This is a genomic window from Sciscionella sediminilitoris, from assembly GCF_000737195.2.
GTDB lineage: Bacteria > Actinomycetota > Actinomycetes > Mycobacteriales > Pseudonocardiaceae > Sciscionella > Sciscionella sediminilitoris.
The window spans coordinates 1-55,676 of the sequence record NZ_JALM01000074.1 but is presented as its reverse complement, the minus strand read 5'-3'; the positions used below and the strand labels follow the sequence as shown (position 1 = coordinate 55,676).

At 69.1% G+C, this 55,676-nt stretch carries 57 protein-coding genes and 1 pseudogene (1 of these 58 running past the window's edge); 25 read left to right on the top strand and 33 right to left on the bottom strand.

Annotation, left to right across the window (positions count from 1 at the left end; genetic code table 11):
- On the top strand, positions 1-482 hold the 3' end of the coding sequence (locus AD72_RS25795; protein ID WP_031469176.1) for an alcohol dehydrogenase catalytic domain-containing protein. It extends 613 nt beyond the left edge of the window; only the last 482 of its 1,095 coding nucleotides appear in the window; its start codon lies beyond the left edge, outside the window; its stop codon occupies positions 480-482.
- On the opposite strand, the gene AD72_RS25790 is transcribed toward AD72_RS25795, so the two are convergent.
- From AD72_RS25790 to AD72_RS25775, 4 genes and pseudogenes are all read right to left on the bottom strand, one after another.
- Positions 457-1,041, bottom strand: coding sequence for a helix-turn-helix domain-containing protein (locus tag AD72_RS25790; protein WP_031469175.1), 585 nt, complete (start codon positions 1,039-1,041; stop codon positions 457-459). The two genes, AD72_RS25795 and AD72_RS25790, sit on opposite strands and share 26 nt — an antisense overlap.
- An 81-nt stretch (positions 1,042-1,122) precedes the next feature.
- A pseudogene (lexA, locus tag AD72_RS25785) lies at positions 1,123-1,785 on the bottom strand (transcriptional repressor LexA).
- Positions 1,786-1,840: 55 nt separating this feature from the next.
- Entirely contained in the window at positions 1,841-2,734 is an 894-nt protein-coding gene (locus AD72_RS25780; protein WP_031469174.1) for an SMP-30/gluconolactonase/LRE family protein, read from the bottom strand.
- Positions 2,735-2,792: 58 nt separating this feature from the next.
- Complete coding sequence (locus AD72_RS25775; protein WP_031469173.1) at positions 2,793-3,152, bottom strand: VOC family protein; 360 nt, start codon at positions 3,150-3,152, stop codon at positions 2,793-2,795.
- 133 nt (positions 3,153-3,285) lie between these two features.
- Between AD72_RS25775 and AD72_RS25770 the strand changes: the two genes are divergently transcribed.
- The gene (locus tag AD72_RS25770; RefSeq protein WP_031469172.1) at positions 3,286-3,882 is read left to right on the top strand and encodes a class I SAM-dependent methyltransferase; all 597 of its coding nucleotides are present in this window, start codon (positions 3,286-3,288) and stop codon (positions 3,880-3,882) included.
- 2 nt (positions 3,883-3,884) lie between these two features.
- Here AD72_RS25770 and AD72_RS25765 read toward each other — a convergent pair whose 3' ends face one another.
- The 3 genes from AD72_RS25765 to AD72_RS25755 are packed head-to-tail and all read right to left on the bottom strand — an operon-like array spanning position 3,885 to position 7,554.
- On the bottom strand, positions 3,885-5,204 hold the full coding sequence (locus AD72_RS25765) for an MFS transporter (protein WP_031469171.1): 1,320 nt from the start codon (positions 5,202-5,204) through the stop codon (positions 3,885-3,887).
- Between the two features lie 21 nt (positions 5,205-5,225).
- Entirely contained in the window at positions 5,226-6,770 is a 1,545-nt protein-coding gene (locus AD72_RS25760; RefSeq protein WP_051899023.1) for an acetate--CoA ligase, read from the bottom strand.
- Positions 6,771-6,780: 10 nt separating this feature from the next.
- Positions 6,781-7,554, bottom strand: coding sequence for an enoyl-CoA hydratase/isomerase family protein (locus AD72_RS25755; protein ID WP_031469169.1), 774 nt, complete (start codon positions 7,552-7,554; stop codon positions 6,781-6,783).
- Between the two features lie 140 nt (positions 7,555-7,694).
- Between AD72_RS25755 and AD72_RS25750 the strand changes: the two genes are divergently transcribed.
- The gene (locus AD72_RS25750; RefSeq protein WP_031469168.1) at positions 7,695-8,588 is read left to right on the top strand and encodes a LysR substrate-binding domain-containing protein; all 894 of its coding nucleotides are present in this window, start codon (positions 7,695-7,697) and stop codon (positions 8,586-8,588) included.
- A gap of 17 nt (positions 8,589-8,605) precedes the next feature.
- Here the strand turns inward: AD72_RS25750 and AD72_RS25745 are convergent, their stop codons facing one another.
- Entirely contained in the window at positions 8,606-9,844 is a 1,239-nt protein-coding gene (locus AD72_RS25745) for an MFS transporter (protein ID WP_031469167.1), read from the bottom strand.
- Positions 9,845-9,956: 112 nt separating this feature from the next.
- Here AD72_RS25745 and AD72_RS25740 point away from each other — a divergent pair, with 112 nt between their 5' ends.
- Positions 9,957-10,898 (top strand): LysR family transcriptional regulator, encoded by a 942-nt coding sequence (locus AD72_RS25740; protein WP_031469166.1) that lies wholly within the window; start codon positions 9,957-9,959, stop codon positions 10,896-10,898.
- Here AD72_RS25740 and AD72_RS36810 read toward each other — a convergent pair.
- The 3 genes from AD72_RS36810 to AD72_RS25725 all read right to left on the bottom strand — a co-directional run bounded on the left by AD72_RS36810 (position 10,895) and on the right by AD72_RS25725 (position 13,003).
- A complete protein-coding gene (locus AD72_RS36810) occupies positions 10,895-11,443 on the bottom strand; it encodes a type VII secretion system-associated protein (protein WP_051899022.1) in 549 nt (182 codons plus the stop codon). The genes AD72_RS25740 and AD72_RS36810 overlap by 4 nt on opposite strands.
- Positions 11,443-12,519, bottom strand: a complete 1,077-nt coding sequence (locus AD72_RS36805; RefSeq protein ID WP_156365378.1) for a hypothetical protein — start codon at positions 12,517-12,519, stop codon at positions 11,443-11,445. Before AD72_RS36805 ends, AD72_RS36810 begins: the two co-directional genes overlap by 1 nt.
- Positions 12,520-12,583: 64 nt before the next feature.
- Positions 12,584-13,003, bottom strand: coding sequence for a winged helix-turn-helix transcriptional regulator (locus tag AD72_RS25725; RefSeq protein ID WP_051899021.1), 420 nt, complete (start codon positions 13,001-13,003; stop codon positions 12,584-12,586).
- A 66-nt stretch (positions 13,004-13,069) separates the two neighbouring features.
- Between AD72_RS25725 and AD72_RS25720 the strand changes: the two genes are divergently transcribed.
- Positions 13,070-14,062, top strand: a complete 993-nt coding sequence (locus AD72_RS25720; RefSeq protein ID WP_037347356.1) for a cyclase family protein — start codon at positions 13,070-13,072, stop codon at positions 14,060-14,062.
- A gap of 11 nt (positions 14,063-14,073) precedes the next feature.
- Here AD72_RS25720 and AD72_RS25715 read toward each other — a convergent pair whose 3' ends face one another.
- Genes AD72_RS25715 through AD72_RS25705 form a run of 3 tightly spaced genes read right to left on the bottom strand, consistent with a single transcriptional unit; the run spans position 14,074 to position 17,632 of the window.
- The gene (locus AD72_RS25715; protein ID WP_031469161.1) at positions 14,074-15,360 is read right to left on the bottom strand and encodes a M20/M25/M40 family metallo-hydrolase; all 1,287 of its coding nucleotides are present in this window, start codon (positions 15,358-15,360) and stop codon (positions 14,074-14,076) included.
- The gene (locus AD72_RS25710; protein ID WP_031469160.1) at positions 15,353-16,672 is read right to left on the bottom strand and encodes a purine-cytosine permease family protein; all 1,320 of its coding nucleotides are present in this window, start codon (positions 16,670-16,672) and stop codon (positions 15,353-15,355) included. Before AD72_RS25710 ends, AD72_RS25715 begins: the two co-directional genes overlap by 8 nt.
- Positions 16,673-17,632 carry a DUF1177 domain-containing protein gene (locus AD72_RS25705; protein ID WP_031469159.1) on the bottom strand — a complete coding sequence of 320 codons (960 nt, stop codon included), beginning with the start codon at positions 17,630-17,632 and terminating at the stop codon, positions 16,673-16,675.
- Positions 17,633-17,767: 135 nt separating this feature from the next.
- On the opposite strand from AD72_RS25705, the gene AD72_RS25700 reads away from it, so the two are divergent.
- Complete coding sequence (locus tag AD72_RS25700) at positions 17,768-18,559, top strand: IclR family transcriptional regulator (RefSeq protein WP_031469158.1); 792 nt, start codon at positions 17,768-17,770, stop codon at positions 18,557-18,559.
- Here AD72_RS25700 and pepE read toward each other — a convergent pair.
- Entirely contained in the window at positions 18,528-19,283 is a 756-nt protein-coding gene (gene pepE / locus AD72_RS25695; RefSeq protein WP_051899020.1) for a dipeptidase PepE, read from the bottom strand. The genes AD72_RS25700 and pepE overlap by 32 nt on opposite strands.
- Before the next feature lie 74 nt (positions 19,284-19,357).
- Here pepE and AD72_RS25690 point away from each other — a divergent pair, with 74 nt between their 5' ends.
- Entirely contained in the window at positions 19,358-19,957 is a 600-nt protein-coding gene (locus AD72_RS25690; protein ID WP_031469156.1) for an O-methyltransferase, read from the top strand.
- A gap of 13 nt (positions 19,958-19,970) precedes the next feature.
- Here AD72_RS25690 and AD72_RS25685 read toward each other — a convergent pair whose 3' ends face one another.
- Positions 19,971-20,576 carry a TetR/AcrR family transcriptional regulator gene (locus tag AD72_RS25685; RefSeq protein ID WP_031469155.1) on the bottom strand — a complete coding sequence of 202 codons (606 nt, stop codon included), beginning with the start codon at positions 20,574-20,576 and terminating at the stop codon, positions 19,971-19,973.
- Positions 20,577-20,684: 108 nt separating this feature from the next.
- Here AD72_RS25685 and AD72_RS25680 point away from each other — a divergent pair, with 108 nt between their 5' ends.
- The 3 genes from AD72_RS25680 to AD72_RS25670 are packed head-to-tail and all read left to right on the top strand — an operon-like array spanning position 20,685 to position 24,071.
- On the top strand, positions 20,685-21,695 hold the full coding sequence (locus AD72_RS25680; protein WP_031469154.1) for a fumarylacetoacetate hydrolase family protein: 1,011 nt from the start codon (positions 20,685-20,687) through the stop codon (positions 21,693-21,695).
- The gene (locus tag AD72_RS25675; RefSeq protein ID WP_051899019.1) at positions 21,685-23,133 is read left to right on the top strand and encodes a class I adenylate-forming enzyme family protein; all 1,449 of its coding nucleotides are present in this window, start codon (positions 21,685-21,687) and stop codon (positions 23,131-23,133) included. Before AD72_RS25680 ends, AD72_RS25675 begins: the two co-directional genes overlap by 11 nt.
- A complete protein-coding gene (locus AD72_RS25670; protein ID WP_031469152.1) occupies positions 23,130-24,071 on the top strand; it encodes an MBL fold metallo-hydrolase in 942 nt (313 codons plus the stop codon). Before AD72_RS25675 ends, AD72_RS25670 begins: the two co-directional genes overlap by 4 nt.
- A 16-nt stretch (positions 24,072-24,087) precedes the next feature.
- Here the strand turns inward: AD72_RS25670 and AD72_RS25665 are convergent, their stop codons facing one another.
- From AD72_RS25665 to AD72_RS25635, 7 genes are all read right to left on the bottom strand, one after another.
- A complete protein-coding gene (locus tag AD72_RS25665; protein ID WP_031469151.1) occupies positions 24,088-24,516 on the bottom strand; it encodes a nitroreductase family deazaflavin-dependent oxidoreductase in 429 nt (142 codons plus the stop codon).
- Positions 24,517-24,601: 85 nt separating this feature from the next.
- Positions 24,602-25,792, bottom strand: a complete 1,191-nt coding sequence (locus AD72_RS25660; RefSeq protein ID WP_031469150.1) for an NAD-dependent formate dehydrogenase — start codon at positions 25,790-25,792, stop codon at positions 24,602-24,604.
- A 140-nt stretch (positions 25,793-25,932) separates the two neighbouring features.
- Positions 25,933-26,847: a LysR family transcriptional regulator gene (locus AD72_RS25655; protein WP_031469149.1), complete on the bottom strand. Its 915-nt coding sequence runs from the start codon at positions 26,845-26,847 to the stop codon at positions 25,933-25,935.
- A 49-nt stretch (positions 26,848-26,896) separates the two neighbouring features.
- Positions 26,897-27,703 (bottom strand): type 1 glutamine amidotransferase, encoded by an 807-nt coding sequence (locus AD72_RS25650; RefSeq protein WP_051899018.1) that lies wholly within the window; start codon positions 27,701-27,703, stop codon positions 26,897-26,899.
- Positions 27,700-28,995, bottom strand: a complete 1,296-nt coding sequence (locus AD72_RS25645) for a DUF1727 domain-containing protein (protein ID WP_082469167.1) — start codon at positions 28,993-28,995, stop codon at positions 27,700-27,702. The genes AD72_RS25650 and AD72_RS25645 overlap by 4 nt, the downstream gene beginning before the upstream one ends.
- Before the next feature lie 24 nt (positions 28,996-29,019).
- Positions 29,020-30,333 carry a sensor histidine kinase gene (locus tag AD72_RS25640; RefSeq protein ID WP_031469146.1) on the bottom strand — a complete coding sequence of 438 codons (1,314 nt, stop codon included), beginning with the start codon at positions 30,331-30,333 and terminating at the stop codon, positions 29,020-29,022.
- Complete coding sequence (locus AD72_RS25635) at positions 30,326-31,036, bottom strand: response regulator transcription factor (protein ID WP_031469145.1); 711 nt, start codon at positions 31,034-31,036, stop codon at positions 30,326-30,328. The genes AD72_RS25640 and AD72_RS25635 overlap by 8 nt, the downstream gene beginning before the upstream one ends.
- 343 nt (positions 31,037-31,379) lie before the next feature.
- On the opposite strand from AD72_RS25635, the gene AD72_RS25630 reads away from it, so the two are divergent.
- Positions 31,380-31,877, top strand: a complete 498-nt coding sequence (locus tag AD72_RS25630; protein WP_031469144.1) for an OsmC family protein — start codon at positions 31,380-31,382, stop codon at positions 31,875-31,877.
- 4 nt (positions 31,878-31,881) lie between these two features.
- Here AD72_RS25630 and AD72_RS25625 read toward each other — a convergent pair whose 3' ends face one another.
- The gene (locus AD72_RS25625; RefSeq protein WP_031469143.1) at positions 31,882-33,291 is read right to left on the bottom strand and encodes an APC family permease; all 1,410 of its coding nucleotides are present in this window, start codon (positions 33,289-33,291) and stop codon (positions 31,882-31,884) included.
- 126 nt (positions 33,292-33,417) lie between these two features.
- Here AD72_RS25625 and AD72_RS25620 point away from each other — a divergent pair, with 126 nt between their 5' ends.
- Both AD72_RS25620 and AD72_RS25615 read left to right on the top strand, forming a co-directional pair.
- Positions 33,418-34,056, top strand: coding sequence for a TetR/AcrR family transcriptional regulator (locus AD72_RS25620; RefSeq protein ID WP_037347348.1), 639 nt, complete (start codon positions 33,418-33,420; stop codon positions 34,054-34,056).
- On the top strand, positions 34,056-35,189 hold the full coding sequence (locus AD72_RS25615) for a DmpA family aminopeptidase (RefSeq protein WP_031469141.1): 1,134 nt from the start codon (positions 34,056-34,058) through the stop codon (positions 35,187-35,189). The genes AD72_RS25620 and AD72_RS25615 overlap by 1 nt, the downstream gene beginning before the upstream one ends.
- Here the strand turns inward: AD72_RS25615 and AD72_RS25610 are convergent.
- The 3 genes from AD72_RS25610 to AD72_RS25600 all read right to left on the bottom strand — a co-directional run bounded on the left by AD72_RS25610 (position 35,182) and on the right by AD72_RS25600 (position 36,947).
- Complete coding sequence (locus AD72_RS25610; protein WP_051899016.1) at positions 35,182-36,021, bottom strand: formate/nitrite transporter family protein; 840 nt, start codon at positions 36,019-36,021, stop codon at positions 35,182-35,184. The genes AD72_RS25615 and AD72_RS25610 overlap by 8 nt on opposite strands.
- 87 nt (positions 36,022-36,108) lie before the next feature.
- On the bottom strand, positions 36,109-36,459 hold the full coding sequence (locus AD72_RS25605) for a winged helix-turn-helix domain-containing protein (RefSeq protein ID WP_031469139.1): 351 nt from the start codon (positions 36,457-36,459) through the stop codon (positions 36,109-36,111).
- Positions 36,456-36,947, bottom strand: coding sequence for a hypothetical protein (locus AD72_RS25600; protein ID WP_031469138.1), 492 nt, complete (start codon positions 36,945-36,947; stop codon positions 36,456-36,458). Before AD72_RS25600 ends, AD72_RS25605 begins: the two co-directional genes overlap by 4 nt.
- A gap of 120 nt (positions 36,948-37,067) precedes the next feature.
- Between AD72_RS25600 and AD72_RS25595 the strand changes: the two genes are divergently transcribed.
- Positions 37,068-37,481 (top strand): GNAT family N-acetyltransferase, encoded by a 414-nt coding sequence (locus tag AD72_RS25595; protein WP_082469172.1) that lies wholly within the window; start codon positions 37,068-37,070, stop codon positions 37,479-37,481.
- A 13-nt stretch (positions 37,482-37,494) separates the two neighbouring features.
- Here AD72_RS25595 and AD72_RS25590 read toward each other — a convergent pair whose 3' ends face one another.
- Positions 37,495-37,923, bottom strand: coding sequence for an HIT family protein (locus tag AD72_RS25590; RefSeq protein ID WP_031469136.1), 429 nt, complete (start codon positions 37,921-37,923; stop codon positions 37,495-37,497).
- A gap of 181 nt (positions 37,924-38,104) precedes the next feature.
- Between AD72_RS25590 and AD72_RS25585 the strand changes: the two genes are divergently transcribed.
- On the top strand, positions 38,105-38,815 hold the full coding sequence (locus AD72_RS25585; RefSeq protein ID WP_031469135.1) for a TetR/AcrR family transcriptional regulator: 711 nt from the start codon (positions 38,105-38,107) through the stop codon (positions 38,813-38,815).
- Here the strand turns inward: AD72_RS25585 and AD72_RS25580 are convergent.
- Complete coding sequence (locus AD72_RS25580; RefSeq protein ID WP_082469166.1) at positions 38,804-39,946, bottom strand: M20/M25/M40 family metallo-hydrolase; 1,143 nt, start codon at positions 39,944-39,946, stop codon at positions 38,804-38,806. The genes AD72_RS25585 and AD72_RS25580 overlap by 12 nt on opposite strands.
- A gap of 215 nt (positions 39,947-40,161) precedes the next feature.
- Here AD72_RS25580 and AD72_RS25575 point away from each other — a divergent pair, with 215 nt between their 5' ends.
- From AD72_RS25575 to AD72_RS25540, 8 genes are read left to right on the top strand one after another with little or no spacing between them, the layout of a single operon-like run.
- Positions 40,162-41,850, top strand: a complete 1,689-nt coding sequence (locus AD72_RS25575; RefSeq protein WP_231644961.1) for an ABC transporter substrate-binding protein — start codon at positions 40,162-40,164, stop codon at positions 41,848-41,850.
- A gap of 7 nt (positions 41,851-41,857) precedes the next feature.
- Positions 41,858-42,826: an ABC transporter permease gene (locus AD72_RS25570; protein WP_031469132.1), complete on the top strand. Its 969-nt coding sequence runs from the start codon at positions 41,858-41,860 to the stop codon at positions 42,824-42,826.
- Positions 42,823-43,704: an ABC transporter permease gene (locus tag AD72_RS25565; protein WP_031469131.1), complete on the top strand. Its 882-nt coding sequence runs from the start codon at positions 42,823-42,825 to the stop codon at positions 43,702-43,704. Before AD72_RS25570 ends, AD72_RS25565 begins: the two co-directional genes overlap by 4 nt.
- Positions 43,701-44,696, top strand: coding sequence for an ABC transporter ATP-binding protein (locus AD72_RS25560; RefSeq protein WP_031469130.1), 996 nt, complete (start codon positions 43,701-43,703; stop codon positions 44,694-44,696). Before AD72_RS25565 ends, AD72_RS25560 begins: the two co-directional genes overlap by 4 nt.
- Entirely contained in the window at positions 44,693-45,670 is a 978-nt protein-coding gene (locus tag AD72_RS25555; protein WP_031469129.1) for an ABC transporter ATP-binding protein, read from the top strand. Before AD72_RS25560 ends, AD72_RS25555 begins: the two co-directional genes overlap by 4 nt.
- A gap of 10 nt (positions 45,671-45,680) precedes the next feature.
- Positions 45,681-47,513, top strand: a complete 1,833-nt coding sequence (locus tag AD72_RS25550; protein WP_051899014.1) for a prolyl oligopeptidase family serine peptidase — start codon at positions 45,681-45,683, stop codon at positions 47,511-47,513.
- A 59-nt stretch (positions 47,514-47,572) separates the two neighbouring features.
- Positions 47,573-48,634 (top strand): tartrate dehydrogenase, encoded by a 1,062-nt coding sequence (locus tag AD72_RS25545; RefSeq protein WP_031469127.1) that lies wholly within the window; start codon positions 47,573-47,575, stop codon positions 48,632-48,634.
- The gene (locus tag AD72_RS25540; protein WP_031469126.1) at positions 48,631-49,551 is read left to right on the top strand and encodes an alpha/beta fold hydrolase; all 921 of its coding nucleotides are present in this window, start codon (positions 48,631-48,633) and stop codon (positions 49,549-49,551) included. The genes AD72_RS25545 and AD72_RS25540 overlap by 4 nt, the downstream gene beginning before the upstream one ends.
- Positions 49,552-49,566: 15 nt before the next feature.
- Here AD72_RS25540 and AD72_RS25535 read toward each other — a convergent pair whose 3' ends face one another.
- Entirely contained in the window at positions 49,567-50,529 is a 963-nt protein-coding gene (locus tag AD72_RS25535; RefSeq protein ID WP_031469125.1) for an alcohol dehydrogenase catalytic domain-containing protein, read from the bottom strand.
- Positions 50,530-50,683: 154 nt separating this feature from the next.
- On the opposite strand from AD72_RS25535, the gene AD72_RS25530 reads away from it, so the two are divergent.
- Both AD72_RS25530 and AD72_RS25525 read left to right on the top strand, forming a co-directional pair.
- Positions 50,684-51,529 carry a glycoside hydrolase family 16 protein gene (locus tag AD72_RS25530; RefSeq protein WP_031469124.1) on the top strand — a complete coding sequence of 282 codons (846 nt, stop codon included), beginning with the start codon at positions 50,684-50,686 and terminating at the stop codon, positions 51,527-51,529.
- A gap of 72 nt (positions 51,530-51,601) precedes the next feature.
- Complete coding sequence (locus AD72_RS25525; RefSeq protein WP_031469123.1) at positions 51,602-52,303, top strand: GNAT family N-acetyltransferase; 702 nt, start codon at positions 51,602-51,604, stop codon at positions 52,301-52,303.
- Here the strand turns inward: AD72_RS25525 and AD72_RS25520 are convergent.
- From AD72_RS25520 to AD72_RS25510, 3 genes are all read right to left on the bottom strand, one after another.
- On the bottom strand, positions 52,260-53,438 hold the full coding sequence (locus tag AD72_RS25520) for an exo-alpha-sialidase (protein ID WP_051899013.1): 1,179 nt from the start codon (positions 53,436-53,438) through the stop codon (positions 52,260-52,262). The genes AD72_RS25525 and AD72_RS25520 overlap by 44 nt on opposite strands.
- On the bottom strand, positions 53,438-54,931 hold the full coding sequence (locus AD72_RS25515; RefSeq protein WP_051899012.1) for a sulfatase family protein: 1,494 nt from the start codon (positions 54,929-54,931) through the stop codon (positions 53,438-53,440). Before AD72_RS25515 ends, AD72_RS25520 begins: the two co-directional genes overlap by 1 nt.
- On the bottom strand, positions 54,928-55,676 hold a 749-nt coding region (locus AD72_RS25510), incomplete at its 5' end, for an MFS transporter (protein ID WP_037347318.1). The genes AD72_RS25510 and AD72_RS25515, both read right to left, overlap by 4 nt.

Genomic DNA, 55,676 nt, shown 5'->3' with positions numbered 1-55,676 from the left:
GGGCGGCGCTGGACCTGCTGGCCGACCGCTTCGGCGCGCGGGTGCGGCCGGTCGAACTCGGTGGCGACGAGGAGGCCGACCGGGCCGCGATGTCCGCGGCCGCCGGGGGACCGATCGACATGGTGCTGGACCTGCTGCCACCGCGGGCACCGAGCGTGGCGACCCGCGCCGCGGTGATGACCGTGCGGGAGTACGGCCGGGTGGTGCTGATGGGCGGGGTCGGCATGCTCGGCGGCGCCGATCTCGCACTGCCGTACCCGTGGATCATGCGCAACTCGGTGACCGTACGGGGACAGTGGATGGGCCCGCGCACGGCCAATACCGGCCTGATCCGGCTGGTCCGGGCGGGCGCCCTCGACCTCGGTGCGGAGCGCGTCGAGCGGTTCGGCCTGGATCGGGTCAATGCGGCGATCGGGTACGCCGCCGAGCACGGCGGGCCGTTCGAGCGCACCGTACTCACTCCGGCCGATAGCTCGCCCTGACGTGGAAGCGCTCGCCCTGCGGTCCGAGAATGCTCAGGAACTCCACCGCGCGGGCGTCGGCATTCCCGAACCAGTGCGGAAGGTGGGTGTCGAACTCGGCGACCTCGCCGGCGGCGAGCACGAGATCCCGCTCGCCGAGCACCAGGCGCAGTCGTCCGTTGAGCACGTACAGCCAGTGGTATCCCTCGTGGCTGCGGGGATCGGGTTCACGATCCGCCGGTCCCGCGGGCAGGATCTGTTTGAACGCTTGTAGTCCACCGGGTTTGCGGGTCAGCGGGACGACGGTCATGCCGTTGTGCTCGATCGGGCGCGGATACACGCGCGGATCGCCGCTCGCCGGAGCGCCGACGAGTTCGTCGAGCGGCACCCGATGCGCGCGGGCCAGTGGCAGCAGCAGTTCCAGGCCCGGTTTCCGGTTCCCGGACTCCAGCCGGGACAGGGTGCTGACCGGGATGCCGGTGCTCGCCGAGAGCTCGGCCAGGGTCGACCCGCTACGGCGGCGCAACGCACGCAGCCGCGGGCCGACGGTGCTCAGCACGGCTTCGAACTCCTCGTCCATCTCCCCACTGTGCCAACCCTCTTGCGGTTCTCGCAAAGATTCTTGCCGCAATGGCGAACGCGGAGAGGGGGACGAGCCAGGTCAGACGCTGCGCAGCACGGAGACCACGATGCCGAGCACCACGGCCCGGTCACCGTCGATGACCTGGTAGTCCGGATTGCGCGGTTCGAGCAGTACGTGCCCGTTCCGGCGGCGGTACACCTTCACGGTCGCTTCCTCGTCGATCATCGCGGCCACGATCTGCCCGGAGTGGGCCTCCGATTGCCTGCGCACCACCACGATGTCGCCATCGCAGATCGCCGCGTCCACCATCGACTCGCCGCGCACCCGGAGCCCGAAGACGGTGCCCCGGCCGGTGAGGCCGCGGGGAAGGGAAAGCACCTCGTCCACGGATTCCTCCGCGGTGATGGGGGTGCCGGCGGCGATATCGCCCACCACGGGGACCGGGACGGCGTTCTCGGACTGCTCCCGTTCGGCGGGGTCACGCAGGAAATCACGCACATCGATCGGCCGGGCCAGTGATTCGCTGCGCCGCAGGAATCCCTTGTCCTCCAAAGCGTTCAGATGTTTGGAGACCGAGGAGGAGGACCGCAGCCCGACCGCATCGCCGATCTCGCGGGTGCTCGGCGGATAACCGTAGCGCTGCACCTAGTCCCGGATCGTCAGCAGGATCCGTTGCTGGCGCGGCGGCAGGGCGGCGGTGTCGAGGTGCGCGAACGGATCGCAGTCGTCGTAGGCGGTCACGCGCGCATAGTAGAGGCAGCCACCGACAACCGGTGCACCGGTCGAGTGCGCGGGCTCAGGGCCGGCCCGCGCGCGGCACCTCGACCCGTACGGACAGCAGCGCGGCCTCCCGGGCGGCGCGGCGGTTCGCCTCGGCGAAATCCGGTGCGGCGCAGAGGAAAAGCGTCTTTCCGTCGGCGCCGCCGAGCATGCAGGCGAACACCCCGGTCCCGGGATGGATCTCCTCGACGATCTCCCCGCCCTCGCACACCCGGATCACGCGGGCGTTCAGCGCGTCCGCGATCCACAGCGCGCCCTCGGCGTCCAGGCAGCAACCGTCCGCGGCCACCCGGCCCTGCGGCAGCACTTCCTCGAGTGCGGTGCCCGCCGGTGGTTCCCCGAACTTCGCCCACACGCGCCGGTTGCGCAGCGTGCCGTCCTCGGCGATGTCGAACGCGGTGACCCGGTTCCCGAACGTCTCGCCGACGAGCAGCCTGCCGTCCTCGGTGATCACGCTTCCGTTGGGGAACAACATGTCCTCGGCGACCACGGTCACCGAACCGTCCGGATCCATCCGCACGAGGCTGGTCGCCGCGATGGGTTCGCCGTTCATCAGGTCGAAGCCGAAGCTGCCCGCGAACAACCGCCCCTGCGCGTCGGCCACCATGTCGTTGAGGTATCCCTTGGCCGCGGCGCCCCGTGCGGCGTGCGGGACCAGTTCGCCGCCGGGTTCCCTGCGCAGTACCACCGCGTCGCGCATGGCGATGATCAGCAGCCTGCCGTCGGGCAGCCAGCCGAGCCCGGAGGGCTGATCCGCGAGCTCCGCCTCCACGCGCTGACCGGTGCCGTCCTCCTCGGCGGAGAGCACCCGGCCGGTGTAGAAGTCGGAGAACCAGATCCGGTCCTCGTGCCAGCGCGGACTCTCCAGAAACGAGAATCCCTGCGCGATCGTGCTGATCTCCCGGTCCATGCGGAACCTCCTCGGCGTCGCTGTCGAGCCCGCAGTATGGTCCGGATCCGGGGCGCTGTCAGCCGTTGTGCGCGAGAATGTTCACGATCGTGCCACCGGGGTCCTCGAGAAAGAAGCGGTGCACGCCCCAGGGTTCGTCGGTGAGCGGGTACTCGATGCGCAGCCCGCGGCGCAGGGCCTCGGCGTGCGCGGCGTCGACCGCGGCCGGGTCACCGAGGTCCACGCCGAAACCGGGCCGTGGCCGTTCGGCTCCGGGCGGCAGGAGAATGAGCTGGGCACCGGGATTGCCGGGGGAGTCGAGGCAGAGCACCGGATCCGTCATGGCGACGCGGAATCCGAGTGCTTCGGCGTAGAAATCCCTGGATGCGGCGATATCGCGGCCGCCAGGGTAGGGGATGACGCGTGCTGGTGTCGGCATGCTCCGATTCTGCGCGCCGGTTCGGCCCCGGGCTTGGAGAAATGGTACCGAACTTGCGGGAATCGCAAACTTTCTTGGGGTGCCCGCGGCGCCGCGCGCACAGTGGACGGAACGGACCGAGAGGAGCGGAAACATGGACCAGGCGTTCTGGGACGAGCAGTATCGGCAGCGTGAGCAGCGGTTCAGCGGGCGGGTGAACGGCACGCTGCGGGTCGAGGCCGAAGGAATGCGCCCGGGCAGGGCACTGGATCTGGGGTGCGGCGAGGGCGCGGACGCGATCTGGCTCGCCGAACGGGGATGGCAGGTCACCGCCGTGGACATCTCGGCGGTGGCAGTGGAACGCGCCGCCGCGGCCGCCGGTGCGGATTCCGGGATCGACTGGCAGCAGGGCGATCCGCGGGTCGCCGCGCCACCGAGGCGGAGCTTCGACCTGGTGTCCGCGCAGTACTTCCCGGTGCTGCGGGAAACCGGGCACCGGACACTGCGTGGGCTGCTCGATGCCGTGGCGCCCGGCGGAACGCTGCTGGTGGTCGGTCACCTGCTGGACGGTCCGCCGCCCGCGGAGTGGACCGGCCCCGATCCGAGCGAGTTCTACTCCCCGGAGGAGATCGCCGAACTGCTCGACGAGGACTGGTCCATCGAGTTCCACGGGCCGCGGGAACGGCCCGAGGTCCCCGAGGGGAACCCGCACCACAAGGATGTCGTACTGCGGGCCCGTCGGCTGCGCTGAACCTAGGTGACCGTGTCCCGGCGCAGCGGGAGGTTCTTGGTCTCGGTGAACGCGAACAGCACGACGATCAGCGAGATGAGCGCGACACCCATGACGTAGAACCCGGGGCTGAGCGAGGAACCGGTGGCCTGGGTGAGCCCGGTGGCCACGAACGGAGCGGTGCCGCCGAACAGCACGTAGGCCGCGGTGTAGCCGATCGCCGAGCCACTGGAACGCACCCCGGTGGGGAACAGCTCGACCAGCGCGGGCACATTGGAGGTGCCGATGGCCGCCACGAGCAGGGCGAGCACCGAGGTGCCGAGCATGGCCATGCCGATCCCGAACGGCATGATCAGGAACGCCGGATAGGTGAGCACGACGAAACCACCGCAGGCGACCAGCAGCATGGGTTTGCGGCCGAACCGGTCACTCGCCCTGGCCAGGAACGGGCAGGCGATGCTGTACACGAGCATCGCGACCACACTGGTCAGCATCGCGGACGCCTTGCTGTAGTGCAGGTTCTCCGACATGTAGGCGATCATGTAGCTGCTCATCAGGTAGTACGCGACGGCATTGGTGATGCTGTACCCGAACAGGGTGAGGATCTGCTTGCCGCACAACCGGACCGCGTTCCGCAACGGGGTGCGGGGCACCGCGTCGTGCTGTTCGAGTGCGCGGAACACCGGGGTGTCCTCGACCCGGGAACGCAGGTAGAGCCCGATCAGTCCGAGCGGAGCGGCGAGCAGGAACGGGATCCGCCAGCCCCAGCTGAGCAGCGCGGCCTCGGAAAGCCCGGATGTGAGCAGTACACCGACGAGTGAACCGGCCACGGCCGCGATGCCCACCGTCATCGGAATCGGGCTCGCGTACCGGGCCCGCTTGCCGTCCGGCGCGTACTCCATGATGAACGCGGAACCGCCGGTGTACTCGCCGCCGGTGGAGAACCCCTGGACCGCGCGCAGCAGGAAAAGCAGGATCGGAGCGGCGATGCCGAGCACCGAATACGGCGGCAGTACCCCGATGAGGAAGGTCGCCCCGCTCATGCACAGCACGCTGGCCGCGAGCATCTTGTTGCGCCCGATCCGGTCACCGAAATACCCGAAAACGATCGCGCCGATCGGGCGGGCGATGAAACCGCCCGCGAACACCGCCCAGGTGGCGAGCAGGGCGGCCGCGGGATCGTACTGCGGGAAGAACAGCCCGGCTATGGTCGCCGACATCACCGCATAGGCGCCGGAATCGAACCATTCGACGAAATTGCCGATCGCCGAGGCGAAGGCGACTTTCCTGCGCAGGGTCGCTGTGTCCACATCGGACTCCCGCGCCGTTGCGGTCGATGACATCGGTCCTCCTCGGATCGGGCTCTAGTCCTGCCGTGCGCGCAGTTCGGCGCGCCTGATCTTGCCGGTCGCCGAGCGGGGCAGCTCCTCGACGAACTCGATGTGCCGCGGATAGGCGAACCGGGAATAGCGCTGTTTCGCGAACTCCCGGATCCGCGCCGCCAGTTCCTCGCTCGGTGCCGCGGATCCGGCGAGCTCCACATAGGCCTTGACTGCCTGCCCGCGCACCGGATCCGGTACGCCGACCACACCGGCCTCGGCCACATCCGGATGCTCGCGCAGCGCCTGCTCGACCTCGTAGGGGCCGACGCGGTACCCGGATGTCTTGATCACGTCATCGGTGCGGCCGAGGAACCAGAAGTAGCCGTCCTCGTCCATGACGGCCTGATCCTTGGTGTGGAACCAGTCCCCGCCGAACACCTGTGCCGAATTTTCCGGCCGGTCCCAGTAGCCGAGCGGGAACTGCGGATTCGAGCGGGCACGAAGGCAGATCTCGCCCGCCTCGCCCTGGGGTACCGGACGCTCCGCCTCGTCGAGCAGGGCGACCTCCCAGCCGGGGACCGGCCTGCCCATGGAACCCTCCTTCACCGGAACCCCGGGGAAATTGCCGATCAGCGGATACGATTCGGTCGAACCGTAGTAGTCCAGCGGGGTGAGCCCGAACTGCTCGCGGAACCAGGTGATCAGGTCGGCGGTCAGTGGTTCGTTGGAACAGCACACCACCCGCAGCGACTGCGGATACCGCCGCCCCGCATCGGGTACCTCGGCCCGCATCTTGCGCAGGAAGGTGGGATTCACCAGCGCGGTGGTCACCTCGTTGCGCGCCATGCTCGCGAGCAGGCCCTCCGGATCGAATCCCGCGGCCGGGCGGTAGACCAGATGCACCGCGCCCGCGCGCAGCGGGCCCATCAGCTTGGCCATCGACCAGGCCCAGTCACCCGCGCCGTAGAACACATCGCCGGTCCGCAGTTGATGGCAGTGCTCGAACTCGTTGTGTCCCAACAGGGTGCGGTGCGCGTGCACGATTCCCTTCGCGGCGCCGGTGGTTCCCGAGGTGTAGAAGATCAGCGCGGGATCCTCGGCGAGGGTCTGCTCGGTCTCGAACTCCGGCTCCCGGTCCGCGATCCGCGGGTCGTCCACGTCGAGCACGGTACCGGCGAAGTCACCGGCGCGCCGGGCTTCCGCGGCCTCGGTGACCAGAACCTTGGCCCCGGAATCGGCGAGCCGGTAGCGGATCGGCTCATCGGCCCACAGCAACGACATGGTCACCAGCACCGCCCCGGTGCGCAGCACACCGAGGTACGTGGCCGGGGTGTCCACGCGCTGTGGCAGCAGCACGGCGACCCGGTCGCCCTTGCCGACCCCGGCCGCGCGCAGCGCCGCGGCGACCTGCTTGGAGCGGTCCTGGATCCGGCCCCAGCGGACCTCGGTGCGCGCACCGGTGTGGTCCTCGTGGATCAGGGCCAGCCGTTCGCGCGGATGCCGGTCGGCCACATCGGCGGCCATGTTGTAGGTCCGGGGCACCGTCCACTGCTGTTCGGCGCACATCCGTTCGTATTCGGTCGTCACGGTTTTCCTTTCAGCGCCGCTGTCCGCCGATGAAGGCGGCCATCTCCCGTTGTGGTTCCCCGCTGGCGTAAGCCTCGCCGTGCACCCGTTTCGCCGCGCGCACCGCATCGGCGAGGGAGTCCTCCTCGAGCTCGCGGATCCGGCCTTTGGTCAGGGAGACCGCCCCGGCGGGCAGCGCGGCGAGCTTGGCTGCCCGGTCCACCGCGGCCTCGAGAACCTGCTCCGGTTCCACGAGCGTGGTGAGCAGGCCGAGCCGGACCGCCTCCGTGGCCTCGACCAGTTCACCGGTCAGCGCGAACTCCGTGGTCTTGGCCCGGCCGAGCACGCTCCACATCGCCCAGATCCCGGTGATGCTCGGGATGCCGGACAGCACCTCGGGCTGGCCCATCCGCACCCCGGAGTGCCCGATGCGCAGATCGGCGAGCAGCGCGAACTGGAAACCGGAACCCGCGACCACGCCGTTGACCGCGGCGATGGTGGGTTTGCCGGTGTCCCGCACGGTGCGGAAGAGCCGGTCGAAGCTGTCGATCCACTCCTCGGCCGCCGCCTGATCGCTCGGGTCCACACTGGCGGTCTCGTTGAGGTCCTGACCGGCACAGAACGCGCGCCCGGTCCCGGTGAACACGATCGCGCCGACCTCCGGATCGGCGTCCGCCGCCCGAACCGCCTCGATCAGGCTCTCCCGCATCGGTGCGGTCCAGGCGTTGAGTTTCTCCGGGCGGTTGAGCGTGATCACCGCGACCGGGCCGCGACGTTCGCTGCGGATGAGGCTCTGTTCGGACATCGTCTGCCTTTCGACGCTGGTGTTTCGCCGATACAAGCACCGGGATGCGCGGACACTCCAACACCAATTCCGACCTCCGGTGATATCGAAGCGATATGACCGGCGCGCAAACGCTGATCCGCCGGTTAGAGTCACCGGTCATGGAACTCAGGCATCTGCGGTATTTCGTGGTGCTCTGCGAGGAACTGCATTTCGGGCGCGCCGCCGAACGCCTGCACATGGCCCAGCCACCGCTTTCCCAGCGAATCCGGGACCTGGAACGGGAATTCGGTATGCGACTGTTCGACCGCGGCAGGCACCGGGTGAGCCTGACCGAGGCCGGTGCGCTGTTGCTCGAACACGTACGGCCGGTGCTCGAACACGCCGAGCTGGCCAGGGAGGCGATGCGCCGGATCCGCCCGGGTTCCACCGGGACGCTGCGGGCCGGGATCCCGCCGGACACCATGCCGGTCACGCTGCGCACCCTGCTGGAGGGATTCGCCGCGCGCGAGCCGGAAGTGCTCGTCGACCTGCACGAGCTCACCACCGATGACCAGATCGCGCAGCTGCGGGACGGGAAGCTCGACGTCGGGGTGGTGCGGCATCCCTCGGACACGGTGGGATTCGAATCGAGCGAGACCGTGCAGCGCTCGCTCGGCGTGCTGCTTCCCGCGGGGCACCGGCTCGCCGAAACGGAGCGGGTTCGGCTGCGCGAACTGAACGGTTCGGGGCTGGTGATCTTCCCGCGGCAGATGGCGCCCCGGCTCTACGATCACATTCTGGCGATCTGCCGGGACAACGGCTTCCTGCCCGGCGCGATCAGGCACGCGCGCAATCCGCACTTCGTGCAGGGCCTGGTGCTCGCCGGGCGCGGGGTCAACCTCAACGAGCCGCCGACCGGGGAACTTCCCGAAGGGCTCGTCTGGCGCCCGATCGACGAGGCGCGCCTGGCCTGGGCCACCTCGGTGATCTGGCGCAAGGAAAGCGAGAGCGAGGTGGTCCGCGCGTTTTCCGCCGCCGCGCTGGACGGGCTGGCCCGGGCGGGACACGGCTGACCTGTTCCTGCCCCTGGTCAGACCGGGGCGGGTGCGGCGCGGTCTTGTTTTCCCGGCAGCAGCAGCGGTGTGGCGAGCAGCAGCACCCCGGAGGCGATGATCGCGGTGCGCGCGCTGGTGAGTGTCGCGAGCCCGCCCCAGACGGCCATGAGCCCCGCCTGGCTGAGCTTGCCGCTCACACTCCAGCAGGCGAGCACCCGCGCGGTGCGATCGGCGGGCGTGCGCCGTAGCCGTTCGGTCGCGTAGATGGGGGTGAAGATGCCCATGCAGGTGATCAGCAGGCCCTCCACGAGGATCACCGTGAGCAGTCCCGGGATGCCGGGCCCGGTGCACGCGAGACCGATCGGGAACAGTGAGCGTAGCCAGCCGGTCACCAGCAGGACCCGGCCGCTGCCGTAGCGGGCGACCAGGCGCGCCGACAACCGGGCGCCGAGGAAACCACCGGCCGCGGGCAGACCGAACGCGAGGCCGTACTGCCAGGCGAGGAAGTGGTACCGGCCGAGGAGCAGCACGGTCAGCACCGGCTGGGTGGCCATGATCAGGCCGCCGACCGTCACCGAGTTGAGGAACAGCCGCCGCAGGAACGGATCGCCGAGGATGAACCACCATCCGGCGAGCAGTTCGGCGATCCGGTGCGCGCTGTCCGGGTTCCGGCTGCCGTTCGGTTCCCGCGGCGCCGCGATGTCGGTGCCCCGGATCCGGAGCACACCGAGTGCGGACAACAGATAGCTGACCGCGTCCGCCGCGATGGTGACGACCGGGCCGAGCATCCCGATGAGCGCACCGCCCAGTGGCGGGCCCACCGCGGTGGCGCTCCACGTCGTGGCCTCGAACCGGCCGTTCGCGGCGAGCAGCTGCTCCGCGCGCACCAGGTGTTTCAGGTAGGCACCGGACGCGGCGGTGAACGCGATACCCGCGGTCCCGGAGACGACCGAGACCACCAGCAGCTGGCCATAACTCAGGAGACCGCACAGGTACGCGAGCGGAACACTGGCCATCGCGAGAAACCGGAGCAGATCCATCGCGATCATCACCGGTCGTTTGGCGCGGTGCTCGATCCACGGGCCGAGGCCGAGCGCGAGAACCGCCGCAACGGCCAGCCCGGCCGATTCGAGCAGCGATACCGCGAACGCCGGGGAGTGCAGCACCCGGACGGCGATGAGCGGGAACGCACCGAAGGCGATCCAGGTGCCGTAGGTGCTCACCGCATAGGCCGACCACAGCAGGCCGAATCCGGCCCTCGGTTCGATACGCACGGCTCTCCTTCTGGTCGGGGCTCTCGAAGCAAAGCAATGGAGTGCGGGCGTGTTCAAACAACCGGTTCCCGGCGAGCCACAACGATCGGTTGGGCCCGCCTATGCTGGTGCGGTGGATACCGAGGCGGTGCGGTCGTTCGTGCTCGCGGCCGAGCGCGGGCAGCTGCAACGGGCCGCCGATGAGCTGGGGATCACCCAGCAAGCGGTGTCGAAGCGGATCGCCGCCCTGGAACGGGAGCTCGGTGTGCGGCTGTTCGACCGCACCGCCCGCGAGGTCGAACCGACGCTCGACGGGCAGGCGTTTCTCGCACATGCGCGCGGCATCCTCGCCGGTGTGGATCGCGCCATCGCCGCGATCCGGCCGGAGTCCAGGGCCCTGCGCATCGACGTGCTCGGTTACCGGCCCGGCCAGGCGATCGTGCTGCACGAGTACTGGCGCGCGCATCCCGGAACCGAACTCGACGTGGTGGTGTTGAAGGTGGACGACCCGCAGCGGGCGGCCGCCGCGGTACGGGCGGGAGAGGTGGACGCTTCCTTGCGGACGGTCACCGACTCGCGAACGCTGCCCGATGGGGTGCGGATGCTGCACCTGCTCGATTTCCCGATGGAACTGCTCGTCGGGCCGCGCCATCCGCTCGCCACCGCGCGCACGGTGACCGCGGAGCAGCTGCGCGGGCACCGGATCTGGGTGCCGGGTATCGCGCCGCGCAGTGAATGGGGCGAGTTCTACGCCGAACTCGCCGGGGATCTGGAACTGCGCATCGACGGGGCCGGGCCGAATTTCGGCGTGGAGCCGCTACTCGACACGCTCGCGGATTCCGCGGAGGTGGCCACCCTCACCGGTGCCCGCGATCGGCTCATCTGGCCCGCGAACCACCGACTGCGCCAGATTCCGGTCACGAACCCGACGATCGCCTATCCGGTCTCGATCATCTTCCGGGAATCGGATCCACACCCCGGAATCCGGCCGGTGATCGACCATTTCCGAAGCCTGGCAACGCTTTCCGGGGATGTCTGGCGTCCGTCCTGGGCCCGGGCAGGCTCGGGATCCTAGTCTGGGAGCGCCAGCTTCTCGCCGGGCAGCCGCAGTCCGAACCGGCTGTGCGGGTTGACGACGAGGTAGCGCTCCCGGATCGCGGGGAGCAGGGCGCGGACCGGGAAGCTGAGCCAGGACAGTTCGCTGGACGGCAGCTGCCCGCGGGAACTGAACACGTGCAGCACCTCCCGGTCGGAGCCGTCCTCGAAGAGCGCGATCTCCGTGGTACCCGGCCGGACGGGCGCGATGACCGTGGCTTCGCGCAGCGCCTGGCGGACGCGCTCGTCGTCGGCGTTTCCGGTGACGGCGTCCTGGAGGACTGCTTCGAGTTCGTTGTCCGGCGGGGGCACGCCGAGACCGCGCAGTGTCGGGCGGTAGTGCTCATTGGCGAGGAATTCCTCGGTGAGCTCGCCGTCCTCGGCGACGCGGTAGGCCCCGATGACGGCCGAGCCGGGAATCTCCTCGGCGCCGGAGAACGCGGGATCGATGGCGTACACCCAGCCGCCCGGATGACGGCGGGCCTCCGCGCGCATGGCCGGGGTGACGGGGCCAGGGTTGCTCATCAGGACTCCCGGTAGTTCGGGTTGGGGTGCCAGGTCGGCTTGAATCCGGTACCGGGGGCCATATCGAGCTTGACGCCGCCTTGTCCGTCGGGAACCGGGTTGTAGTAGCCGGTGACGTGGTTCGCCCCGTGGATGCGATCCGGGGGAATGTGATCGAGGCCGGCCCACTCGTCCTGATAGCGGAACCGGTCGAGGTTGCTCGGCAGGGACTGGGAGGGGACGTGGATCATGTCGGGCGAGGGGCGCACCCAGTAGACGTAGCCTTCCCGCCCCATGTAGGTGGTGCCGTTGACGTTGACCGTCTGGCCGGTCGGCCGGATGAACTGGTGGGCGACGTGCGGGTTTCCCGTGGTGGACACGAATCCGCTGCCGTTCGCGTTGTGCACGTGGGCGGGGAGGTCGTAGTGCGGTTTCGTTCCGTTCAACCCCGCCGAGGAGGAAAGCCCGCTCTGGAAGATCGTTTCCGGTGGGGCACTCGATCCGTGCATCAGCAGGCCCGGTGGTTGCGGTTGTGGCGGCGCCGATTGTGGTTGTGCTGCCCCGGACGGCCCCGGGCGAGGCGGCCTGTCGTCCGGCCTGCCGTTCGGATTCGACGGTGAGCCGGTCGGGGAGTGCCCGCGGGAGCCGCCCCGGGAGCCGCCGCGGGTGTCGAGCGAGTCGAACAGTCCCTTGTTGGTGTGTTCGTTGTGCCGCATCGATTCGGCGGTCTTGCCCACCTTGCCGCCGGCACCGTGGGCACTGTTCGCGATGTTGCCGATGCCCTTCTCCACCGAGGAGAGGACCCCGCCGAGCTTGCCGGACAGCGCTTCGCCGACGACCCCGAAGGCCCCGCCTCCCGGATGCGCCGAACCGACCGAGGAAGCGTGCCCGCTCAGTTTGTCGCTCAGGCCGCTGAGCTTGCCCTTCATCGAGTCCAATGCGGACACATCGGCGCTGAACCCCTTGCCGGGCTTGCCGCTCGAACCGGAGCCACCTCCCGAGGATCCGTGCCCCGAATGCCCGGAATCGGTGGAGTGCCCCGAGGAAGGGGAACCGTGACCGGAGGAATGCCCGCCACCATGGCCGTGTTTCGCCACCACTGCCCCTCTTCACCACATCGACGTCGCGGACATCAGCCCGCATCTCGCCACCACGGACAGTCTACCGAACGGGGGCGGCGTGTCCCTGCCGAGTGAGCGAGGCGGTCGCGGCCTGCCGGTCGTCGTAGGCCGAGCGGGCCGCGAGTACCCGGGACACGTTGGCCTGGGACCAGTCGGCGATCGCAGCGGTGAGGATGCCCGCCTCGACACCGAGCTCGGTCAGCGCGTACTCCACGCGCGGCGGGATGGTGGCGTAGACGGTGCGGCTGACCAGGCCATCGCGTTCGAGGTTGCGCAGCGCCTGGGTGAGCGATTTCTGCGTCACGCCCTCGACGCGGCGGCGCAGTTCGGTGAATCGCAGCGGGCGGTCGTGGCGCCGGAGCAGGCCGAGGATGTAGAGCGACCACTTGTTCGCCAGCACATCCACCACGGTGCGCGAGGGGCAGTCCTTCGCGTACCGGTAATCGGGATCGGTATCCATCAGGTACCTATATATCCGAAAGGTGCCTTCTTCACAACCGAAACCGGTGCGGGCATGATCGATCTCATGCAGCGTTGGAAGAACCGCCCGGAGGGCTCGAACTGGGGAGAATTCGGCGCGGACGACGAGATCGGCCGCCTCAACCTGATCACCGCGCAGCGCCGCCGTGCCGCGGCAGCCGAGGTCCGCGAGGGAATCGCGTTTCCGCTGAGCCTGCCGCTGGACTTCCCGAAGGGGGAGTACGCCCACGGTCCGCGCAAGCCACCGGAACTGGCCAGCACCGCTCTGGGGCACAACAACCATTTCCTGCCCGCGGTCCCGGATGTGGTCAGCGACGACCTGGCCACCATCCACCTGCAGTACTCCACGCAGTGGGATTCCTTCGCGCACGCCGGTTCCATGTTCGACCTGGACGGAACCGGTGAGCCGGTCGTCGCCTACTACAACGGTCACCGGGGCGGGGAGCACGTCATCGGGGACCCGTCCGGTTCGGTGCGCCCGCACGCCGATGCGCTCGGGATCGAGACCATCGCCGCGACCGGGATGCAGGGCCGCGGCGTGCTGCTGGATCTGGAGCGGGTGTACGGCAGGGAACGGGTCGCGGTCGGCTACGAACAGCTGACCGAGATCATGGAAGCCCAGCACGTCACCGTGGAACCAGGGGACATCCTGTGCCTGTACACCGGTCTGGCGGAGGTCGTCCTCGAACTCGGCGCGGAGCTCACCCAGGAGCGGCTGGACACCAGCTGCGCGGTGCTCGACAGCCGGGACGAGCGCCTGCTGCGGTGGATCACCGACAGCGGAATCTCGGCGATCGCGGCGGACAACCACGCCGTCGAAGCCTTCAGCATGGCGCCGCCTCCCGGTGCGGAACACGCCCTTCCGCTGCACGCGCACTGCCTGTTCAAACTCGGCATTCCGCTCGGCGAGCTGTGGTACCTCACCGAACTCGGCGCGTGGCTGCGGGAACGGGAACGGTCCCGGTTCCTGCTCACCGCGCCACCGCTGAACCTGCCCGGTGCGGTCGGCTCACCGGTGACCCCGGTCGCCACCGTGTAGCGCGGCGGGGCTCAGCCGCGGACCAGGCGGCCGAACACACGGGTGGCGAACCGCAGCGATTCCAGCGGAATGCGCTCGTCCACCCCGTGGAACATGCGCGAATAGGGCAGTTCCGGGGGAACCCGCAGGGCCTTGAAACCGAAGCCCTTGATGCCGATCGTGGCCATCGCCTTGTTGTCGGTGCCGCCCGCATTGCAGTACGGCGCCGGGTGCCCTTCCGGGTCCTCCTGCTGGATCGCCGCGCACATGGCGTCCACCAGATCACCGGTGAACTCGGTCTCCATGGCCACATCGCGGTGGATGAACTCCCGGCGCACCGAGGGCAGCAGCAGCGAGTCGATGGTGTCCAGCAGTTCCTGTTCGCCCCCGGGCAGGAAGCGTCCGTCCACTGCGGCGCTGGCGGTTCCGGGGATCACGTTCGTCTGGTATCCGCCCTCGATCATGGTGGGATTGGCGGAGTTCCGCAGGATCACCTCCACCAGCGGGGCCACCTGTGGCATCCGCTCCAGGCTCGCGGGCACATCGTCCGCGTCGAACTCCACGCCGAGCAGTTCCGCGGCCTTCTCCAGCAGCACCCGGACCGGTTCGATCAGCCGGACCGGGAACCGGTGCCTGCCGATGCGGGCCAGGGATTCCGCGAGATCGGTGACCGCGTTCTCGTCGTTCGGCGAGGAACCGTGGCCCGCGCGGCCGGTGGCGATCAGCCGCAGCCAGGCCTGCCCCCGCTGGGCGCATTCGATGGGGTACAGCCGCTTGCCCTCGCCGAGTTCGAAGGAGACCCCACCGCCCTCGGTGATCGCCTCGGTCACCCCGTCGAACAGGTCCGGGCGGTTGCGCACCAGCCAGTGCGACCCCAAGCGCCCGCCGCCCTCCTCATCGGCGAGGTAGCCGAACACGATGTCCCGCGCGGGTTTCTCCCCGGTGCGGGCCAGTTCCCTCGCGGTGGCGAGGGTGACCGCGTCGAAGTCCTTCATGTCGATCGCGCCGCGCCCCCACAGGCAGTCCTCGCGGATCTCCCCGGAGAACGGGTGCACCGTCCATTCGGCCGGGTCGGCGGGAACGACATCGAGGTGCCCGTGCAGCAGCAGCGCGCCACGGCCCGGATCCCTGCCCTCGATGCGGCCGAACACGCTGGCCCGGCCCGGTTCGCTTTCCACGATCTCCGGTTCGATGCCCGCATCGGCGAGCTTTTCCGCGACGTATTCGGCGGTGGCGCGCTCATCGCTCGTCGGGTTGGAGCTGTCGATCCGCAGCAGATCCCGGCACAGGTCCACGACCTCGGATTCGGCGTCAGTCAACGTGTTCCTCCATTTCGGACGTTCCCCACGGGCGCACCAGACCGGTCAGCGAGGCGAGAACGTACAGCACGAACGCGGTCACCAGCGAGTTGAGCACCGGGATACCCCAGTCCACGAAGAACCCGACGCAGAAGCTGGCCGCCCAGATCACCAGGACCACGGGCACCCAGGTCGGCACCACCCGCGGCATGGTCTCGCTCGCCCTCGTCTCGTCCAGCGCCCCGCGCATCCGGCGCCCCACCCAGTATTCGGCGACGATGATCCCGCCGACCGGTGGGATCGCCACACCCAGGATGGACAGGAACGACTTGAAGTGGTCCAGGAATCCCAGCGCGGACAGCACCGTGCCGAGCACCCCGATCACCAGGGTGACGCTCGCCCGGTGCATGCGCTTACCGAACACCGTGTACACGAAGTTCACCACGCCGAGCGAGGCACCGTAGAGGTTCCAGTCGTTGATCTTCGCCGTGGACAGGATGACCACGATCAGGCCGACGATGCCGGAGGTGGACAGCACGATGTGGGACACATCGCTGGTGCCCACCAGGTGACCGAGCAGCACACCGGTCATGCCGACCAGGTACTCGCTGACGATCATCGTGCACGAGCTCTGCAGCAGCACGTGCCAGCCCTTGGAGTTGTACCGGGTCATGTCCGGGGCCACGATGGCGCCCGCCATGAACCCGCCCGCGACGATCGTGGCCGCCGCCGGGATGGACAGCAGCGGCCCACTCGGCTGTTTCGCGATCAGTTCCCCGATGTCGTGCTGGGAAAGCGTGCTGATCACACTCCAGGCGACCAGGGCGAAGAACAGCGGAACCGCGATCTTCGCCAGCCACATCATGTATTTGAAGCCGTAGATCACCAGGACGGTGAGCACCACACCGGAAAGCGCGCACCACAGCCACACGGGACCGCCCACCAGCTCGACCATGCTGTTGCCGAAGATCCCGTTCTGCACGCCGAACCAGCCGATCATGCTGACCGCGATCATCAGCGAGACCAGAGCGGATCCGTTGCGCCCGAAACCGGCGAACCGGGTCAGGATGGTCATGGTGAGTCCCTCGCGCTGACCGGCGAGGCCGATGAAGAAGATCACCACCTCGAGGGTCACCGCGCCGAGGGTGAACGCGAGGAATGCCTGCCAGAATCCCATTCCCACGCCGAGGGTGGCGCCGAGCACGAACTGGGAGAGCGATCCGGACTGGCCGAGCCACTGCAACAGCATCGAGCCGAAGCCGTACCGGGCCGAGCGGGGCACGCGGCGCAGCGAGTGGTCGTCGTTGCCGAGCCGTTTGGTCTGGGTGGCCATCTATGCCGTCGCTTCGCTGGGTTGCGGCTCGCCCATGGTCTGCAGGCGGCGCATGGATCCGTACCGGGCCAGCAGCGTGGCGAACTCCTGCTCGTCGTGGAAATTCAGTGTGCCCGCACCGAATTCCCGCGCGACCTCCACCGCATACCGTGCCGCGGCGGCGATATCGGTCTCGTGGCTCGCTCCGGTGGCGCAACCGGCCACCGTGGCCGCGGACACGATCGCCAGCCCGGCGACCGGTGCCTCGGTGGCCGTCGCGGGCTGCAGGATGGAGTTGATGTGGTGCACCCCGTTGCCGTACGGGGTGATGTCCTGCATGGTCACCGGATAGGTCACGCTCGGCTCCCCGGTCACCGTCTCGAGCAGGCCGTTCAGCCGCTCGGAGACGCGCAGCACCCAGCCCTGCTTGACGGTGGGGGAGAGTGCGAGCCCCTTGTGGTTGATGATCCGGTTGCCCTTGGTGGTGTCGATGGAGAGCACCGCCTCCATCTCGGCGGAGACCTCGTGCTCGTTCATGGTGGCCATGTCCACCGGAGAGTTCATGAACGGCACCGGATCGTGCGCCAGGGTCGGCGCGTCCGGGCAGACGTGCGTGCTGATCAGCACATCGCCGGTGAGCACGTCACCGCGGGCCCGCATGGCGAGCAGTTTGGCTGCCGCGGAGAAGGCAGCGGCGGCACCGTCCCCATCGGAGACGAAACCGGTCACCTCGGGCCGGGCGCCGACCCCGCCGAGGCGCCCGATCACGCCGAGCGTGGGCGCCTCCCCGCCGGCGGCGCGGCCCGCGGTGCCCGGGATCCGTACCTGGACGAAATCGGTGTGCCCCTGCCCGCCGTGCACCCGTTCGGTGTGCGTCAGACCACTCTCACCGGCGATACCGTCCAGATAGGACACCATGGCGGCACCGTCGACCCGTGGATCGTCCAGCCGATCCAGCACGTCGAGGACGAACTTGAGCATGCGGTAATACCTCGAAACTTCTGACCGTGACAGTACTTTCGCGCAGGCTTGTGGCCCTCTCCGCGATCCCCGCACCACGGTGCACCGATGGGGGCGAACCGGACAAGAATGTCCCACTATATGCAAAATGGGGGCATGCTCGATTTTCGAACCGACCCGAGCACCCCCGCGGGGCTTCCGCAGACCGTGGACCGGGCGCTGCGCATCCTGCTCGCCTTCGACCGGGAGAGCCCGGAATGGGGCGTCACCGAGATCTCCCGCGCGTTCGGCCTGCACACCTCGACCGCACAGCGCCTGCTGGCCGCGCTCACCCACCGCGGATTCCTGGTGCGCGACGACTCCAGCCGCCGCTACCGGATCGGCCCGGCCGCGCTGTATCTCGGGCGGGTCTGGGACCAGGTCGGGGCGCTCGGCCTGCTCGCCCAGCCGGTGCTGGACGAGCTGGCCGCGTTCACCGGGCAGAACATCCTGTTCGCGCTCCCGGACAGCGCGCACATGCGCACCGTGCTCGTCGCGGAGGGGGAGCACGGACGGCTGCGGGACTATCCGATGGTGAACGAGCTCTATCCGGCGCACGCGGGTGCCACCAGCAAGGCCTATTACGCGTTCCTTCCCTTCGCGCAGCGCAAAAGGCTGTTCACCGACCGCCCGCTTGCCCGGTTCACCGCGAACACCGCCACCGATCTCGGTCAGCTGGAGCGCCAGTTCGCCGAGGTGCGCGCGCGGGGCTGGGCCTACACCGAGGGCGAGTACGACGAGGGGGTCGCCACCCTCGCCGTTCCAGTTTTCCTGCGCGAGGAACCGTATGCCAGCCTCAGCGTCGGCTGGCCGAAGGAGCGCCTCGGTGAGCACCCGAGCGACTGGGTGGACGCGCTGCGCTCGGCCAGTGAGCGGATCAGCCTGCGGCTGACCCATCGCGGCCGCTGAGGGGTCGGTCCCGGATGTCGAAAGTGGACTCGACCCCGGCCAGGAAGGACAGATCCGTCCCGTCCCGGTGTTCCTCCGGTTCGGTTCCGCGCCGGAACAGCCGGGCCGCGCCGCCGTGCAGGGTGATCGACTCGCCGTTCACCCGCAGCCAGGTGCCCTCGCGCAGGCCGAGCACCGGAACGTCGTTCTCCTCGTGGAATTCCGCGAGGCGCTGCTCGCGCGTCTCGCCCATGTGCGTGGAGCCGCCGACCGGATCCAGGTAGTGCGGGTTGATCTGGAATCCGATCAGGCCAAGGGTTTCGAACCCGTCCGGTGTCACGATCGGCATATCGTTGGTGGTGCGCAGGCTCGGGCAGGCCATGTTCGTTCCTGCGCTCGCCCCGCCGTAGGGCGCCCCACCGCGTACCGCGGAACGGATCGCGTCGAGCAGCCCGAGCCGCTGCATCGTGCGCAGCAGCCGGAACGAGTTGCCACCGCCGATGAACACCGCCTCCGCGGCGCGCAGTTCGGCGGCCGGATCCGCGCTCCGGTGCACCGGGCGCACCTCGACACCCGCCGCCGCGAACCCCTCGCGCACCAGTTCGGTGTACCGGTCGTGATCGGCGAGCGCGTACGGCACGAAGGAAACGGTGCGTCCACCGTAGTGCTCCGCGAGCGCCTCGCGGGCGTGCGAGAACCGCCCGGCACCGTGGTTCGTGGAGTTGGACAACAGCAGCAATCGCATGTGGAATACCCTCCCGTTCGCTCGGACGAAGACTACGACCGGACCGTCGCCGGGATCGAAGGCAGGGGTGCGCCATGACCGAACAGGGAACCGCCGCCTATGCGGGAATCGAGGGCCTGCCGCCGCTAGTCGGATCCGCGCTCGGGCGGGCGAGGGAGGCCGGATTCGCGTACTGCTGCCTCCCGGGCCAAGGCGAGTTGCTGCGCCTGCTCGCCGGCGGGATCGGACCGGGAAACATCGGAGAGACCGGAACCGGATACGGCGTGGGGCTCGCCTGGCTGGCCGGCGGAGCGCATCCCGGTGCGCGGCTGACCGGTGTCGAACGCGAGCCCGTGCGCGCGGCCGCGGCCCGGGAAGTGTTCCAGGGCACCGATATTTCGGTGCGCACCGGTGACTGGCGCCTGCTGCGCGCGTCCGGCCCGTTCGATCTGCTGGTGCTCGACGGCGGCGGTCAGGGCAAAGGAGAGGAACCGCCGCTCGATCCGGCGGACTGGATGAACCCGGGCGGTGTGCTGGTGATCGACGACTTCACGCCGTTGACGAGCTGGCCGCCCAGTCATGCGGGACGGCCCGATACCGCCCGGCTGTATTGGCTCGAGCATCCGCGACTGTGCGCCACCCAGATTCCGGTCGCCCGGGACAGCGCCACGATTCTGGCGACCTACACCGGATGACGGCGGCACCCGTTCAGCGAAGCGTTCCGTGCAGGATCATGCCGAGCGAATCGAGCAACCGCTGTTCCAGATCGAAGGGTGCGGGGTCGGTGGCGATCCACGTGCTGAGCGTGGCGAGGTAGGCGCTGGCCAGCACCAGCCCGGCCTGTTCGGTGTCCGCTCCGGAACGGAGCTCGCCCGCCTGCGCGGCGGGGGTCATGAGTTGGCTGAACTGGTGTGCGAGCTCGGAATCCGCGAACACGTTGGTGGAGTGGATCGCCGCACCCATGCAGGCGACGGTCTCCTGCCGGGAATCGGCGCTGACCCGGGCCAGTTCGGCCAGGTACCGGGCCAGGATCTCGGGCAGTGGCCTGCCGTCGAGCCGTTCCTCGTGCACCGCGGTCAGTGCGCGGTCCCGCCGCCTGCGGCTCCACTCCTCGAGGAACGCGGACTTGCGCTGGAAGTGGTTGAACACGGTGGCGCGCGCGGTATCGGCCCGTTCGGCGATCTCGTCCATGGTGGCGTTGTCGAAACCCCGCTCGACGAACAGTTCGATCGCCGCACGGTAGATGCGGTCGCTGCGCTCCTCGCGGTGCCGCGACCGTCTGGTGCTGCCGGGTTCGGTGGCGCCTGCGGTCATGCTCCCAGTCAACCAGCCGGGGGCACCGGGGCTTGACGGGGACCTCGCGGTGACCTAGCTTCGAATTGGACTTGAATCCAAATTCGGACCATGATCCAAGGAGGCGTCGTGCGTCTGGTCACCTATGTGTCCTCGTTCTCCCCGCGGCCGCGGATCGGTGTGCTGCACGGTGCGGTGGTGGTGGATCCGGCGCGCACCCTGCGGGCCGTGCGGCGGGACGCCGATGCGGCTGCGGTGCCCACCGAGATGATCGCCTTCTTCGAGGGCGGCGCCGAGGCGCGCGGTCTCGCCCAGCGTGCGGTGGACACCGTGGCCGCGGCGCTCGAACGCGGCACCGAGCTCACCGCGGACGGGGTGTCGGCGATGCCGTCCCGGGACCGGGTTCGGCTGCTCGCCCCGGTGCCCCGGCCGCGCCGGATCCGGGACTATCTCACCTACAACGACCACGCCACCGGTTCCGGACTCGCGGTGCCGCCCGCCTTCTCGGCGATGCCGATCTGCTACAAGGCCAACGTCGAAACGGTGATCGGCCCGGAGGAACCGCTGCTGTGGCCGTCCTACACCACGCAGCTGGATTTCGAGCTGGAGCTCGGCTTCTTCACCTCCGGTGGTGGCCGCGACCTGACCCCGGAACAGGCCGCGGACAAGATCGCCGGGGTGACGATCTTCAACGACGTCAGCGCGCGGGACATCCAGTTCTTCGAGATGAGCCTGGGAATCGGCCCGTCGAAGGGAAAGGACTTCTGCACCGCGATGGGGCCGTGCGTGCTGACCATGGACGAGGTCGACGAGTGGTCGGTGCGGATGTCGGCGAGGGTCAACGGTGCCGAGTGGGCCTCCGGCAGCACCGCGGACCGGCAGTTCTCCTTCGCCGAGGTGCTGGCCTGGGCCTCGCTGGACGAACCGGTGTATCCGGGCGAGTTCCTGGCGCTGGGTACCGTCGGCGGTGGCTGCGGACTGGAACTGGACCGCTGGATCCGCCCCGGGGATGTGGTGGAACTGGAGGCGTCCGGGATCGGGGTACTGCGGAATCCGGTCGGCGAACCCGAAAAGGCTCCCGAAGGGGCCGGGGTGGCCGCGTACCCGGGTGCGCCGGAGGTGCGTCCCGGTGCGCACTGAGACGACGGCCACCCTGGTCGCCGCGGCGCCGCCGGACTCGGTGTTCGCCGTGGTGGACGGCAATGCGCCGATCACCTATGGCGAGCAGCACGCCCGGTTGCTGGCCACCGCCGCCGGGCTGGCCGCGCACGGTGTCCGGCAGGGCGACCGGGTGCACGTGAGCCTGCCCAACGGCCAGGAATTCCTGGACATCTGGTTCGCCACCGCGCACCTCGGTGCGGTGCTGGTGCCCACGAATCCGCGCTCGACGGCGGCGGAATTCGCGCACGTGCTCGCCGATGCGCGGCCCCGGATCTCCATCGCGGCCGCGGACACCGCGCTGGACGCCCCGACACTGTCACCGGAGGAGCTCGCGCTGCCGGGCGCGGACGTTCCCGCGGTACGGGTCGAACCCGCGGATCCGGCCGCGATCCTCTACACCTCGGGCACCACCAGTCTGCCCAAGGGTGTCGTGGTCACCCACGCCAACTACCGCGCGGTCGGGCGTGCGGTTGCCGAACACCTCACGATCACCGCGGCGGATCGCTGGTTCATCGCGCTGCCGCTGTTCCATGCCAACGCCCAGTACTACTGCACGATGTCCGCACTGGTGCGCGGTGCCTCGGTGGCCCTGGCGCCCCGGTTCTCCGCGTCCGGCTGGGGCGCCCAGGCCGCGCGGCTCGGGGCGACACTCGCCAGCCTGTTCGCCGCGCCGATCCGGATGATCCTGGCCAATCCGCCGACCGGGGAGGAGTCCGCGCTGCGCACGGTGCTGTTCGCGCAGAACCTCGCCGAGGACCAGGCCGCCGCGTTCGAACGGCGGTTCGCGACCAGGCTGGTGCAGATCTACGGGATGACCGAGACCGTGCTGCCCACGATGAACCCGGACGGCGCCGACCGGCGGTGGCACAGCATCGGCCGCCCGCTGCCCGGTGTTTCCCTCGTGCTGGCGGGGGAGGACGGCGCACCCGTTGCGGACGGGCAACCCGGCGAGATCCGGGTGCGCGGGGTGCCCGGCGAGACCATCGCGGCCGGGTACTGGCGCGATCCCGCGGCCACCAAGGCCACGTTCGGCGATGGCCTGCTGCGCACCGGGGACCTCGCCTACCGGGACGCGGACGGGTTCCTGTACTTCGTGGACCGTGCGAAGGACATGATCAAACGCGGCGGGGAGAACGTCGCCACCGGGGAGATCGAACGGGTCGCCGGGGACCACCCCGCGGTGGCCGAATGTGCCGCGGTCGGAATCCCGGATCCGGTGTACGACGAGGCGATCCTGCTCGCCGTGGTGCTCGAACCGGGAGCCGAGCCCGGCGCCCGGGACATCCTCGCCTGGTGCCGGGAACGGCTCGCCGCCCACAAGGTGCCCGCACAGGTGCGGTTCCTGTCCAGCCTGCCGCGCACCAGCGTCGGCAAGATCCGCAAGGCCGAACTACGCCGAACAGAGGAGTCGCCATGACCCGGGAAATCCCGTACACCAAGGGACTGCACCGGCTTTCCGAACACTGCTGGGCCTGGCTGGTGCCGGACGGTTCCTGGGGCTGGAGCAATGCCGGACTGGTCACCGGTGAACGCGAATCCCTGCTCGTGGACACGCTGTTCGATCTGCCGCTGACCAGGGAGATGCTGGACGGGCTCGCGGAGATCACCGCGGAGCATCCACTGTCCACTGTGGTCAACACGCACGCCAATGGGGATCACTGGTTCGGCAACGAACTGGTCTCCGGAGCGGAGATCATCACCTCCGCGGCGACCGCGGCGGAGATGCCGGACAACGGCCCGGAGCTGATGCGCGGGGTGCTCGGCCAGGAGGGCCCGATCGGCCGGTTCGGCAGGCACATCATGGGGCAGTTCGACTTCGACTCGGTCACCCCGACCTACGCCACGAGGACCTTCACCGAGCAGCTGCGGCTGGATATCGGTGGCACCACGGTGGAACTGCACTGTCTCGGGCCCGCGCACACCGAGGGCGACAGTGTGGTGCTGGTGCCCGGGGAGGGGGTGCTGTACGCGGGGGATCTGCTGTTCATCGGCGGCACCCCGATCAGCTGGGCCGGACCGGTCACCAACTGGATCGCGGCCTGCGATCGGATGCTCGCCATGGACGCGGACCGCATCGTGCCCGGGCACGGACCGGTGACCGACGAGAACGGGGTGCGGGAGGTTCGCGACTACCTCGAGTGGGTGCACGCCGAGGCAGTCGAACGGCACCGGAAGGGAATGTCCGCCGAGGACGCGATGCGGGACATCTCGCTCGGCCGGTTCGCCGAACTCAACGAACGCGGCAGGCTCGCGCAGAACATTCTCGCCGTCTACTACGAACTCGATCCCGGAATGGAGCGGGTGGACACCCGCGAGGTGTTCCGCCGGATCGCCGAACTGGAGGGATTCTCCTGATCGGCGGCCGGCGCGCTCAGCGGTGCGGGGTCAGCACGACGACGGGGATGGGCCGTTCGGTGCGGCGCTGGTAAGCCGAATAGCGGTCCCGGTTGACGGCGTCGCACTTGGCGAGCAGGGCCGGATAGCGGTCGTCGTCCCGGGACACGATCTCCGCGCGCGCGGGCTTGCGCCTGCGGCCGATCTGGATCTCGCATTCGGGTTCGGCCCGCAGGTTGTGCAGCCAGGCCGGGGCTTTGCGGGCGCCGCCGTTGGAGGCGACGACGAGATAGGCATCGCCCTCGCGCGCGTAGACCAGTGCGGAGGTCCGCGCCTTGCCGGAGCGGCGGCCGAGCGTGCGCAGGAGCAGGGTCGGCATGCCGAGCAGCCGGTGCCCCAGGGCGCCGCCGGTCTTCTCGTAGATCCGCTGATGGGTGCGCAGGACCGCGAGGTAGAGGTCGGCCATTCGCTCTCCCGGTGCCGGGGTCCGGGCGAGACCCCGCCCGGTACGGCGAATGTATCCAATGTCTACATCGCGGTCAATGGGCGGGTCACCCGGTCTGGCCGCTTCCCGGGCTTGGGCTGCCGTCGGCGGTGTACGAGCGGGCACCGGTACCGGCGAGCGCGCCGCCGTCGACGATCAGGTACACCTCACGGATGGCGTGCCCGCTGAGGAAGTCCTCGAGGATCTCGCGGGTGCCCGCCGCATAGCGCGCCTGCGCCGAGAGGGTGGTCCCGGAGACGTGCGGTGTCATCGCCTCGTGCGGCATGGTCCGCCAGGGATGGTTCGCGGCCGGTGGTTGCGGGTACCAGACATCGCCGGCGTACCCGGCCAGCTGCCCGGATTCCAGGGCCTCGACGACCGCATCGCGCACCACGATCTCGGCGCGCGCGGTGTTGACGATGTAGGAACCCCGGCGCATCGAGGCGATCAGTTCGGCGTCGAAGAGGTGCTGGGTCTGCGGATGCAGCGGGGCGTGAACGGAGACCACGTCGACCGAACCGGCGAGTGAGCGGGCATCCGGGTGGTAGGTCAGCCCGAGCTGTTGCTCCAGCTCGGCGGGCAGCCGATGGGTGTCGAAGTAGTGCAGGCGCACCCCGAACGGGGCAAGGCGGCGCAGCACGGCCTGGCCGATGCGGCCCGCGGCGATCACTCCGACATCCATCCCCTCGAGGTCATAGGCCCGCTCGACAGAGTCGGCGATGTTCCAGCCGCCGGTGGCCGCCCAGTGGTGCGACGGCAGGAAATTGCGCACGAGCGCGAGGATCTGCAGCACCGCGTGCTCGGCGACGCTGATGCTGTTGCTGTAGGTCACCTCGGCGACGGTGATTCCCGCTTTCCCTGCGGCGTCCAGGTCCACGTGATCGGAGCCGATCCCCGCGGTCAGCGCCAGCTTGAGCTTGCGCGCTTTGGCGATCCGTTCGGCGGAGAGGTAGGCGGGCCAGAACGGCTGGGAGATGACCACATCGGCATCCGGCAGTTCCCGCTCGAACACCGAATCGGGGCCGTCCTTGTCGGAGGTGACGATCAGCTCGTGGCCCTGGGCTTCGAGGAATCCGCGCAGTCCCAGTTCTCCGGAGACCGAGCCGAGCAGCTGACCGGGCGTGAAGTCGAGGCCCGCGGGGGAGGGCTGGGTCTGACCGTCCGGATAGTCGCCGAGTGCCGGGATCGAATCGCGGGCGTAGACCGGCGGGTACCCGGTCACCGGATCCGGATAGAGGACACACAGAACCTTGGCCACGATGACTCCTCGCTACGAGCGGTGTGGAACGGCCGGAACCCGCGAAACCCTTGCGGTGCGGCTACTTTCAGTCTCGTGCGAGAGCGCGGAGCTGTCCAAGACGCGGTTTCGAACAGCCGATAGGCGGCACCGATCGAGGCTCAGCCGGGCGGGCGGTGCAGCGCCTCGGCGATGCCGGTGGTCCGCGCGGTCGTGGCGAAGGCGCGGGTCAGTACCGATTCCGGCTCGGCCGCACTGGTGACCAGTCCGATGAGCGCGGAAACGGGCGGATCGTCCAGCCGGAACAGTGCCGCACCCGGTGGCGGGCGCAGCGAGTGCAGCCAGCTGCCCGGGAGAATGCTCGCCCACCGTCCGGTGCCGACATGGGTGAGCAGGGCGACCACGGAGTCCGTCTCGATCTGCGGGGTCACCGCGAGGCCCCGTGCGGCGAGCGCGTCGTCGATCAGCTGGCGACCGCGCATTCCCTTGTGCAGCAGGCAAAGCGGCAACTCCACGGCATCCGGCCAGTCCATCGCCTCCGGTCGTCCGGTCAGCAGCCCGCCGCCGGCGAGCAGGACGTGCTGCTCCTCGTAGAGCGCGGTGACCGTGAGACCGGTGGTGTCCTGGCCGCTGGCGTAGATGACCCCGGCGTCCAGTTCGAACCGGCGCACCCGGTCCACGATCTCTGCCGAGCGCAGGCTCGTCTCGAGGCGCACGCGCACCAGGGGATGTTCGGCGCAGAACGGGTCGGTGAGCAGCGCGACCGTGCCGGAAGCCGCCGGGATCACCCCGAGCCGCAGCTCGCCGGACAGGCCGGTCTGCAGTGCCGTGACCTCCTGCTTGAGCGCATCGTGGTCGGCGAGGATGCGCCGCGCCCACAGCACCAGCCGCTCGCCCTCGGGGGTGAGGCCCTCGAAGTTGTGCCCGCGCCGGACGAGCGGGACCTTCAGTTCCTGTTCCAGTTTGCGCACCGCCTCGGACAACGCGGGCTGGGACACGTAGCAGGCCTGCGCGGCGCGGGCGAAATGGCGCTCCCTGGCCAGGGCGACGAAGTATTCGAGTTGGCGGAACAGCATGAGCCGCGGTGGTCAGCCGGGATTCACCGGATCGATGAGCATGTCCGGACTATAGCGGCCGGGAACGCCGATCCCCGGCCGTGACCCCGGGGGTGTGCCAGGCCGAGGGCAGCAGCGCGGACCGGATTTTCCGGCGCCGGCCGCCCTTGGCCGCGCTGACGGTGTCCCTGCGCAGTGCGGCGAGATCCGGCAGATGTACCGGAGCCAGCTCGATCCCGGTCGCGGTGCGCAGCAGGTGATCGGCGAGCGCGGGATTGCGCGCGAGAACCGGCCCATGCAGGTAGGTGGCGAAGATCCGGCCGCGCACCGCCCCCTCGGTCCCGTCGCCGTTCCCGGTGCCGCTGGTGACCCGCGCCAGCGGCCGGGTCTCCGGTCCGCGCTCGGTGATCCCGGCGTGGTTCTCGAAACCGGTCAGCACGGGATCGGCGAGCCCGAGGGCGGGATCCGCGCAGCCGGTCACCTCGCCGATCGAGCGGTGGCGCCCGGGCCGGGTGGTCAGGTCGAGCAGGCCGAGCCCCTCCTGGTGCGCGCCCGAGGCGTCCACGGTCGTGCCGCCGAGGATCTGCAGTCCCGCGCAGACGGCGAACACGGTGCTGCCCTGACCGGCGACCGCGGGAAACGCGCTCGCCCGCAGCAGCCTGGTCGCCTCGGCCTGTGCCACATCCTCGCCGCCACCGAGCAGGTAGATATCGCAGCCGAGGGGGACCGGTGAGTCGCTCGGCACCTCGAGGATCTCGGCGGCGAGACCGCGCCAGTGCAGCCGCGCGGCGAGCACGGTGGCGTTGCCGCGGTCCCCGTAGGTGCCGAGCAGATCCGGTAACAGCATGGCGATGCGCACCGCCGATTCGGTGCTCACCGGAATCCCTCCTCGGTGCGCCTGCGCAGCTCGGCGAATCCGGAGTAATCGCTGACCAGGTACACCGGCCCGGGGTCGAGCTCGGTGAGCGCGGCGAGCGGGTCGGGTTCGGTGCCGTGCGCGATACCGGCGTAGCTCAGCCGCACCCCGAGGTCCGCGGCCCTGGCCCCGGCGGCCAGCACCGTGTGCCCGGCCAGCCGTTCGAAGGGCACGTCGTAGAGCCAGGAGGTGTCCCGGCCGTCCGCCTCGTTGGCATTGATGGAGATGATCACCGGGGCCGGATTCGCGGCCAGGATCTCCAGGGTGGCCGCCCAGCCTGCGGGGTTCTTCGCCAGGATCATCCGCGCTGTGTGCCGTTCGGTCCGGATCGTCCGGTAGCGGCCCGCGATGTCGTGCACCCGGTTCGCCGCCGCGGCCGCGCGCTCGACCGGAGCGCCGAGCAGCTGGGCCGCGGCGACCGCCAGCGCCGCGTTCTGTTCGTTGACCCGGCCGGGAAGCACCGGCCGCAGCGGCACCGGCTGCCCGCCGGTGGTCCGCAGGATCGCACCGGAATCCTCCACGGTGAGCCGCCACTCGGGTTCCGGGCGCCGGGACCGGCAGCGCGCACAGGCCCAGTGCAGGGAGCCCCGCCTGGCCAGCCGATGCCCGCAGGCGGGACAGTTTCCCGCGTCCCCGTCCCAGCCGGAACCCACCGAAACCCAGACCACGTGCGGGAAAGCGGCCGCGATGGACGCGACATAGGGGTCGTCGCAGTTCGCCACGATCGTCAGGGCGGGGAAGGACTCCGCGAGGGCACGCAGCCGCCGTGCGGTGTCCCGCAGTTCTCCCGCCCGGTCGAGCTGGTCGCGGCTGAGGTTGCCGAGCACCACCGCGACCGGGTGCACCCGTTGCACGGCAATGGGCAGGTACAGCTCGTCGATCTCGATGACCACGGTCGGCGCCGGATCGGTGGCCAGCACCCAGGTGAGCCCGTCGAGCATGTTGGCCCCGGTGTCGTTGCTGGCCACCGGGCCTTCGACGCGCAGGGCGGCGGTCAGCATCGCGGTGGTGGTGGTCTTGCCGTTGGTCCCGGAAACCAGCACGACGCGCCGCCCGCAGGCGAGCTCGGCAAGGCAGCCGGGATGCAGCAGCAGGGCGATCCGGCCACCGATCACGTGCCCGCCGAACCCGGCGATCCGGGAGAGCCAGGCGACGAGCCGCCCGGCACCGACCGCGAACCGGGTCCGGAACGAGCGCCGTATGCCCGGTTTGCCGGTCTCGGTCTGGTGGGCGCGCTCGAGGGTTGCGGTCATGGCCCCATCGTGGCGGCAGGCAGGTTAGCGGTCGGCAAATCCGGGGTGAGTGTTCGGTTCGGAGGTGGCACCACGAAGCAATAAGGTGAACACTGGCGGGCTGGAGCTGGTGAGTCCGAGCCGCCCGCCCTCGGCCTCGGCGAGGCTACGGGCCAGGGCGAGTCCGATCCCGTGTCCCCGGCCGGAGCGGCGGGTGAACAGGGCGGTTTCCGCGGTGCTGATCCCGGCTCCCTCATCGGCCACATCGATCGCGACCGCCTCACCCGCGTCCCGCACGCGCACGGTGACCGCGCCCTGCCCGTGCTCGACCGCGTTGTCCAGCAGCACCGTGAGCACCTGGCGCAGGGCCGCGGTCGAGGCGAGTGGCACCGGAACGGCGGGATCCTGCTGGACGTGCAACGCGCGGCCGCGCTCGGTCAACTGCCCGCCCCAGCCCGAGCGCACCTCGGCGAGCAGCGCGTCCAGGTCCACCTGCGCGGCGTGCGGGCGGGCGTCCCTGGCGAGGGCGAGCAGGTCGTCGATCGTGCGCTCCAGCCGGTCGGTGTCCTCGATCGCGGCGCGCAATGTGGCACCGGGATCCGCGGGCGGGGTGTCCAGGGCGGCCTCCAGCCGCAGCCGCAGCCCGGCCAGTGGAGTACGCAGCTGGTGCGAGGCATCCGAGGAGAAGGCCCGCTCCCTGGCCACCAGATCACCGAGCCGGGAAGCCGTGCTGTTCAGCGAGCCACCGACCGAGTCGATCTCGGCGACCCCGGAGTGTTCCGCGCGGACGCTGAAATCGCCGTGGCCGAGCCGCGCGGCGGTGGTGGAAAGCTCCTCGAGCGGCCGGGCCAGCCGCGCGGCCTGGCGGCGGGCCACCACGTAGACGACCCCGATCGCGACCACGGCGAGCCCGGTCATCACCAGCCAGGTCAGCCCGGCGCGCTGGTACACCTCGCCGCTCGGGGTGGCCGCGCGCACCACGGCGACCACGCGTCCGCGGTCCAGCACCGGCACCGCGACCACGAAGTCCCCGCCCACCACGTCGGACTGGGTCTCCCCGCCGCCCGCCCCGGTGACCACCGGATCCGGATCGTGCGGGCCGGGACCGAACAGCCAGCGCCCGCCGGTGCCGTACACCGCGACGGTGGTTCCCGGATCGGTTCGCGGCAGCCGGGGGACCGGATGCCCGGGCACCGGCTGCGCCGAGACCACCAGCGCCGCGACGTCCGCGGCCCGTTCGAGTTCGGTCTTCTCGTCCCCGGTGTAGTAACGGATCAGACCGACCGCGAGCGGTATACCGAACAGGCCGATCGCCAGCAGCGCGGAGAGCACGGTCAGCCCGATGATGCGGTTACGCACCCGGATCGCCTTCCGCCGCACCGGATGGCGGTTCGAGGCGGTAGCCGTGCCCGCGCAGTGTGCTGATCTGCGGCGCCGCCCCCGCTTCGGCGAGTTTGCGGCGCACCGCGGCGATGTGCACATCCAGGGTCTTGGTCGAGCCGAACCAGTGCTCGTCCCACACATCCGCGAGCAGGGTTCCCCTGCTCACCGCAACTCCCGGTTCCGCGGCCAGCCTGGCGAGCAGGTCGAACTCCTTGACCCGCAGCTCGACCTCGCGATCGCCGAGCCAGACCCGGCGAGCCGCGGTGTCCACCCGCAGCCGCCCGACCACGAGCATCTGCTGGGACTCGGTGCGCGAGACGCCGCGGCGCAGATGGGCGCGCACCCTGGCGAGCAGTTCCCCGAGCCGAACCGGTTTGGTCAGGTAATCGTCCGCGCCCGCCTCCAGGCCGACGACCACGTCCATCTCGTCCTGCCGCGCGGTCAGGATCACCAGCACGCACCAGGGCAGCCGTGCCCGCAACCGGCGGCACACCTCGACCCCGTCCAGGCCGGGCAGGCCGAGGTCGAGCAGCACCAGCTCGAAGTCCTGCTCGCCCGCGGCCCGCAGCGCGTCTTCTCCCGTCAGGGACCAGCTCACCTCGTGGCCGTGCGCGCGCAGGCTCGAGCGCAACACCTCACCGATGGTGTCGTCGTCCTCCACGATCAGCAAACTCGCCACGGCCAGCAGGGTACTCAGCCATGCCACGGTGAATGTGAAGTGCGGCAACGGGGCCGGTGCACCGGTGTCCGGGGGTTCGCGGACCCGCCCGGTCAGACCGGATCGCGCGCACCGAACCCGGGTACCACCGAACCGATGAGGGGCCCGCACGTGAAATACGCCGAGACCGCAGCGGGGCGGTTGCTCACATCCGGGCCGTTCCGGGATCCGGGCGAGCGCATCGCCATCCGCAAGGCGTCCCCGTTGCACCGGGGAGTTTCAGCATCCGGGAACAATTGTTCCGCGAGCCGTTTCCCAGCATGGTGTGCCGAACGAAATCGTGCCATTGACGCGGGAGCAGAAAATGTCCTTGACCGAAGTTATCGATGCGACCAAAGAAGCCGTGACGCGGGATGCCGGTGCCGCGGCCGCCCATTTCAGCGTGACGCACGAACTGCGCGCCGGAACCCGGACCGCCGTCGACGTGCGTGCCCGCGGCCATGCCTTCGGAGTGGACGAACCCGCCACGCTCGGCGGCACCGACAGTGCGGCGAACCCGGTGGAGTACGCCCTCGCCGCACTCGGTTCCTGCCAGGTCATCACCTACCAGTTCTGGGCGGCCAAACTCGGAATTCCGATCGATTCCATCACGGTGACCGTGGACGGTGATATCGACCTGCACGGTTTTTTCGGATTCACCGATTCCACCCGTCCCGGATTCTCCGATATTCAGGTACGCGTCGAACTGGAGGGGCCCGCCGAACCGGAGCGGTACGAGGAATTGCGCCGTCAGGTCGACGAACACTGCCCGGTGCTGGACCTCACCAGGAACCCGACCCCGGTGACCACGAAACTGGCCTGAGCGTTCAGTCCTGTTCGTCGACCGGATCGGGCAGGGTCCATCGGTCGCCGCGGCGCGGGTGGATGTAGCCGTAGTAGTACACGTAACCGATCGCGAAGATACCGAGCGCGATGGCGACCGGAACCCAGTCGGTCAACAGGTTCTCGTACACCACGACGACCATCGCGGCGAGCAGCAGCAGTGGCGGGACCGGCCACAGTGGCATCCGATAGGGCGCCTTCGTGGTCCGTCCACGCACCCGCCCGGTGAACGCGCCGAGGCCGACCAGGATGTAGGTGACCACGAGGCTCGCCCCGGAGCCAAGCAGCAGCACGGGAAACGGCACGAACCAGTACACGAGTGCGGCGATCACGGTGACGGTGATCGTCGCGGTGAGTGGCGTGCGCAGTCGTGGGTGGATCCGGGACAGTGGCGTGCCGACCCGGTCGGGCAGGGAGCGATCGCGTGCCGCGGAGTAGAGCAGCCTGCCGATCTGCAGCATGATCGCGATGACCGCGTTGATCACGGCGAGCGCGATGCCGAGGCTGACCGCGATGTTGAGCGCGCTGCCGCCCCTGGCGAGCAGGAAGTAGTTCATCGGGGCATCGGCGGAGATCAGGTCCTTGGTGTCCGGCGCACCGAGCAGCACCGCGATCAGCGGGATGAGTTCCGCGGCGACGGTGATGGCCAGCGACCACAGGATCGTCTTGCCGATGGTCTTGCTCGCCTGCTTGGTCTCCTCGGCGTAGTAGACGGCGGTTCCGTAGCCGTTGTAGGCGAAGATGGCGGTCGCGGTGAAGGACACGACCACCCCGGCCGCGGCCGCGGTCAGGGTGCCGTTGGGTGCGGCCGTCTGCGCGGTCCAGAGCGTGGCGATCGGCTGGTGCGCGTTGGCGAATCCCAGCACCGCGAGCACCGCGAGGGCGAGTAGTTCGAGCACGAGGAAGGTACCGGTCACGATCGCGTTGGTGCGGATGCCGAGCACCGCGATCGCCCCGGTGACCAGGATGACGACCACACCGATCCATCGTCCGCTCAGCGCGGGCCATGCGGCGCCGAGATAGTCACCGGTACCCGCGGAGATCACCCCGATGATCAGGATTCCGGTCACGAAGGTGAGCACATAGAGCGCGAAACCGGTGGACTTGCCGACCGTGCGCGCCACGAAGGCGTACTCCCCGCCGGTGATCGGGAACGCGCTGGAGAGCTCGGCATAGCAGAACGCGACCAGGATGCCGACGACCGCGGCGATGAGGAACACGACGGCCGCGGCTCCGCCGACCCCCTTGATCACCGAGGGAACGATGATGAACACGCTGGAGGCGGGGGTCACCGAGGACAGAGTGATCAGCATGTTCTCTTTGAAGGTCAGCGAGCGGGCGAGGTCCTGCCGGTAGGCCCCGGTCCCGGTGACGCTGGTGGATTGCTCGGCCATCACGACACCTCCGTGGTGTGTGCGGGGAGTTTATTGACACAAGAGTCAAAACCTCAGAAGCACATCGTGTCAATACTGAACGGTGATCCTTGACTTTATTGGCACCGATGTCAGACGATGATCGGCATGGCGCGTCCGAGCAACAAACCGGTGCGCCGCGAGCAACTGGTCAGCGCCGCGACGCGAGCGATCGGCCGGCGCGGTCTTTCCGGGCTGCGCGTCGCCGATGTCGCGGAACAGGCCGGAGTGGTTCGCGGCTCGGTGCACTATCACTTTCCCGATCTCGCGGAGCTGCTGCAGGAGGTCTACCGGCAGGCGGTGGAACGGTTCTGTACCAACAGGATCGAATTGGCCGAGACCTTCGAGGACGCACGTGACAAGCTGGTCGCCGTCGCCCGTGGCGGGATCCCGTGGAGCGCCGATGACGAACTGGTCAGCGTGCTCTACGAGTTCACCGCGACCGGGAGGCAGGATCCGGTGCACGCGGTGGTCTCGGAGAGCCTGTTCGAGCGGCAGGCGATGATGTACACCGCGATCCTGGAAATCGGGCGGGTGCAAGGGTATTTCGCGCGCAGCGGCTCCGCCAAGGACATCGCGGCGAACCTCGTCTGCCTGGAGAACGGGTACGGCCTGGAGATCTTCTCGCGCAACGCCGCCGTCAGCCCGGAACGGGCCTTCGGCCTGATCCTGTCCTATGCGCGGGATGCCACCGGATGCGCGGAGCTGTTCCCCGAACGGGTATCCCACGAGAAAGGTGACCGGTAATGACGCGGACTCGCACGCCGGACGGGAATCCGAGGGCCCGCGCGCTCGATATCCGGTTGGACGGCGAGCCGGGAACGTGGAACGCCATCACCGATGTTCCCGGGGTCGAGCTCGGCTACCGCACCCTGGTCGAGGGGGAAGGCCCGCTGGTGCCCGGTTCGGGGCCGGTGCGCACCGGGGTGACCGCCATCCTGCCGCGCGGCCGGGACCAGGTCGGCACCCCGTGTGCCGCGGGCCGGTACTCGCTCAACGGCAACGGCGAGATGACCGGGACCGCGTGGATCGACGAAACCGGATCACTGACCCTGCCGGTCACCCTCACCAACACGCACGCCGTGGGGACCGTGCACCGGGGTGTCATCGACTGGGTGGCGCGCGAGCATCCCGGGATCGCCCGGGAATGGCTGCTTCCCGTCGTCGCCGAGACCTGGGACGGCTACCTCAACGACATCAACGGCGCCCACGTGCGGACCGAACACGTCGCCGAGGCCATCGCATCCGCCGCAACCGGCCCCTTCGCCGAGGGATCCGTCGGCGGCGGGACCGGAATGTGTTGCTACGGCTTCAAAGGCGGCAGCGGAACCGCCTCCCGTACCGTTCGCCACCACGGCGACAGCTACACCCTCGGCGTGTTCGTGCAGGCCAACTTCGGCGCCCGCCGCGAACTCACCGTCGCCGGAACCCCCGTCGGGAGCCGGCTGCTCGACGACAACCCCATGGAAGACAACGAATGGCTCGCCACCCCGGGGGCCGGTTCGGTCATCGTCATCCTGGCCACCGACGCGCCACTGCTTCCCGGACAGTGCACCGCGCTCGCCAGGCGGATCCCGCTCGGCCTCGCACGCACCGGAACCTCCGGCGGGCACTTCTCCGGAGACCTGTTCCTCGCCTTCTCCACCGCCAATCCCGGTACCCTCACCAGCAGCATGACCGGTACCGCGGCCTACGAACAGCTGCGCTTCATCCCGTGGGGGAGCGTGGATCCGTTCTACACCGCGACCGTGCAGGCGACCGAGGAAGCCGTGCTGAACGCGCTGATCGCGAATGCCGAGATGACCGGCCGCGATGGTCACCGGATCCCCGCGCTGCCCCACAACCGGCTCGCGAAGCTGCTCGGTGCGGCGGTCAGCTGACCGCCGCGCGGTGTTTTTCCGGTAACTCGGCAGCCGTCCGGTCCTGCCGCGGGCCTTTCTCCGTACCGAGCAGGCCGTAGCTCGCACCGACGAGCAGTCCGCCGCCCACGAGGTTGCCGAGGCCGACGAACAGCAGGTTGTTCGCGAACGTGCCGAGGGTGGCCCCGTTCGCCCCGTCGAACATCCCGAGGGAGAACACGGTCATGTTCGCGACGACGTGTTCGAACCCAGAGGTGATGAACGCGAGCAGGCACCAGAAGATCAACGCGAGTTTCGCCCCGTCGGACCGGGTGCGTGCGGCGGTCCACACGGCGAGGCAGACGAGGAAGTTGCACAGCACGCCACGCAGGAACAGCGCTCCGGCCGATTCGGCCGCTTTCGCCTTCACCAGTCCGGCGAGCATCGCGGCCGAGGTGGTCCCGCCTGCGGTGAGCACACCGCTGGCGTGCACGAGCCAGGCGAACAGGACCGATCCGATCAGGTTTCCGAGGAAGGCGAACAGGATCACGGCGATCCCGGCGGGAACCGAGGTGCGGCGCCCGGAGATGCCCTGCACCATGGTCATCATGTTCCCGGTGGACAGTTCGGCCCCGGCGAACACGACGAGGGTCAGCGCGACGCCGAACACGAGGCCCTGCACGAGTTTGGTCCAGGGGGAGTGTGCCGCGTTGAGCGCCCCGGCCGCGGTGCACATCAGCACGACGGCCACGCCGATATAGGCCCCGGCCAGCATGGCCGAGACGAGATAACGGCCCGGGCTGCGTAACGACGCCACCTTCGATTCGGCTGCCAGTGCCTGCGCGTGCAGGCCTTCGGCGATGGACAAGGGCATCGGCTCGACTCCTTCGCTGGATTCCTGGATCGGGCCCAGCGAACCTGCCCGGTGTTACCGGCCGATCACACCGCGATGACCGGCCGGTCAGTTCTCCCCGTGCGGCGAGGAGTCGCCCCGTGATACGGGCCGCGGTGTCTGTTCCGCGATCGTGCGCAGTGCCTCGACATGCCGGAGGAACCGGGCGCGTCCTTCCTCGGTGGACCGGACCGTGGTCTTGGGCACCCGGCCGAAATACGTGCGGCGCTGCTCGACCTGTCCGTCGTTCTTGAGCGTGGTCAACTGCTTGGACAGCGCGGAATCCGATAGCGAAACGGAGTCCCGCAGGAAGGCGAAATCGCACCAGTCCACCGAACCGAGCACCGACATGATCGCCAGCCGGGTCGGATCCGAGAGCAGACGGTCCAGTCCCGGTGTCCGTCCGGGGGAGGCCGTCATCGGGCCGCCGGTCGCGCGGACCGTGTGCGCAGCGACTGCCCGAGTGCGAACAGCGCGGTGAACACCACTCCGCACAACACCCCGATCACCGTGTTCGGATAGCCGGGAAGGCCAACCGTGTTCGCGATCGTGTGCGCGAAACCCGTGCCATAGCGGAGAAGCAGCCATGTGACGGCGGCATCGGCGAACACCGCCAGTCCGAAAACCCTTGGCAGTAACGATTTTCGCGATTCGACACCGCGAATCCGGCTCAACGGGGCCGATCGGAGGATGAACCCGGCCACCAGTACCACGACGAGTGCCGCCAGCACGAAGACCGCGATCAGCTTGCTGCCGTTCACGCTCACGAAATCATTGCTGGCCCCGCCCGCCACGGCGAGTACGAACATCGCCGCGTACACCCACCAGGGCAGGCGGGCCGCCCGCTGGGCACGATCCTGTTGCGCCTCGGCGATCGCCAAGGCTTCCGCCGCCTGTCGTTCGTCCATCACAGCTCCCTCGACTACTTGCCTACATGGAATATAGTCACTGTTTTCCGATTGGGCAAGTAGTCGAGAGTCGGCGGAATCGCCTGCCGTCCGGCCATGCTTCCGTGCGACCATGCGGTCATGGTCGAGTGCGTTCGGTTCGCCCCGGAACACCTCGAGGGGGTGCTCCGGCTGTGTATCGCCGAGGAATGGCCGTCGTTCCCGGCGGATCCGGAGCGTGCCCTGCGTATCCTCACGGCGCCGGGGGTGACCACGGTGGTGGCGGTCGAGGACGGAAATGTCCTCGGCTTCGCGGAACTGTTCAGCGACGGCGAACTGCAGGCGTACCTCGCCACGATGGCGGTGGATGCCGCGCGCCGTGGTGCGGGCATCGGTCGTGCCCTGGTGCGCGCGGCGCTGGGCCTGGCGGGTGCCGAGCGCGTGGACCTGCTGAGCGAGGACCACGCGGTCGACTTCTACCGGACGTTTCCGATGTTCGAGAAGCCGGGATTCCGGCTGTACCCGTTCCACCGGAGCCCGGACGAACAGTTCTGAACGGGCGGGCCGCTCAGTTCAGGGCGGCGGAGAGCTGGACGCTGCGGGCGGTGATCGCCTCCATGTCGCCGGGCACCCCGGGTTTCCACGGCGGCACCAGCGGATCCCGCTCCGTATCGGTGTAGCGCGGGATCACGTGCAGGTGGAAGTGGAACACGCTCTGCCAGGCCTCGGTGCCGCAGCAGTTGATCAGGTTCACCCCGTCCGCGCCGAACGTGCCGATCACGGCCTTGGCGATCCGCTGCGCGGTGAGCGTGACGGCGGTCAGGTCCTCGGCGGCGATCTCGAGCAGGTCCTTGCTGTGCCGCTTGGGGATGACCAGCAGGTGCCCGTCGGTACCGGGATTGCGGTCCATGAAGGCGTAGGTCGAGTCGTCCTCGGTCACTCGCGCATGCGGGACATCGCCGGTCACGACGCCGCAGAACAGGCAGTCAGCACTCATGGCAGCCGAGCATAGTGCCCGTGGGGCCGCGCGATGATGCCGGTGATCCTCCCCGGTGCAGGTGATGCGGGAACCGGGTCGTGCGGCCGGAACCGTTTCGGCCGTGTCTCCCGGTGGTGACTGTGGTAGACATTTCGATAGTCAACAGCGTAGACACGCGGTTATCGGAAGAGGTGGGGCAATGGCACCGGCGAAAGGGCGGTCTGGTTCGCGCCCCCGACGTCCGCGGGACAGCCTGAGCCGGGAGAAGATCCTGGCCGTGGCCGAGGAACTGGCCGCGGAGGGAGGGTTCTCGGCGCTGACCTTCCAGGCGATCGGGGACAAGCTGCGGGCCCACCCGACCTCGATCTACCGGCATTTCCGGGACAAGGACGAGCTGCTGCTCGAACTGGTCGATTCGCTGCGCGCCCGGTCGTATTTCCACGATCTGGTGGCCAGCGATGACTGGCTGGACGATATTCGCCGGACAGGTCAGCTGATCCGGGCGCATTATCTGCGTTATCCCGCGTTCGCACTGGAGATGGCGATGCGCACGACCCGGCGTCCCACGGAGTTCCACAACGTGGAGTTCACCCTGGACGCGTTGCGCCGCGGCGGGATCCCGGACGAGGAAGCGGTGGTGCTGATGCGGGCGATGGGGAACTTTCTGCGCTCGATCGCGAGCGCGGAGGCCGCTTACCGGGCGATGGACGAATCGTTGCGCCAGCGGGACGAAGTGGCCTGGCAGCTGGAGTACCGGCAACTCGATCCGGGGGAATATCCGAACATCACCCGGGTCGCGGACAAACTGCTGAATCTGGGGGATCCGATGGGCTTCGAGACCGCGCTGGAACTGATGCTGGAAGGGATCGCCGCGCACGCTCGCGCGGCGACCGGGCAGTCAGCCGACTGATTCGCGCAGCGCCGCCAGCATTCCGGCGATGAGCCGGGCGCGTCCGGGCAGCGCGGGTACATCGATCCATTCGTGCTCGGCGTGCGCACCGTCGCCGAGCGCGCCGAGCCCGTCGAGCGTCGGGATGCCGAGCGCGCTGGTGAAATTGCCGTCCGAGGCGCCGCCCACGTGCGCCTCCTCGACCGGATCGAGGCCGAGTTCGGCCGCCACGGAGCGGGCCAGTTCGAGCAGTTTCCCGGTGTGCCCCGGTTCCAGGGGATAGCGGTTGACCCCGCCGCGCACCTCGAGCGCGATCTCGGCGTTTTCCGGTGCCAGTCCCCGTATTTCGGCGTCCACCCGGTCCAGTTCGCTCGCCGTCCAGCCACGCACGTCCACGTCGAGTGTCGCCTGCGCGGCGACGGCGTTGACGGCGGTGCCCGCGTGGGCCACGGTCGGGGTGACCGTCGTCCGGTGTCCGGTGTCCGCGAGCCCTTCGATACGCGGAACCAGCCGCGCGAGTTCACTGAGCGCGTTGATCCCAGCCTCCGGCTCGAGCCCGGCGTGCGCGGCCCGGCCGGTGAGGTGCACCCGGTAGATCCCCGCGCCCTTGCGTGCGGTCTTGACCGCGCCGTGCTGGCTCGGCTCCAGCAGCAGCACCGCATCGTAGTCGGCGGCCACCCGCTCGATGAGCGCGCGCGAGGTCACCGATCCCTGCTCCTCGTCGCTGGTGACCAGGAAACCGACGTGCCCGGTGTGCTCGGTGATCTCCAGCGCCTCGACTCCCAGCACCAGCCCGGTCTTCATGTCGAAGATCCCCGGACCGGTGCCTCGTCCATTGTGGACGGTGAAGGGCAGCCGTTCCAGGGTGCCCAGCGGCCACACGGTGTCCACGTGACAGAGCAGCAGCACCTTCGGATCATCGGCCTGCCACAACAGATGCGGGACCCCGTCCTGCTCGAACACGGTGCCCGCCGAGCCGAGAACCGGTGTCAGCCATTGCCGCAGCAGGCTGAAGCAGGCGCGCACGCCCTCTGTGTGCCCGGTCGGTGTCTCGATCCCGACCAGCTCGCCGATCCTGCGCACCATCCGCTCCGGATCGAGGTCCGCGGGCCTGATCCGCTCCCTCCAGGAATGCTCCGCGCTGCTCGCCACAACCGTCCTCCGCCCTGATCAGAACCATAGTCAATGTCGTTGACTATGGCATCCGGAAGGCGCTTCGGGCAAGCATCAGCACTGTTCGTAGCGCTGATCACCGTTGTCAGTAGTCATGACTATAAAGTTGTCTACCAGGGTTGCTGTTTTGCTCGCGAATGGCCACACTGAGCCGATCGACAGCTCAGGCGAGCCGACCCGAGAGGCCCTCAACGATGAGTATCAGCACCGGGAGTCCCCGTTCGGTGGTCCGCAGGCTGGCGTGCCTTTCCGTCGCGGGACTGCTGTTCGGCCTCGCCGGATGCGCGGGCGGCGCGACCGCGGGCTACCGGGAACCACCGCCGAAGCAGGTGCGAACCGGTGGCAGCCTGGTCATCGGTTCCGAGCAGGAACCCGGTTGCGCCGACTGGATCGGCAGCTGCTCGGGATCCATTTTCGGCACCTATGTCATGCAGGTGCAGACGATGCCCGCGGTGTTCCAGTACCGGCCGGTGAACGGGGGCTGGCGCCCGGTTGCCACGGATCTGATGGCGGCCGAACCGAGCACGACGGTGGTCGGCGGGAAACAGCGGATCGTCTACCGCTTCAACCCGAAAGCCGTGTGGTCGGACGGGGTTCCGATCGGTTCGGCGGATCTCAAGTACACCGCGCTGCAGGTCCGGGACGGCGAGGACATCCTGGACAAGACCGGGTACTCGCTGATCGAGTCGGTGTCCACACCGGACGCCGAGACCGCGGTCGTCACGCTGAAACGGCCCTATGTGGACTGGAAAGCGCTCTTCAGCGGATTCGGGAACGTGCTGCCGGAACATCTGCTCGCCGGGCGGGACCGGGACAAGGCGATGCGGGACGGCTACAGCTGGAGCGGCGGGCCGTGGAAGATCGCCGCGTGGAAACGGGGTTCCTCGGTGACCTTGGTGCCGAACGACCGGTACTGGGGCAAGCGCCCGAAACTCGACAAGGTCACCTTCGAATTCACCGCGAACACCTCCTCGCAGTTCCTCGCCTTCCGCAGCGGCCAGCTCGACGCCATCTACCCGTCACCGCAGCTGGAGGCGATCAACGAGGTCGAGGAGGGGATGCCGAACGCCCGGCTGGCGCTCGAGGCCAGGACCACGAACGTCGAAGCGCTCTGGCTCAACAACGCGGCATTCCCGTTCGACAGCCTCGCGGTGCGCAAGGCGTTCGGCCACGCGGTCGATCGTCGGGCGCTCGTCACCCGGCTGTACGGAAAGCTCGGGGTGCGGAAACCGGTGCAGACGTTCTGGCCGGGCAACAATGCCGAGTTCGGTGGCGACTCCTTCGACCGGTACCGGCGGGATCTCGCCGAGGTGGACCGGCTCATGCACGCCGACGGATGGGTCAAGAACGATCGCGGAATCTGGGCCAAACACGGCCGCGAGGCCCGATTCACCCTCGTCTCGCTTTCCGGTGACACCCGGCGCCTGCTCGAACAGCAGATCATCCAGAGTCAGGTCAGGCAGGCGGGTTTCGAGATGACGATCGACAACAAGACGCCCAGCGAACTGTTCAGCAACACCGCGCCCAAGGGCGCGTTCCAGGCGGGACTGTGGACGCTGATCGCCACCAATCCCACCGACACCTTCCAGAGCGACCGGATCCCCAGCAAGGCCAACGGCGAGGCCGGGCTGAACTTCATGCGGGTGCGGGACGCCCGGGTGGACGAACTGCTCGGCAAGGTCGACAGCACGCTCGATCCGGTGCGGCGCAAGGAATACAGCAAGCAGGCGGATGCGGCACTCGCCGACGGCGCGGTCTCCCTTCCGCTCGACGATGTGCCGAGCATCCTGCTCACCAACAGAAAGATCGGTGGTCCGGTCAGCATCAATCCGGTCGAGGGGCCGTTCTGGAACCTCAACGAGTGGGGACTGACCGAGGGCTGAGGCACACATGCTGAAATTCGCGGCGAAACGGTTCGCCTATTCGCTCATCGTCGTGCTCATCGCCTCGTTCATTCTGTTCTGGGCGGTGCGCGAGACCTTCGATCCGCTCGCCAAGGTCCGGTTGAGTCACGACCCGGGCGCGATCGCCAGGGAGACGAAACGGCTCGGGCTCGATCAGTCGATCGTGGCGCAGTACTTCACCTGGCTCGGCCGGTTCCTCACCGGGGACTGGGGAGTCAGCTCGGCCACGAACGAGCCGGTGTTCTCGGTGATCGGCCGGGCGCTCGGCACCACGGCACAGCTGCTGCTCTGGGGCCTGCTGCTCGCGGTCCTGGTCGCCGGGGCCGTCGGTGTGTACTCCGCCATCCGGCAGTATTCGATCGGCGATGTGGCATTGACCGGGCTCTCGTATCTCGGCCTCGCCATGCCCCCGTTCTGGTTCGGCCTGGTTCTGATCGCGGTCGTATCGCTTGCCCCGCAACAACTCTTCGGTTGGCAGGAGCCGCCCTTCTTCTTCGTGGGCCTGCATTCCCCGGACTCCTCCGGGATCGGTCTCGACTACTTCCGCCACCTGGTGCTTCCGGTGCTCACCTTCACCGCGCAGCTGATCGGCAACTGGAGCAGATACCTGCGCAGCTCCATGCTGGGTACCCTGCGCAGCGACTACGTCCGGACCGCGCGTGCCAAGGGAGTACCGCGCCGCCAGGTGATCCTGCGCCACGCGGTACGCAACAGCCTCGGCCCGTTCATCACCGTGGTCGCACTCGATGCCGGTCTGCTGTTCGGCGGTCTCGTGGTCACCGAGCAGGTGTTCGCCGTGGACGGCATGGGGCGGCTGTTCTTCAGCTCGATCCAGGCCGGCGACGCCTTCGTGCTCGTCCCCTGGATGGTCGTCGTCGCGCTCGCGGTGATCCTGTTCAACCTGCTCGCCGACTTCAGTTACGCGTGGCTCGACCCGAGAGTGAGGCTGCGATGAATCCGACGGGTACCGCCGCCCCGGAAACGGGGAACAAGCCGTCCGGCCGCGGGTTCCTGCGCCGGTTCCGGCGGCACCGGTTCGCCATGGCCGGTCTGGCCATCGTCCTGGTGCTCGCGTTCTGCTGCTATTTCGCGAACATCGTGGCACCGTTCGAGCAGAACGATCAGCACCTGCTGCTCGGGGCGAAGCCACCGTCCTGGCGGCACCTGCTCGGCACCGATCAGCTCGGCCGGGACTATCTGACCGAGATCCTGTACGCGGGCAGGCTTTCGCTGACCATCGGCCTCTCCGTGGCGGTACTGTCCACGGTGGTCGGTACCGTGCTCGGGGTCATCGCCGGATACGCGGGCCGCTGGATCGGCGAGGTGGTCATGCGGATCACCGACCTGTTCCTCGTGGTTCCCCCGCTGGCGGTGCTCGCCGTGGCGCTGCAGGGGCTCGGGCGCTCGTATCTGATCATCGTGCTGGTGCTCGCGGGAATCGGCTGGACGGTGATCGCGCGGGTGGTCCGTGGGGAGGTGCTGGCGCTGCGGGAACGCGCCTATGTGGACGCCGCCCTGGTGCTCGGTGCCTCGCATCTGCGGATCGTGCTGCGGCATCTGCTGCCCAATCTCGCCGGGGTCGCCGCGGTCAGCGTCTCGGTGAACGTCGCCACCTCGATCATCCTCGAATCGACGCTCAGTTTTCTCGGCTTCGGCGTTCGCCCGCCGCAGTCGAGCTGGGGCAACATGCTCAGTCAGGCTTCCGGATACGTCGGGACCCCGCAGGGATATCTGCTCTATTTCCCCGGACTCGCCATCCTGATCACCGTGCTCGCGGTCAGTTTCGTCGGCGACGGATTGCGCGATGCCTTCGATCCGAGGAGGAAACAGTGACCGCACAGGATCCGCCGCTGCTGGTGGTCGAAGACCTCAGCATCGCCTTCGACACCGAGGAGGGCACCGCGCGGGCGGTCGAGAACGTCTCGCTGCGCGTGGACAGCGGACAGGTGGTCGGCCTCGTCGGCGAATCCGGCTCGGGCAAGAGCGTGGTCTCCGCGGCGATACTCGGGCTGCTGCCGAACACCGCGCGGGTCACCGGCTCGGTCCGGTTCCAGGGGACCGAACTGCTTGGCCGCACCGAATCTCAACTGCGCGAACTGCGCGGCAACGAGATCGCGGTGGTGTTCCAGGACGCGCTCAGTGCGCTGAACCCGGTCCTGAAGGTCGGCGATCAGCTGGCCGAGGCGATCCGGGTGCACGACCGGAGCCTCCCCAAAAAACAACTGCACGAGCGGGTGGTGGAACTGCTCGATCTGGTCGGCATCTCCGCGCCCGAACAGCGCGCCGGGCTGTATCCGCACGAGTTCTCCGGCGGTATGCGGCAACGGGTGCTGATCGCCATGGGCATCGCCAACGAACCGCGGCTGCTGATCGCCGACGAACCGACCACCGCGCTCGATGTGACCGTGCAGGCACAGATACTCGAAGTGCTCGAGCGGATCCGGGACCGCACCAGCACCTCGATCCTGTTGATCACCCACGACCTCGGGGTGCTCGCCGGTCTCGCCGACCGCGTGGTGGTGATGTACGCGGGCAGCAAGGTGGAGGACGGCCCGGTCGAACCGATCTTCTACCGGACCGCGCACCCGTACACCAGGGGCCTGCTCGCCTCACTGCCCCGGGTGGACCGCAGGACCGACCGGACCAGCAGGCTCTACCGGATACCAGGGCAGCTGCCGAATCCGCACTCCCGCCCGGAGGGCTGTGTGTTCCATCCCCGTTGCCCGCACGCACAAGCCGGCCTGTGCGACCGCGAGCGACCGCAGCCGAGCGCGGTCGGGGACGGGCATGTCGCCGCCTGCCTGCGGATCGAGGAGATCGGATGACCGCGCCGGTACTGGAGATCCGCGACCTGGTGAAGGAATTCCCGTTGCGCGGCAAGGCGGGCCCCAAACAGACCGTGCACGCGGTGTCCGGCATCGATCTGACGGTGCGGCGCGGGCAGACGCTCGGTCTCGTCGGGGAGTCCGGCTGCGGAAAGAGCACCCTGGCCCGCTGTGCCGTGCGGCTGACCGAACCGAGCTCCGGGACCGTCGAACTCGGTGGCACGGACCTGTTCGCGATGAAGGGCCGCGCGCTGCGGGCGGCACGGCGACAGCTGCAGATGGTCTTCCAGGATCCGTTCACCACCCTGGATCCCACCATGACGATCGGCGGCATTCTGCGCGAACCGCTCGAGATCCACGGCATGCACCGGCGCCGCAGGGACGAGTACGTCCGCGAACTGCTCGATCGAGTGGGGCTCGATCCCGGCCACGCGCACCGGTATCCGCACGAGTTCTCCGGTGGCCAGCGTCAGCGGATCGGACTGGCCAGGGCGCTCGCCGTGGAACCGAGCGTGCTCGTGCTGGACGAACCGTTGTCCGCGCTGGACATCAGCGTCCAGTCCGGGGTGCTGAACCTGCTCGAGGATCTGCAGGAGGAATGCGACCTCGGCTACCTGCTGATCGCGCACGATCTCTCCGTCGTGCGGCACACCAGCACCGAGGTCGCGGTGATGTATCTCGGGCGGATCGTGGAACGCGGGCCGGTGGACGCGGTGTACGACGGCGCGCTGCATCCCTACACCCAGGCCCTGCTCTCGGCGGTGCCGGTGCCCGATCCGCGCGCCGAACGCCGCCGGGAACGCATCGTGCTCACCGGTGATGTCCCGCAGGCCACCGATCCGCCTTCGGGCTGCCGGTTCCGCACCCGGTGCTGGCTGGCCACCGAGATTTGCGCCAGCACGGTGCCCGAACTCGTCGAACACGACAGCGGCCATCGGGTCGCCTGCCACCATCCGCGAACGATTTCCAGCTAGGAGGACCACGATGGCAGATCAGCCGAACCGGTTCGCGAACCCGCATCTGCTGACCGCGCGCGCGAACAGGGGCAGCGCGGGCCGGACACTGCTGGTGTACCAGGGGGAGCAGCACGCAAGGGGTGTGGTCGCGGACCTGATGACCGGGGAACGGCCCGCCGAACTCGGTTTCCCGGTCTCCCCGGAGTCGATCCTCACCGCTGACGGTGCATGGCTGCTGCAGCTGGACGACGAAACCGGTTCCGAGCTCGGTCACCTGTGCGCGTTCCCGGTCTCCGGCGGGGAATCCGTCGATCTCACCCCGGAGCTGCCGCCCTATGTGGTGCGCGGGCTCGACGTCAGCGCGGACGGCGGCACGGTACTGCTGACCGCGGTGGACGAGGACGGCTTCCACCTGATCGTCATCCCGTTCCCCTGGGGACGGCCGAAGTGTGTCTACTCCTCGCCGAACGAGGCGTGGTGGGGCCGGATATCCGCGGATGGGACGCTGGCCTCGATCGACAGCACCGACCACGGTCCCGGGGTCCGCCGCACCGCGGTCACCGTGATCGACGTGGCGAAGGCCGAACCGATCGCGGTGCTCGACGATCTGCCGGACGGGCCGGTGCGGGCGTGCTGTTTCGCCGAACGCAGCGGCGATCCGCGGCTGCTGGTGACGACCGAACGGACCGGGTACGCGCGCCCCGCGGTGTGGAACCCGGTCACCGGGGAGCGCCGGGACTGCACGATTCCCGGATTCGGCGGGGAGGTCGTGCCCCTGGACTGGTGCGCGGCCACCGGCCGGATCCTCGCGGTACACGTGGATGAGGGAATCCACGTGATCGGCGAGATCGACATCGAATCCGGCGAGCACACCGTGCTGACCGCGCGGGACGGCAGCTATATGCAACCGGATGTGGCCGGAACCTTCCCGTTCACGGTGCGATCCTGGTACCTCGCGGACGGTTCGGTGGTGCTCGCGCGGTCCCGCTGGGATCTGCCGCTGCACCTGATCCGGGTGGCGGACGGCACCCACACGACGCTGCTCGAACCCGCCGAGGCGCCACGCGGGCAGCGGTTCGGCTCGCACCTGATCACCAGCAGGGACCGCACGAAACTTCAGTTGTGGGCGGCGTTCCCGGAACACACCGAACCGCGCGGCACCGTCCTTTCCGTGCACGGCGGGCCGAATCTGGTCACCGTGGACGGGTACTCGCCGGACGCGCAGTCCTGGCTGGATGCGGGGTTCGCCTACGCGGCGCTGAACTATCGCGGATCGGTGACCTTCGGCCAGCGCATCCGCGAGGGGTTCCTCGGGGCGCTCGGGGAACGCGAACTCGAGGACATCAAGGCCGCGATCGCCTGGCTGCGCGGCCGGGGCGCGGCCCGGCCGGAGTCCACGTTCATCACCGGCGCCTCGTATGGCGGATTCCTCACGCTGCTCTCGCTCGGCAGGCTGCCCCACCTGTTCGCGGGCGGGCTCGCGGAAGTGGCCATGGCCGACTGGAAAGCGGCCTACGACGACCAGAACGCGGCGCAGAACTACGTCTGGCAGCAGTGGCTCGGCGGCGAACCGGACGAGTTCGAGGACCGGATCCGGCGGTATTCCCCGATCACCTATGTCGAACGGGTCACCGGATCGGTATGGCTCAACCAAGGGGTGTACGACACCCGTACCCCGTCCGGGCAGGCGCAGAAATACGCCGACGCGCTCGCGGCCACCGGTGCGGATGTGGTCGTGGACTGGTTCGAGGCGGGCCACGAATACGAGTACAGCGTACTTGCCAGCGCGCAGGCGCACCGCCGCAAACTCGAGCTCGCCGAGCGGACCCTGCGCGGTCAGCCGTGGGCCGACCCGCGGTGAGACCGCGGCCGCGGCGGATATCGTGGCAGTGAACGGAAAACAGAGAGAGGAACCAGACGTTGACCGAATACCGGATCGCTTCCATCCCCGGCGACGGGATCGGCAAAGAGGTGGTGCCACTCGGCGAGCTGGTGCTGCGCACCGCCGCCGAGCGCTATGGGTTCACGCTGCGGTTCGACCGGTTCGATTTCGCCAGCTGTGACTACTATCTGGAACACGGCAGCATGCTTCCGGAGGACTGGAAGGACCGGATCGGTTCGCACGACGCGCTGTTCTTCGGCGCGGTCGGCTGGCCGGAGACCGTGCCGGACCACGTCTCGCTGTGGGGCTCGCTCGTGCAGTTCCGCCGCGAGTTCGACCAGTACGTCAGCCTGCGTCCGGTCAAGCTCATGCCCGGTGTGCGGGCCCCGGTGAACACCGCGGAGGAGATCGACTTCGTGGTCGTGCGGGAGAACACCGAGGGGGAGTACTCGCAGATCGGCGGGCGCATCTTCGCCGGAACCGAACGGGAGTTCGTCACCCAGGAAACGGTGCTGACCCGCATCGGCACGGACCGGATCCTGCGCTATGCCTTCGAACTCGCCGCCCGCCGCGCGACGCACCATGTCACCTCGGCGACGAAGTCCAACGGGATCTCCATCTCCATGCCGTACTGGGACGAACGGGCCGCGGCGATGGCCGCCGAATACCCGGATGTGGACTTCGACAAGTTCCACATCGACAACCTGGCCGCGCAGTTCGTGCTGCGCCCGGACTTCTTCGATGTGGTGGTCGCCTCCAATCTGTTCGGCGACATCCTCTCCGACCTCGGCCCCGCGCTGACCGGGACCATCGGCATCGCCCCCTCCGCGAACATCAATCCGGAACGCGGTTTCCCCTCGCTGTTCGAACCGGTGCACGGATCCGCCCCGGACATCGCGGGCAAGGGCATCGCCAATCCGGTCGGCCAGATCTGGGCGGCCTCGATGCTGCTCGATCACCTCGGCCAGCGGGAAGCGGGTGCCGCCGTGCTGCGGGCCATCGAGGAAGTGCTCGCCGATCCGGCACTGCGCACCCCGGACCTCGGTGGCGGGGCCAGCACGGAGGTGTGCGGGCAGGCGATCGCGGACGCCGTTCGGTGACCGAAATTCGCCGCGCGGACCGGGAAACGTTCCTTCCCGGGTGCACCGCTGAGGACGTCACCCTGGACACCGGCGTCACCCTCCGGGTGGCGACCGGGGGAGACGGTCCGCCGCTGCTGTTGCTGCACGGGCATCCGCAGACCCACGCCACCTGGCGGGAGGTGGCGCCGGAACTGGCACGGCACTACACGGTGATCGCCCCGGATCTGCGTGGCTACGGGGATTCCGGGAAACCGGCCAGTGATGCCGAGCACGCGCCGTACAGCAAACGTGCCATGGCCGCCGAACAGGTGGCGTTGATGCGCGCGCTCGGGCACACCGAATTCCCGGTGATCGGGCACGATCGGGGCGCGCGGGTCGCCCATCGGATGGCGCTCGATCACGAGGAAGCCGTGCAGCGCCTCGCGGTGCTCGACATCGCCCCGACCGCGACCATGTACCGGCGCACCGACCGGGCGTTCGCCACCAGCTACTTCTGGTGGTTCTTCCTCATTCAGCCCGCCCCGCTGCCGGAGACGATGATCGCCGGTGCCACCGAGGAATACCTGCTGGCCCATCTGCGCGGGCAGAGCGGCACCGAGGGAGTGCCCGCGCCGGAGCTCGTCGAGGAATACCTGCGCTGTTACCGGGATCCCGCCACGGTGCACGCGGTCTGCGAGGACTACCGCGCGGCGGCCGGGATCGACCTCGAACACGACGAGGCCGACCGGCGCGTCGGCAGGGTATTGCGCAGGCCGCTGCTCGCGCTGTGGGGCGAGCACGGCACCGTCGGCCGGTTGTACGACGTGCTCGACACCTGGCGGGAGGTGTCCGCGGCCGAGGTGACCGGGAGCTCCCTGCCGTGCGGGCATCTCGTTCAGGAGGAACGGCCCCGGGAGCTCACCGAACGACTGCTGGCCTTCCTGGCCGCGCGGTAGCCGGACCGGGCGTGATCACTGATCCGCGAGGAGGACGACCTTGCCGAACTTCCCGGGACCGCCGAGCCGGGCATAGGCGTCCGCACAGTGATCGAGGGAAAAGCTCGTGTCGACCGGGACCCGGAAACGTTCCCCAGCGAGCAGAGGGACGACGGAATCCCGGACGGTGGCGGCGAGCACGGCTTTCTCGGCGGGGGTACGGCCGCGGATGGTCGTGCCGATCAACCGGCCACGGGTGAGCATGAGGTCGAACATGCGCAGCGGGACCGTGGCCCCGGCCTGAACACCGACGATGACGATCCGCCCGCGGCGGCGCAGCAGTTCCACCCGGTTCAGGCAGTCCGGGCCGCCGACGAGTTCCACGATCACGTCGTACGGGCCGTGCTCCGCCTCCTCGTCCGGGGTGACGACATCGAGCCGGGTGCCTTCCGGGGCGAGCGCCCGCATCCGCTCGTGCAGCTCCGCGCGGCGCACGCTCGCGACGGTGTGCGCCCCGGACTGCGCGGCGACCTGCACCATGGCGGTACCCGCGCCCCCGGCCGCTCCGGTGATCAGCACCCGGTCGCCCGGGCGCACCTCGGCCAGTTCGACCAGGCTTTCCCAGGCGATGCTGAACGCCTCCGGGAAGCCCGCTGCCTCGGCCCAGGACAGGCCGGGCGGAACCGGGAGCAGCAGTTCGGCGGGAACGGCGATCCGTTCGGCGTGCCCGCCACCACCGACCAGCGCCATCACCGGGTCTCCCACGCCGGCTCCGGAGACGGCGCCGCCGATCGCCTCGACCACACCGGCCACCTCGAGGCCGGGCACATCGGCGGGCCAGCCGGGCGGCGCCGGATAGTCCCCGCGTGCCTGCTGCAGATCGGCGGCGTTCAGCCCGGCCGCCCTGATCCGCAGTACGACTTCTCCCGGTCCGGGCACCGGATCCGGCCGCTGTGCCAACCGGAACTGCCCGTTCGTATCGATCACCACCGCACGCACAGCCGGAGGTTACCGCTCACCGGAAACGGGCCCCGCATCGACTTGACGTGAAATCTTTACACCTTTCGGCGGGACTGGGATGAGCGGGAATTGCCTACCGTCGGAGTACCGGATACCGGATCGGCGGGGTGCCCCGCGGCGAGAGGAGACAACGATGTCAATCGGCCGGCGGACCTACGGACTCGCGGTGGCGCTCGTGCTGGCGGCCACCGGGATCACGGTGCCCATCGCGGAAGCGGCTCCCTCGGCACAGCAGGAACAGCAGGTCCGGGCGGGCTTCACCGACGACTTCGACGGACCGGCCGGGGCGGGAGCGGACGGCGCGAAGTGGCAGAACGAGACCGGGGACGGCGTCGACAACCACGAACGGCAGTGGTACACCTCCGGTACCGCCAACGCGGCCCTGGACGGCAAGGGAAATCTGGTCATCACCGCCAAAAAGGAGAATCCGGGCGGATACCAGTGCTGGTACGGCGCCTGTCAGTACACCTCGGCCCGGCTGAACACCGCGGGCAAGTTCACCATGAAATACGGGCATGCCGAGGCGCGGATGAAACTGCCGAGGGGACAGGGAATGTGGCCCGCGTTCTGGATGCTCGGCGAGGACATCGGTTCGGCGGGCTGGCCGAACTGCGGCGAGATCGACGTGATGGAGAACGTGGGCTTCGAACCCGGCTCGGTGCACGGCACCCTGCACGGCCCTGGCTACTCCGGGGACAAGGGGCTCACCAGCACCTACTCGCTGCCGAACGGGCAGGCGTTCGCCGACGACTTCCACACCTTCGCGGCGGACTGGTCCCCGGACGCGGTCACGTTCTCCGTGGACGGCAAGGCCTACGCCACGAAGACCAAGGCCGACGCGGGCGGCAACCGGTGGGTCTTCGACCACCCCTTCTACCTGATCCTGAACCTGGCCGTGGGCGGAAACTGGCCCGGTGACCCGGACGCGAACACCCGGTTCCCGCAACAGCTGGTCGTCGACTACGTGCACGTGAGCTGAGCCAATGGCCTTCCGGATTTCCCGGAGAATGGATATCCAGGACGGCCACTGCCGGGTGCGAGTATCGGGAGCATGCCTGACAACGAACTCGGCCAGCCGGTAGGGCAGCTCCTGCCCGGCTGGGTGCCGCGCCCCGCGCCCTCCGCCCCGGTCCTCAAGGGCCGCTACTGCCGGCTGGAACGGCTGGAAACCTCGCGGCACGCGGAGGAGCTGTTCGAGGCGGATCGCCGCGACACGACGGGGGAGAGCTGGACCTACCTGCCCTACGGCCCGTTCGGCACCCTCGCGGACTACCGGCGGTGGGTGGAAAGTGTCCAGGACGGCGAGGATCCGAGGTTCTACGCGATCGTGTCCACCGACCGGAAGGAGCCCCGTGCGGTCGGAGTGCTGAGCCTGTTGCGGATCCAGCCCGAGTCCGGCGTGATCGAGGTCGGCCACGTGCACTATTCCCCGCTGTTGCAACGGCAGCGCGCCGCCACCGAGGCGCAGTACCTGCTTGCCGCGTACCTGTTCGAGGAGCTGGGCTACCGGCGGTTCGAATGGAAATGCGATGCGCTCAACGCCGCATCCCGTGCCGCGGCACAGCGGCTCGGATTCTCCTACGAGGGCACCTTCCGGCAGGCGGTCGTGGTCAAGGGGCGCAACCGGGACACCGCCTGGTACTCGATGATCGACAGCGAATGGCCGGTGATCCGGGAGCGGTTCGATGCCTGGCTGCGTCCGGAAAACTTCACCGAAGACGGCCGCCAGCGATCCCCGCTGCGCCCGGCCTGATCCGGCCGAACCGCAGCCGGACGTCGTAGCTGGGCCGGTCTTCGCGGTGATCGGCGCGTTCGACCGAGTCGACGACGGCGATCTCCCGCGGGCCGGTCTGGTAGATGCTCGGCCAGAGCCCGTCGGACCACGGCAGGCCCTCGGTCAGCCGCCAGGTGGCGCCGTGGTCCTCGCTGATCGAGACACGGTGGCTGTTGGAGGTCAGCACCAGGCGGCCGTCGGCGAGGCCGGTGACGAACGGCCCGCTCCACTGGCCCTCCGGGCTGCCGTCTCCGGCGTAGCCGGGGGACCAGCTGCTGCCGTCCGGGGAGGTCTTGTAGTGGATGGCGCATTCACTGTCCACACCGCACACTTCGTAGACGAGGATGTAGCGCCCATCGCGCATCCGGGTCCACACCGGCATTCCCGGCCGGGCCGCGCCGCCACCCTGTTCGAAGACGGGCCAGGTTTCCGGTCCCCAGGTTCGGCCCGCGTCGGCGGAGACGCGCTGGGAGATCACCTGGCTGTATCCGGGGTGGGTTTCGTTGGCGTACATGACGGCGAGGCGACCGTCGGGCAAGAACGCCAGATGCGGTTCGTACAGGCCGTGGTGCAGTTCGCCGAGGGTGTCGTCGATCATGCCGAACCGCTGCCAGGAACGGCCTTCGTCGGTGCTGCGGTAGACCGGAAGCCGGTACGAGTGGCCCCAGATCACCGATCGGCAGGCCAGCAGGATCGTGCCGTCGGGCAGCCGGATCAGCTGCGGGTTGTCCAGGTCCCTGCCGGGATCGGTGATGGTGGCGAGCACCGGCCAGCTGCGCCCGCGGTCCCGGCTGCGGTGCACCCGGATGCGCAGTCCGCCTCCGGGATCGTGGGCGTAGGCGTTGGTCAGCGAGGCCTGGTTGGCCCCGAGCCAGCTGCCGTCGGGAAGGCGAAGCAACCGGCCGTACTGCGAACCGAGCACGCCCGGATCCCAGCCGCGCTGTGCCGAGGGCCCGTTGGCGGTGAACCGCGGTACCTCGTCCAGTACGGCGGTTCCGGACCAGTCGATCTCCGGTCCGGAAGCGGCGGCGGGAGCGGTCGCGCCCAGTGCCGCGGCGGCGCCTGCGGCGGCGGTTTTCAGGAACGCGCGCCGGTCCGGATACGGCATCGTCATCAGCTCCGATCCACGCGGTATGGCGCGAGATAGTTGCGCGGATCCCGTTTCCGCCGATAACCGTTGTGCGGCAAGGGAAGCGGATCCTCGGTGCGCAGCATCCAGAGCACGAGTTCGCGCAACAGTTCCGTCAGCATCCCCGGGTGTTCGGCGGAGACGTCGCGCAGCTCGCCGGGATCCTCCGGCAGGTGGTGCAACCGGCAGGATCCGGCACCGTCCACGACGAGTTTCCAGTCGCCGCACCGGATCGCCCGCCTGCTGCCGCTCTGGGTGACCGCGTTGAGTTCGTCGAAGGTGGACCAGCCGTCCGCGCCGCCGAGACCGGGCAGCGGTTCGGGTACGTCCTCGGCCTCGTAGGGCAGTCCGCCGATGCCCTGTTCGACGTAGGCGCTGGCGAATTCCGCGGCCGGATAGTCCGCGCCGCGCAGCATCGGCCACAGGCTCCGGCCCTGCACGCCATCCGGTATCGGTTCGCCGATCGCCTCGCACACGGTGGGGAACACGTCGGCCAGTGAGACATGCGCGGGATGCGGGCCGCGCTGCGTGGCCACGCCGGGACCGTTCACCACGAACGGGACCCTGGTCAGCAGTTCGGGCAGCTCGGCGCCCTTGCGCAGCAGTCCGTACTCCCCGACGTAGTCACCGTGATCGGAGGTGATGAACAGCAGGGTGTCCGCCCGCAACCCGCGCTGGTCGAGGAACGTGACGAAGCGCCGGATCTGATCGTCGATCAGCCGCAGCATGCCGCAGTAGTTCGCGCGCGCCCGGTCGATGCTCGCCGCGTACCCGGGATCCCCGGTTTCCCCGAGCGTGCGCAGATAGCGCCAGGCGAACGGCTGCTCGCGCAGCGCTTCCGGGCCGTAGCGGACCGGCGGCAGCTGTTCGGGCGGGAACATCGAGAAGTACGGTTCGGGAACCTGATAGGGATTGTGCGGTTCCGGGAAGGAGAGCCAGAGAAAGAACGGCTGCCCGGAAAGCGAGTCGAGCCACCGCTGCGCATCCGAGACGATCCGGTGTGGACACTGGAGTTCGAGCGGGAACGGGGTCGGCTCGGGATGGGTGCGGTGCCGCAGGTGCAGCAGCCACTCGTCGAACTCCCGCTCCCGTGCGGTACCCGGGTCCACCGCGCCGACATGGCTGTAGTCCGCGAAGTGGTCCAGATCGGCGGCTCGCAGATAGCTGTGGTTCTTGCCGGACAGACCGGTGGCATAGCCCGAATCGCGCAGCAGTCCGGGAAGATCCGCCGCGAACACGGCCTCGTGCGCCGCGGGGTTCTCCCGGACCCGGTGCGCGCTCGGATACCGTCCGGTGAGCAGGCTGGTCCGCGCCGGGCAGCACAGCGGGGAGGTGGTGTGCGCGCGGTCGAACCACGTCCCCTCCCCGGCGAGCTCGTCGGTGAACGGGGTCGTGTCGAGCGGAAACCCTTCGCGCGCACAGAGATCCGCGCGCTGCTGGTCCGCCATGATCACCACGATGTTCGGTTGTCCGGTCATGCGGACTCCTCGGGTACCGCCCGGTGCCGGGTTTCCCGGTTCTCGGTTCCGCCCGCCCGGCGCAGCCCCGCGGTACAGGCGAAGGAAATGGCGGCGACGAGCAACAGGGCGGCGGCGACCAGCCAGGGACGCCCGTCGGAGACGAGCAGCAGGGAGGTCGCGGCCACCGGGGTGAGTCCGCCGACGACCGCGCTGAGCTGGTACACCAGCGAGATCGCGGTGTACCGGACCTGCGGCGGGAAAGTCTCGGTCATCAGGGTGCTCTGCACGGCGAACTCGGTGCCGCTGCCGATCGCCAGGCCCACGATCATCGCCAGCCAGATCAGCACCGTGCTGCCCGTGTCGAGCAGCAGGAAGAACGGGAAGGAGAACAGTCCGGTGATCGCCACCCCGATCAGGTACAGCCGTTTGCGCCCGATGCGGTCGGAATAGCGCCCGATCAGCGGCATGTAGACGATCTGCACCGCCATCGCCGCGGTGGTGGCGAACAGTCCGGTCGAGCGCGGCAGGCCGACCGTGTTGACGATGTAGGCGACGCCGATCGCGTTGTAGAGGTTGCCCGCGACGGCATCCACCACGCGCGAGCCGAAGGCCAGCACGAAATTCCGCCGGTACCGGCGGAGCACCTCGAGCAGCGGGAAGCGCGCGGTCGCGTCCCCGGCACGGACCGCGGCGAAATCGGCCGTCTCGGTCAGCGAGATCCGCACGTAGAGTCCGACGCCGAGCAGGATCGCGCTGAGCAGGA

Bases quoted from the DNA above. Each gene is read 5' to 3' on its own strand.
- AD72_RS25605 (WP_031469139.1), bottom strand. From the start codon at position 36,459: ATGACGGCCTCCCCCGGACGGACACCGGGACTGGACCGTCTGCTCTCG.
- AD72_RS25515 (WP_051899012.1), bottom strand. From the start codon at position 54,931: ATGACCGGACAACCGAACATCGTGGTGATCATGGCGGACCAGCAGCGC.
- AD72_RS25565 (WP_031469131.1), top strand. From the start codon at position 42,823: ATGAATCCGACGGGTACCGCCGCCCCGGAAACGGGGAACAAGCCGTCC.
- AD72_RS25520 (WP_051899013.1), bottom strand. From the start codon at position 53,438: ATGACGATGCCGTATCCGGACCGGCGCGCGTTCCTGAAAACCGCCGCC.
- AD72_RS25725 (WP_051899021.1), bottom strand. From the start codon at position 13,003: ATGGATACCGATCCCGATTACCGGTACGCGAAGGACTGCCCCTCGCGC.
- AD72_RS25690 (WP_031469156.1), top strand. From the start codon at position 19,358: ATGACCGAACAGGGAACCGCCGCCTATGCGGGAATCGAGGGCCTGCCG.
- AD72_RS25755 (WP_031469169.1), bottom strand. From the start codon at position 7,554: ATGTCCGAACAGAGCCTCATCCGCAGCGAACGTCGCGGCCCGGTCGCG.
- AD72_RS25655 (WP_031469149.1), bottom strand. From the start codon at position 26,847: ATGCTGTTCCGCCAACTCGAATACTTCGTCGCCCTGGCCAGGGAGCGC.
- AD72_RS25530 (WP_031469124.1), top strand. From the start codon at position 50,684: ATGTCAATCGGCCGGCGGACCTACGGACTCGCGGTGGCGCTCGTGCTG.
- AD72_RS25645 (WP_082469167.1), bottom strand. From the start codon at position 28,995: ATGACCGCAACCCTCGAGCGCGCCCACCAGACCGAGACCGGCAAACCG.
- AD72_RS25790 (WP_031469175.1), bottom strand. From the start codon at position 1,041: ATGGACGAGGAGTTCGAAGCCGTGCTGAGCACCGTCGGCCCGCGGCTG.
- AD72_RS25600 (WP_031469138.1), bottom strand. From the start codon at position 36,947: ATGGACGAACGACAGGCGGCGGAAGCCTTGGCGATCGCCGAGGCGCAA.
- AD72_RS25665 (WP_031469151.1), bottom strand. From the start codon at position 24,516: ATGGCCGACCTCTACCTCGCGGTCCTGCGCACCCATCAGCGGATCTAC.
- AD72_RS25625 (WP_031469143.1), bottom strand. From the start codon at position 33,291: ATGGCCGAGCAATCCACCAGCGTCACCGGGACCGGGGCCTACCGGCAG.
- AD72_RS25710 (WP_031469160.1), bottom strand. From the start codon at position 16,672: ATGGCCACCCAGACCAAACGGCTCGGCAACGACGACCACTCGCTGCGC.
- AD72_RS25610 (WP_051899016.1), bottom strand. From the start codon at position 36,021: ATGCCCTTGTCCATCGCCGAAGGCCTGCACGCGCAGGCACTGGCAGCC.
- AD72_RS25685 (WP_031469155.1), bottom strand. From the start codon at position 20,576: ATGACCGCAGGCGCCACCGAACCCGGCAGCACCAGACGGTCGCGGCAC.
- AD72_RS36810 (WP_051899022.1), bottom strand. From the start codon at position 11,443: ATGAGCAACCCTGGCCCCGTCACCCCGGCCATGCGCGCGGAGGCCCGC.
- AD72_RS25770 (WP_031469172.1), top strand. From the start codon at position 3,286: ATGGACCAGGCGTTCTGGGACGAGCAGTATCGGCAGCGTGAGCAGCGG.
- pepE (WP_051899020.1), bottom strand. From the start codon at position 19,283: ATGCGATTGCTGCTGTTGTCCAACTCCACGAACCACGGTGCCGGGCGG.
- AD72_RS25700 (WP_031469158.1), top strand. From the start codon at position 17,768: ATGCTCGATTTTCGAACCGACCCGAGCACCCCCGCGGGGCTTCCGCAG.
- AD72_RS25765 (WP_031469171.1), bottom strand. From the start codon at position 5,204: ATGTCATCGACCGCAACGGCGCGGGAGTCCGATGTGGACACAGCGACC.
- AD72_RS25750 (WP_031469168.1), top strand. From the start codon at position 7,695: ATGGAACTCAGGCATCTGCGGTATTTCGTGGTGCTCTGCGAGGAACTG.
- AD72_RS25620 (WP_037347348.1), top strand. From the start codon at position 33,418: ATGGCGCGTCCGAGCAACAAACCGGTGCGCCGCGAGCAACTGGTCAGC.
- AD72_RS25705 (WP_031469159.1), bottom strand. From the start codon at position 17,632: ATGCTCAAGTTCGTCCTCGACGTGCTGGATCGGCTGGACGATCCACGG.
- AD72_RS25595 (WP_082469172.1), top strand. From the start codon at position 37,068: ATGGTCGAGTGCGTTCGGTTCGCCCCGGAACACCTCGAGGGGGTGCTC.
- AD72_RS25555 (WP_031469129.1), top strand. From the start codon at position 44,693: ATGACCGCGCCGGTACTGGAGATCCGCGACCTGGTGAAGGAATTCCCG.
- AD72_RS25550 (WP_051899014.1), top strand. From the start codon at position 45,681: ATGGCAGATCAGCCGAACCGGTTCGCGAACCCGCATCTGCTGACCGCG.
- AD72_RS25590 (WP_031469136.1), bottom strand. From the start codon at position 37,923: ATGAGTGCTGACTGCCTGTTCTGCGGCGTCGTGACCGGCGATGTCCCG.
- AD72_RS25575 (WP_231644961.1), top strand. From the start codon at position 40,162: ATGAGTATCAGCACCGGGAGTCCCCGTTCGGTGGTCCGCAGGCTGGCG.
- AD72_RS25585 (WP_031469135.1), top strand. From the start codon at position 38,105: ATGGCACCGGCGAAAGGGCGGTCTGGTTCGCGCCCCCGACGTCCGCGG.
- AD72_RS25670 (WP_031469152.1), top strand. From the start codon at position 23,130: ATGACCCGGGAAATCCCGTACACCAAGGGACTGCACCGGCTTTCCGAA.
- AD72_RS25780 (WP_031469174.1), bottom strand. From the start codon at position 2,734: ATGGACCGGGAGATCAGCACGATCGCGCAGGGATTCTCGTTTCTGGAG.
- AD72_RS25615 (WP_031469141.1), top strand. From the start codon at position 34,056: ATGACGCGGACTCGCACGCCGGACGGGAATCCGAGGGCCCGCGCGCTC.
- AD72_RS25775 (WP_031469173.1), bottom strand. From the start codon at position 3,152: ATGCCGACACCAGCACGCGTCATCCCCTACCCTGGCGGCCGCGATATC.
- AD72_RS25630 (WP_031469144.1), top strand. From the start codon at position 31,380: ATGTCCTTGACCGAAGTTATCGATGCGACCAAAGAAGCCGTGACGCGG.
- AD72_RS25525 (WP_031469123.1), top strand. From the start codon at position 51,602: ATGCCTGACAACGAACTCGGCCAGCCGGTAGGGCAGCTCCTGCCCGGC.
- AD72_RS25570 (WP_031469132.1), top strand. From the start codon at position 41,858: ATGCTGAAATTCGCGGCGAAACGGTTCGCCTATTCGCTCATCGTCGTG.
- AD72_RS25720 (WP_037347356.1), top strand. From the start codon at position 13,070: ATGCAGCGTTGGAAGAACCGCCCGGAGGGCTCGAACTGGGGAGAATTC.